The organism is Candidatus Melainabacteria bacterium (genome assembly GCA_003963305.1).
Classification (GTDB): domain Bacteria; phylum Cyanobacteriota; class Vampirovibrionia; order Obscuribacterales; family Obscuribacteraceae; genus PALSA-1081.
Genome location: RXJR01000036.1, coordinates 1 through 57,671 on the forward strand (window position 1 = coordinate 1; position 57,671 = coordinate 57,671).

General features: G+C 48.3%; 44 protein-coding genes and 1 pseudogene (1 of these 45 running past the window's edge). 23 read left to right on the forward strand and 22 right to left on the reverse strand.

The window, feature by feature from the left end; translation table 11 throughout:
- Window positions 1-361: 361 nt before the first annotated feature.
- The gene (locus EKK48_30205) at window positions 362-1,048 is read left to right on the forward strand and encodes a hypothetical protein (GenBank protein RTL34853.1); all 687 of its coding nucleotides are present in this window, start codon (window positions 362-364) and stop codon (window positions 1,046-1,048) included.
- A gap of 70 nt (window positions 1,049-1,118) precedes the next feature.
- Here EKK48_30205 and EKK48_30210 read toward each other — a convergent pair whose 3' ends face one another.
- The 3 genes from EKK48_30210 to EKK48_30220 all read right to left on the reverse strand — a co-directional run bounded on the left by EKK48_30210 (window position 1,119) and on the right by EKK48_30220 (window position 4,282).
- Window positions 1,119-1,451 carry a 4a-hydroxytetrahydrobiopterin dehydratase gene (locus tag EKK48_30210; GenBank protein RTL34854.1) on the reverse strand — a complete coding sequence of 111 codons (333 nt, stop codon included), beginning with the start codon at window positions 1,449-1,451 and terminating at the stop codon, window positions 1,119-1,121.
- The gene (locus EKK48_30215) at window positions 1,448-2,662 is read right to left on the reverse strand and encodes an NINE protein (protein RTL34855.1); all 1,215 of its coding nucleotides are present in this window, start codon (window positions 2,660-2,662) and stop codon (window positions 1,448-1,450) included. The genes EKK48_30210 and EKK48_30215 overlap by 4 nt, the downstream gene beginning before the upstream one ends.
- 90 nt (window positions 2,663-2,752) lie before the next feature.
- Entirely contained in the window at window positions 2,753-4,282 is a 1,530-nt protein-coding gene (locus EKK48_30220) for an HAD family hydrolase (protein RTL34856.1), read from the reverse strand.
- Window positions 4,283-4,606: 324 nt separating this feature from the next.
- On the opposite strand from EKK48_30220, the gene EKK48_30225 reads away from it, so the two are divergent.
- The 10 genes from EKK48_30225 to EKK48_30270 all read left to right on the forward strand — a co-directional run bounded on the left by EKK48_30225 (window position 4,607) and on the right by EKK48_30270 (window position 18,527).
- Window positions 4,607-5,092 (forward strand): chemotaxis protein CheW, encoded by a 486-nt coding sequence (locus tag EKK48_30225; GenBank protein RTL34857.1) that lies wholly within the window; start codon window positions 4,607-4,609, stop codon window positions 5,090-5,092.
- The gene (locus tag EKK48_30230; protein ID RTL34858.1) at window positions 5,089-6,594 is read left to right on the forward strand and encodes a hypothetical protein; all 1,506 of its coding nucleotides are present in this window, start codon (window positions 5,089-5,091) and stop codon (window positions 6,592-6,594) included. Before EKK48_30225 ends, EKK48_30230 begins: the two co-directional genes overlap by 4 nt.
- Before the next feature lie 2 nt (window positions 6,595-6,596).
- Window positions 6,597-7,157, forward strand: a complete 561-nt coding sequence (locus EKK48_30235) for a purine-binding chemotaxis protein CheW (GenBank protein ID RTL34859.1) — start codon at window positions 6,597-6,599, stop codon at window positions 7,155-7,157.
- Between the two features lie 113 nt (window positions 7,158-7,270).
- Entirely contained in the window at window positions 7,271-8,944 is a 1,674-nt protein-coding gene (locus EKK48_30240) for a methyl-accepting chemotaxis protein (protein RTL34860.1), read from the forward strand.
- 7 nt (window positions 8,945-8,951) lie between these two features.
- The gene (locus EKK48_30245; protein ID RTL34861.1) at window positions 8,952-11,465 is read left to right on the forward strand and encodes a hybrid sensor histidine kinase/response regulator; all 2,514 of its coding nucleotides are present in this window, start codon (window positions 8,952-8,954) and stop codon (window positions 11,463-11,465) included.
- 3 nt (window positions 11,466-11,468) lie between these two features.
- Window positions 11,469-12,509: a chemotaxis-specific protein-glutamate methyltransferase CheB gene (cheB, locus tag EKK48_30250; GenBank protein RTL34862.1), complete on the forward strand. Its 1,041-nt coding sequence runs from the start codon at window positions 11,469-11,471 to the stop codon at window positions 12,507-12,509.
- A gap of 3 nt (window positions 12,510-12,512) precedes the next feature.
- Window positions 12,513-13,058, forward strand: a complete 546-nt coding sequence (locus tag EKK48_30255; GenBank protein ID RTL34863.1) for a response regulator — start codon at window positions 12,513-12,515, stop codon at window positions 13,056-13,058.
- Between the two features lie 331 nt (window positions 13,059-13,389).
- Entirely contained in the window at window positions 13,390-15,624 is a 2,235-nt protein-coding gene (locus tag EKK48_30260; GenBank protein ID RTL34864.1) for a response regulator, read from the forward strand.
- 13 nt (window positions 15,625-15,637) lie between these two features.
- The gene (locus EKK48_30265) at window positions 15,638-16,018 is read left to right on the forward strand and encodes an Hpt domain-containing protein (GenBank protein RTL34865.1); all 381 of its coding nucleotides are present in this window, start codon (window positions 15,638-15,640) and stop codon (window positions 16,016-16,018) included.
- Complete coding sequence (locus EKK48_30270; GenBank protein RTL34866.1) at window positions 16,008-18,527, forward strand: tetratricopeptide repeat protein; 2,520 nt, start codon at window positions 16,008-16,010, stop codon at window positions 18,525-18,527. The genes EKK48_30265 and EKK48_30270 overlap by 11 nt, the downstream gene beginning before the upstream one ends.
- Window positions 18,528-18,745: 218 nt before the next feature.
- On the opposite strand, the gene EKK48_30275 is transcribed toward EKK48_30270, so the two are convergent.
- From EKK48_30275 to EKK48_30325, 11 genes and pseudogenes are all read right to left on the reverse strand, one after another.
- Complete coding sequence (locus tag EKK48_30275; GenBank protein ID RTL34867.1) at window positions 18,746-19,117, reverse strand: hypothetical protein; 372 nt, start codon at window positions 19,115-19,117, stop codon at window positions 18,746-18,748.
- 109 nt (window positions 19,118-19,226) lie between these two features.
- Window positions 19,227-20,519 (reverse strand): trypsin-like serine protease, encoded by a 1,293-nt coding sequence (locus EKK48_30280; protein RTL34868.1) that lies wholly within the window; start codon window positions 20,517-20,519, stop codon window positions 19,227-19,229.
- Between the two features lie 29 nt (window positions 20,520-20,548).
- Window positions 20,549-21,019, reverse strand: a complete 471-nt coding sequence (locus EKK48_30285) for a hypothetical protein (protein ID RTL34869.1) — start codon at window positions 21,017-21,019, stop codon at window positions 20,549-20,551.
- 81 nt (window positions 21,020-21,100) lie between these two features.
- Window positions 21,101-21,232, reverse strand: a pseudogene (locus EKK48_30290) (FliK family flagellar hook-length control protein).
- Window positions 21,233-22,812: 1,580 nt separating this feature from the next.
- A complete protein-coding gene (locus EKK48_30295; GenBank protein RTL34870.1) occupies window positions 22,813-24,246 on the reverse strand; it encodes a methyltransferase domain-containing protein in 1,434 nt (477 codons plus the stop codon).
- Complete coding sequence (locus EKK48_30300) at window positions 24,230-25,012, reverse strand: polysaccharide deacetylase family protein (GenBank protein RTL34871.1); 783 nt, start codon at window positions 25,010-25,012, stop codon at window positions 24,230-24,232. Before EKK48_30300 ends, EKK48_30295 begins: the two co-directional genes overlap by 17 nt.
- Complete coding sequence (locus tag EKK48_30305; protein ID RTL34872.1) at window positions 25,012-26,055, reverse strand: Gfo/Idh/MocA family oxidoreductase; 1,044 nt, start codon at window positions 26,053-26,055, stop codon at window positions 25,012-25,014. The genes EKK48_30300 and EKK48_30305 overlap by 1 nt, the downstream gene beginning before the upstream one ends.
- Window positions 26,040-27,284: a glycosyltransferase gene (locus EKK48_30310; GenBank protein RTL34873.1), complete on the reverse strand. Its 1,245-nt coding sequence runs from the start codon at window positions 27,282-27,284 to the stop codon at window positions 26,040-26,042. The genes EKK48_30305 and EKK48_30310 overlap by 16 nt, the downstream gene beginning before the upstream one ends.
- The gene (locus tag EKK48_30315; GenBank protein ID RTL34874.1) at window positions 27,281-28,459 is read right to left on the reverse strand and encodes a glycosyltransferase family 1 protein; all 1,179 of its coding nucleotides are present in this window, start codon (window positions 28,457-28,459) and stop codon (window positions 27,281-27,283) included. The genes EKK48_30310 and EKK48_30315 overlap by 4 nt, the downstream gene beginning before the upstream one ends.
- A gap of 169 nt (window positions 28,460-28,628) precedes the next feature.
- A complete protein-coding gene (locus EKK48_30320; protein RTL34875.1) occupies window positions 28,629-29,546 on the reverse strand; it encodes a glycosyltransferase in 918 nt (305 codons plus the stop codon).
- Entirely contained in the window at window positions 29,547-30,443 is an 897-nt protein-coding gene (locus EKK48_30325) for a glycosyltransferase (GenBank protein RTL34876.1), read from the reverse strand.
- 277 nt (window positions 30,444-30,720) lie between these two features.
- Here EKK48_30325 and EKK48_30330 point away from each other — a divergent pair, with 277 nt between their 5' ends.
- Entirely contained in the window at window positions 30,721-31,731 is a 1,011-nt protein-coding gene (locus EKK48_30330) for a Gfo/Idh/MocA family oxidoreductase (protein ID RTL34877.1), read from the forward strand.
- 4 nt (window positions 31,732-31,735) lie between these two features.
- On the opposite strand, the gene EKK48_30335 is transcribed toward EKK48_30330, so the two are convergent.
- The 4 genes from EKK48_30335 to EKK48_30350 form a co-directional block, all read right to left on the reverse strand.
- Entirely contained in the window at window positions 31,736-32,650 is a 915-nt protein-coding gene (locus EKK48_30335) for a glycosyltransferase (GenBank protein ID RTL34878.1), read from the reverse strand.
- Window positions 32,651-32,705: 55 nt separating this feature from the next.
- Window positions 32,706-33,596, reverse strand: coding sequence for a glycosyltransferase (locus EKK48_30340; protein ID RTL34879.1), 891 nt, complete (start codon window positions 33,594-33,596; stop codon window positions 32,706-32,708).
- A gap of 79 nt (window positions 33,597-33,675) precedes the next feature.
- On the reverse strand, window positions 33,676-34,743 hold the full coding sequence (locus EKK48_30345) for a Gfo/Idh/MocA family oxidoreductase (GenBank protein RTL34880.1): 1,068 nt from the start codon (window positions 34,741-34,743) through the stop codon (window positions 33,676-33,678).
- A gap of 80 nt (window positions 34,744-34,823) precedes the next feature.
- A complete protein-coding gene (locus EKK48_30350) occupies window positions 34,824-36,554 on the reverse strand; it encodes a hypothetical protein (protein RTL34881.1) in 1,731 nt (576 codons plus the stop codon).
- 365 nt (window positions 36,555-36,919) lie between these two features.
- Between EKK48_30350 and EKK48_30355 the strand changes: the two genes are divergently transcribed.
- The 10 genes from EKK48_30355 to EKK48_30400 all read left to right on the forward strand — a co-directional run bounded on the left by EKK48_30355 (window position 36,920) and on the right by EKK48_30400 (window position 50,876).
- Window positions 36,920-37,849, forward strand: a complete 930-nt coding sequence (locus tag EKK48_30355) for a class I SAM-dependent methyltransferase (GenBank protein RTL34882.1) — start codon at window positions 36,920-36,922, stop codon at window positions 37,847-37,849.
- 90 nt (window positions 37,850-37,939) lie between these two features.
- Window positions 37,940-39,472 carry a flippase gene (locus EKK48_30360; protein ID RTL34883.1) on the forward strand — a complete coding sequence of 511 codons (1,533 nt, stop codon included), beginning with the start codon at window positions 37,940-37,942 and terminating at the stop codon, window positions 39,470-39,472.
- A gap of 418 nt (window positions 39,473-39,890) precedes the next feature.
- The gene (locus EKK48_30365) at window positions 39,891-41,108 is read left to right on the forward strand and encodes a glycosyltransferase family 2 protein (GenBank protein RTL34884.1); all 1,218 of its coding nucleotides are present in this window, start codon (window positions 39,891-39,893) and stop codon (window positions 41,106-41,108) included.
- A 251-nt stretch (window positions 41,109-41,359) separates the two neighbouring features.
- The gene (locus tag EKK48_30370) at window positions 41,360-42,961 is read left to right on the forward strand and encodes an NAD(P)/FAD-dependent oxidoreductase (GenBank protein RTL34885.1); all 1,602 of its coding nucleotides are present in this window, start codon (window positions 41,360-41,362) and stop codon (window positions 42,959-42,961) included.
- A 77-nt stretch (window positions 42,962-43,038) separates the two neighbouring features.
- Window positions 43,039-44,292, forward strand: coding sequence for a DUF1574 domain-containing protein (locus EKK48_30375; GenBank protein RTL34886.1), 1,254 nt, complete (start codon window positions 43,039-43,041; stop codon window positions 44,290-44,292).
- A 244-nt stretch (window positions 44,293-44,536) separates the two neighbouring features.
- Window positions 44,537-45,988: an MBOAT family protein gene (locus EKK48_30380; GenBank protein RTL34887.1), complete on the forward strand. Its 1,452-nt coding sequence runs from the start codon at window positions 44,537-44,539 to the stop codon at window positions 45,986-45,988.
- A gap of 8 nt (window positions 45,989-45,996) precedes the next feature.
- The gene (locus EKK48_30385) at window positions 45,997-47,232 is read left to right on the forward strand and encodes a DUF1574 domain-containing protein (GenBank protein ID RTL34888.1); all 1,236 of its coding nucleotides are present in this window, start codon (window positions 45,997-45,999) and stop codon (window positions 47,230-47,232) included.
- 135 nt (window positions 47,233-47,367) lie between these two features.
- Window positions 47,368-47,898: a hypothetical protein gene (locus tag EKK48_30390; protein RTL34889.1), complete on the forward strand. Its 531-nt coding sequence runs from the start codon at window positions 47,368-47,370 to the stop codon at window positions 47,896-47,898.
- 85 nt (window positions 47,899-47,983) lie between these two features.
- Window positions 47,984-48,709: a response regulator transcription factor gene (locus tag EKK48_30395; GenBank protein RTL34890.1), complete on the forward strand. Its 726-nt coding sequence runs from the start codon at window positions 47,984-47,986 to the stop codon at window positions 48,707-48,709.
- A gap of 115 nt (window positions 48,710-48,824) precedes the next feature.
- Window positions 48,825-50,876 carry a PAS domain-containing sensor histidine kinase gene (locus tag EKK48_30400; protein ID RTL34891.1) on the forward strand — a complete coding sequence of 684 codons (2,052 nt, stop codon included), beginning with the start codon at window positions 48,825-48,827 and terminating at the stop codon, window positions 50,874-50,876.
- Between the two features lie 40 nt (window positions 50,877-50,916).
- Here the strand turns inward: EKK48_30400 and EKK48_30405 are convergent, their stop codons facing one another.
- Window positions 50,917-53,004 (reverse strand): PAS domain S-box protein, encoded by a 2,088-nt coding sequence (locus EKK48_30405; GenBank protein RTL34892.1) that lies wholly within the window; start codon window positions 53,002-53,004, stop codon window positions 50,917-50,919.
- Between the two features lie 92 nt (window positions 53,005-53,096).
- Here EKK48_30405 and EKK48_30410 point away from each other — a divergent pair, with 92 nt between their 5' ends.
- Window positions 53,097-53,867, forward strand: coding sequence for a tetratricopeptide repeat protein (locus EKK48_30410; protein RTL34893.1), 771 nt, complete (start codon window positions 53,097-53,099; stop codon window positions 53,865-53,867).
- On the opposite strand, the gene EKK48_30415 is transcribed toward EKK48_30410, so the two are convergent.
- The 3 genes in view from EKK48_30415 to EKK48_30425 are tightly spaced (each overlapping or abutting the next) and all read right to left on the reverse strand, a layout consistent with a single transcriptional unit that may run on beyond the window.
- Window positions 53,828-54,919: a response regulator transcription factor gene (locus EKK48_30415; protein ID RTL34894.1), complete on the reverse strand. Its 1,092-nt coding sequence runs from the start codon at window positions 54,917-54,919 to the stop codon at window positions 53,828-53,830. The genes EKK48_30410 and EKK48_30415 overlap by 40 nt on opposite strands.
- Complete coding sequence (locus EKK48_30420) at window positions 54,873-55,832, reverse strand: hypothetical protein (protein ID RTL34895.1); 960 nt, start codon at window positions 55,830-55,832, stop codon at window positions 54,873-54,875. The genes EKK48_30415 and EKK48_30420 overlap by 47 nt, the downstream gene beginning before the upstream one ends.
- Window positions 55,833-57,671: the 3' portion of a DEAD/DEAH box helicase gene (locus EKK48_30425; GenBank protein RTL34896.1), read on the reverse strand. The gene runs 1,359 nt beyond the window's last position; only the last 1,839 of its 3,198 coding nucleotides appear in the window; the start codon falls outside the window, past its right edge; its stop codon occupies window positions 55,833-55,835.

The window sequence follows — 57,671 nt, forward strand, 5'->3', positions numbered from 1 at the left end:
ATCATCCGGAATATCGGAATGTCATCTGGAATATCGGACCATCATCCGGAATATCGGAATGTCATCTGGAATATCGGACCATCATCCGGAATATCGCCCGGAATGTCGCGATGCGATCGACTGCGAAAAACGCGAAGCAAGTGTTCCTGAGAAAGGCGCTGAACGGCAAGAACCTAGAGAAGAAAAATTATGAGTCACTGGAGCATGATCACTCGCCATGTGGTATGTGTACTAAGGGGACACATCAGAATCCGATCGCTTATGCACAACTTTAAAAAGATGGAAATAAGGACCGGATTTAAAATGAGATCCACATGTCTGATTAGTATCGCATTTGATACCATGATGGGGTAGCGAGCTAGTGAACTTACCAACCATAGTTGTGTGCGATAACGCAGCAGGTCAGAAAGAGACGATCGAAAGCTTGATTTCTGAGCAGCCGTCCTTGATTCTTCTGGGCACGGTCAGCAGGCAAGCGGCCAGTCAACAAGTCTTGCAACAGGGGATCAAAGTTATTTGGCTTGAACTGGCCCCTGATCCTCAAAAAGGACTGGCTCTTCTCACAGAACTCAAAGAGAAATACCCTAAAGTCCATTACCTTGTGAGCTATGCGACCCTTCAAGCAGATCTCGTCAAGACAGCCATGCAGCTTGGAGCAGTTGAGTATCTGGATATGCCGGGAGCGGCAAGACTGCTGGCACCGGCAATAGCGCGAATCAATCAGAAAGAACAAACAGCTACAAACACTGCCAGCAACGCGCCTCCCGCCCCACTCGCGTCAAGCAGGCCAAGTGCCACTTACGACAACCTGGAGGCACTACCAGCGGGGCAGGGCAGCATCGCCCAGGGTAGAACTGAAAAAGGTGTTCACAACCAGCCGCCAGCAGAACGAGTGACAAATAGCAGCTTGCGAAAATCTCGAAATTTGACGACAGAGGGAGACCCGAACAGCGTCTTTGCAGCTCTACCGAACTGGCTTTTGCCATCGCTCTTGCTCGTCATGATAATTGTTGTTGTATTAGTCATGATGAGCATAATGCACCACTAAGCAATCGATGCGCCCCGATGTGCGCACTAATCGCCGGCAGCGCCGACAGCAATTTCATTGCCGCCACCACTTAATTACGACTGGCACACCTGTCTATTTTCGCCGCCAGAATGAAATCATTTTCCGTCAGTCCGCGACTGGCATGAGTCCATATCTCAACCCGCAACTCCCCCCAGCGTACAATCAAATCAGGATGATGATTTTCCTTTTGTGCAATTGCCCCAACCTTTGTAGCCAGATCCAGTGCCTCCTGAAAGTTATCGAAGCGAAAGCTTTTCACAATTTTCTTGTCATCTTCGCATTGCCAACCATCTAATTGCGCAAGCAGTGGCACAATCTCTGTGGTAGACAACGCAGTTGCCTCACCTCTACAAGGCTGACAGGTCTTCTCTGACAAACTCAAGTTTGGCTCTCCTTGCTAAATTGATCAACAAAATCCTCAGGCTCACTTGCAGTAATCTCCATCGAGAACACATCCGAACGGTCGGACTTGAGGTCCTCCTCTTTCTCCGCTGGAAGTCTCATCAAAACAAGCTCGATGTTATACATCAAATTGAAAGTGACACGGGACATCTGAGAATAATTAATTGCGTCGAACCATCCCATGACGATCGGGATTAAACTCCAGCATGTTGCCAGATAAATCATGCCAGGAACCTTTTCGCCTAAATAGAACTTATGAGCACCCACTCCGCCTAGCACCGCCGCTAGTATCACAGCGGTTTGTTTGCGACGCCCTTCAGGCAGTTGATCAGATGCCGCTTGAATCAATAATGACTTTCTCTCTCTCACAGCCGAAGCTGTTTTCAGCGCACGCAAGTGTTTAGCGTCACTGCGAACCAAAGGTACACCTTCGGCCCCGCAAAAACATCGCACTCTCAAAGAAATACCCTTTCGTACATGGTAGACTTCCGACTCCAACAATATTCTCTTACACTGACCACAGTAGAGTGGAGCTAGCTTCAATTCGGAGCCGACCGGCGGTCTGAAACTGGCATGGCGATCTACGGACGACAGGATATCCATTGTAGAAAGACTCAATTGTCTGGCTCGCTTCGCAAATTCGTCGGACTGCTCTGCTACGACATCTTTGTTCAACTGAGAAAGCAACATATATTGCTCTGTTGCTTCGCCCCTCTTATCAAGCTTTTCAAGCGCCTTTGCTAAACCCTTACGCACTTCAATTTCGCGCATCACTTGATTAGGTAAAGCTTTCGTTCGAGCAAGCGCCTCCAGAAAACAATTCTGTGCCTCGCCGTAATTCTCAGATTCGAGAGCGGCGTGTCCTCTGTCTAACCAATCCTGGTAAGACTGAGATAATTCGACCGTATTATATGCCTCATCTTCTCCAACTGAAACAGGAGCTTCAGCATTTTCGGCACAAAGACGTCCGCAGTTATGGCAGCTAAGCTGCCAGGGTTCTAAGAGCGTTTCGCAATCAGGACAGGGTCGCAAATCTGTAGTGTCAAAACTCTGCTCATGTGCAAGCGATGCAGCAGCAGCAGCGTCAACGGCTGCATCGACCGCAAAATCAATAGGCATGCTGGCAAAAGGTTCACCGTCAGTCAACGGCTTTTCAGGCTCCGGCGATTGTTCTTGTATTGGTTCTGTCATTTAAAATGATTGCCGCACTTGCCACATTATAGATGACAATCCAAATTCACAAGCAATCCAACAATCCGTGGGCAAGTTGAGAAAGTTGACTCACCGATCGTCTTTTTTCTCAAAAGGCAACGAATAAGCTGCCAATGGTCGAAAAGAAGGTCGAACCAGGGCATTGTCGGCAACACCATCTTTGATGGCAGACCAGTCTCGCTTGGGATTTAGCAACTCGAGAATGTCCGAATAGCTGGCAGCTGTTTTGTAAATCGGCGGATATACCTTCTTGGGCGGAACCATTGTGTCTGGGAGAGAAGTAGTCGGACCGGCATCACGACCAGAAGCTAACCTGCCAAAAATATTTTGATATTCAGTGGGCGGATGCGCGCCAAATTTTGCATAGAAGAACTTGATTCCAGCAGCTTCCGCTAAGCCTCCATCTTTAATTCGGCTATCACCAAACATTGCTGTCTGACTTGGTCTGACATTCAAATCATCCATTCGCTCTTTCAGATTGCCCATATGAGGCTTTTCTCCGGACCGCGACAGAACTTGAGTCTGTTCAAACGGTTTGTCAGCAGCCATGAAATCTGCAACGCGTTTCGCACCGTACTCCATCAACTTCGGATCGCTGAATGCTTCCGCTTTAGGCGGCACTGTCTCAAGCGCGTAGAATTCATCCATACGACGGGCCAGATCCATGGTATGCAGTCGGGCTAAACCAATGTAGTAGGGAGCATCGCTACGAGCCATTATGCGAACTCCATTAGCGCGCAGAGTATCGAGGGTTTCGGTGACCCCGTCAAAAGGCTTAAGCAATTCGGCGCGCCGCGCATCCATATTTTTCCAGAAAGGATCAACCACTTGCCTGGTAAATTCCTCGGCAGTCATATTGAATTTTTCTGCCAGACCCGATTGCTCCAAGCTCCACGGGTAATCATGGCTGCGGTACTTGTCCATGACCACACCAATTTTCTGATAGATTTCAGTTTCCGGAATTTTTTGCTCTGCGCTTATTTTGGCAATGTTCTCACGGACAGCCGGCGCAAAATAGTCAGTAAAAGCACCCATAGTGCCATCTATATCAGTAACCAAAAGCTTCAACTTTGGCGGCTGAACCGTATCTGCAATCTTCCATAGATTTGCTTTTACATCAGCGCCCGATACCTTTCCTGTCACCATGTCGAAGGCGCCCATATCTTTGCCGAAAACGGCATTAGCAGCACCCTTGCCCGCCATTCCTCCTACCATTGCCATTGGCATTGACGACAGGAACGCCGTTCCTTCATGAGAGACACTGTTGCGCAGGTCGCCTGTGACTTTACTCATATCAGCGTTGGGATCGCTGGCCTGATATAGCGCCGAGGCGGTCGATTCCCATAATCCGCGGGTGGCATAAGCCATCAGGGCGGCATTCGCCAGGCCCCGGGGATTGGCCATGGTTATGGCGGCGCCCATGGCAGCGTCCTGCCAGTGATGTTCAAGAAAGGTCGAGGTAGCCTTAACAGGATTGTCGGCAAAGTCTTTCTTGGCCTGCTGCAAGTCCGACCATGTGGTCGTTACAGCGTCCTGCAATCCGGGACCAATTCCATCGGTAAGGACAGCCGATTCACGTTTTAAGAAACTTTGTTCCATCTATGCCTGCCAGACGAGGATTCCATTGCCAGGATTATCCAGATCAAAGGCTGATAGAACCATCGTGTAAATCCCATTTGGTAAGCCAAATCGCTCTTTTCAGGGCAAATTTAATCGAATACGAGAAAATTAGCAAAACGGTCAATAGGCGCTCGCTTTAGCGAAAATCTGTTTTTTTAAGCGATATCAGCTTAAGTTTGAATTTTGAAACTTAAACTGATATCACCCTAAAAACCGACAGACCTGGTTCCAACCGCCAAATAACTAGTCAGTCGAGCCCCCACATGCGTTCAAAAACACCCCGATTTTGGGAACTAAAGAAGTATGATCACTCGACAAAAAACGCCCTATCTAATCTTCGCAATCGACGACAGGAAACTAGCGATTGAACTGGAAGTTGTCGAGCAAGTCTTCTCAGCAGTTGAAATCACGCCGCTAGAAGGAGCCCCAGAAACAATTCTTGGTCTGATTAATGTTCACGGGGCAATAATCGTAGTTTTAAATGTTCGCAAAAAGCTTGACCTTCACCAACGTTCGATCGAATTATCAGATCAAATCATCATGGTAAACGTGGACGATCGACAGCTCGGTCTCTTGGTCGATGATGTTGTGGAAGTTCTACAGACAGATCCTCAACAGTTTGAGGCGATGGTGGTCCCTGACGAAACGCCCTCCAAGCCGTCGCAAGCAAGACAGGGTTTTGAAAGCGACAACACTCCCATTGAACTTTACGATCTCAGAAACTTCCTTTCGGAAGAAGAAGAGAAACAGCTGAGACAAGCACTGCAAACGGCGTATAAGAACCTTTGAAAAACGACTTAGATGACGAATTGCTGAAGAAACTGAGCAATCATCTTGCTCAAAACATGGGCATCAGCTTTTCACCTCAACGAATTGACGATCTAAAAACCAAATTGTCCGCACTAGCCGACGCGTTCGAGTTCGAAGATCTGGAAATATTTGCCCAGTGGCTTTTAGCAGATAGCCTCAATAGAGAACAGATCGAATTGCTTGCCGATTTTTTGACGGTCGGAGAGACTTACTTTTTTCGCGATCCAAAATCATTTTTGGTGCTAGAGACTGAAATATTTCCACAGCTCATCGAAGCACGTCAGAAAACACGTTTTATGAGAATCTGGAGCACTGCCTGCTGTACTGGCGAGGAACCGTATTCAATAGCAATGCTCCTGACCAACATAATGCCTGATATCGACAAATGGCAAATCAGTATTCTCGCCACAGATATCAACCCAACTTTTCTAGAACGCGCCGAGAAAGGTCTCTACAGCGACTGGTCATTTCGTGCCACGCCCGATTCCTTCAAGGAAAAATTCTTTAAAGCTCAGAAAAAGGGGTTTCAAATTGATTCCAGAATCAAGAAATTAGTCAGATTCGAATGGATGAACCTTGCGGATTCAGGGCGCCTGAAAGATCCAAATTACGGCTCGATGGACATCATTTTTTGCAGAAACGTACTGATTTACTTTAGCAATGAACATGCCAGTCAAATCATCTCAGCCTTGAGCCATTGCCTTATACCAGACGGCTTTCTCTTCGTCGGTCCAAACGAGCTCTCGGCAGCTGACAACAAGACTTTTGAGTCGCTTCACCGAAGTGGTGCCATCATTTTGAAAAAGTGCGGATCCGCTGCAGAACCACAGACAGTGCCATCAAGAGATATGGATATTCACAAGTCCAGACTAGTTGCCTGTGATACCGTAAGTGATTGCAGCGCCAGCACCACTTTTATTGCGCCTGTGACAGCGGAAACGGGAGCCCAATCAAATCAGGAACGATGCTCTGACACAGGAATCAAAACTCCAAGTCTTGAGGAAGCACAAGCACGATACGACAAAGGATTGTACGAAGAAGCGGCTGAGATCCTCATGCTTCGCTGCCAAAATGGCGGTGATTATTCATCGCTGCTGCTGCTTGCCAAATCGTTCGCCAATCACAGTGATCTTAAAAGTGCCCTGAAGTGGTGCGATCTGGCAATTAAAGCCAACCGGTTGAATGCGGCGACTTATTACTTGCGTGCCACCATTTTGCAAGAGCAAGGCTCCAACAAAGAAGCTATCCACTCGCTAAAACAAGCATTGCTGATGGACTCAAGCTTTGTTCTAGCAGAATTCAATCTGGGCATTTTACACCGCCAGTCCGGAAACCAACGCGAGGCACAACGGCACTTCAAATCCGCTTTGAAACTACTTGGAGCATACCAGGAAGACGATATTTTGCCAGAATCAGATGGAACTACAGCCAGCAGCATGCGAATTATTGTAAGCTCATTGATGTCTGAGAGCAGGCGCTGATTATGGATAAACCATTTACCCGAGCCGAACAAGAAAATCTACAAGCCATGAAAAAGGCTGTCTTAAAAGCCCGAGCACGCGTTCTTGCAAAACCCCACAAACGCCTGGAAATTAAAACAGACCTGCTGGAAGTCGTTGAATTCGTTCTATCCGGTGAAAAATATTCTGTGCGTACAACCGACATTCGTGAAGTTCATTACTTGAAGAATGTCACCCGTATACCCTCTACCCCAGATTTCGTGGTCGGCGTCATCAGCCTGAGGGGGCAAATTATAGTGGTAATCGATATTCTGCGATTCTTTGAACTGCCTGGTTCAGAATTCTCCGTTTTTAACAAGGTAATTATCGTAGAAAAAGGCGATATCGTATTAGGTATCATTGCTGATGAAGTGACTGGCGTGCGTCAAATCGAACAATCCACAATTCAACCGTCACTATCCAGCCTGGCGGGCAAAAGAGCAAGGTTTCTGCGAGGCATTACAACTGACGGTGTCACCATTCTTGATGTAGAGAAAGTGCTCAAAGATAAAGACCTGCTAGTGACGGAACATGTTGAGGACTGAGCGCACAGGACGGGACTGTACGTGATTTGCTTAAGTGAACATATATGCTTGCATGATAGACCCAAGACAACGGACCATGGATGACAGAGTTTGGATAAAGGAAAAACTTCAGGATGTTCAAGAATTTAGCGACTCGACACAAGCTGCTTATCAGCTTTTCGACAATGATTTTCTGTATCTTGATCATTGCCGGCGCAGCTTGTTTGGCGCTCTCCGCCAAAAGTGCCGGAGAAACTGCAGCCCAAACGTCAACCCAGTTACTGCAAATAGCGGCCGATGTTGATTCTGCTCAAATGGCGATAATGAGCTCGAACGGCGACAAGCGCGAGATTCTTGGCGACCTATCCGATATGTCATTCGATTTGCGCCGGAAGATGGCAGCGCAATCAAATATTTCCGACTCATCGTTTTCAGAACTAGAACAAGCGGTTTCCAATTATCACCAGGGTCTGAAGCAATACACGCAACTACTGCAGTCAGGAGATGCAGTAGGAGCTCTAAAATTCGCTAATGAGACACAACTGAAAAAATGTAAAGCAGTGCACTCGCTGTGCAGCTCTATTGCTAAACAACAGATGATCACAGATCGCAACGAAAGAGACACTATCTTGCTCATCGCGTGTGTCGGAGGATTGGCAGTGTTCTTCGGAATCTTCTGCTTTATGGCATTGTGTGAGGAGATAGCTGCTCCCTTGCAACAATTGACGCTCGCCTCACAGCGGTTGGCAGCAGGAGATTTAGGAGCCCAACTGCCTGACTCCAATCGTAACGATGAAGTCGGTTCCGTTGTGAAAGCGTACACGAGCATGGTCATCTCGCTGCGAAACATCTCGGCTGCAGCGCAAAAGGTTGCTCAGGGCGATTTACGGGTTGAAGTCCAGCCCCGTTCAGACGAAGATTCGCTCGGTAAAGCATTCGCATCTATGGTCGAGAACATGTCATCAGCCACATCTCAAATCAAGTCTGCAGTTGAAGTGCTCTCCAATGCTGTCAGCAACATCATGGCTTCCGTCTCCGACTCCGCCTCGGGTGCAACAGAGACAGCCACGGCAGTGACAGAGACAACAACGACAGTTGAAGAAGTGCGTCAAACTTCACACATCGCCAATCAGAAAGCAAAAAACGTTGCGGAGAGCGCGCAGAAATCTGCTCAAATTTCGACAATGGGCCGAAAATCTACTGAAGAAACCATCCAGGGTATGAAACGTATACGCGAACAGATGGATCTGATTGCCGACAGTATGGTGCGGTTGAGCGAGAAGAGTCAGTCCATAGTAGAAATCATTGCGACAGTAGACGACCTGGCCCAACAATCGAACTTGCTTGCAGTCAATGCCTCAATCGAAGCAGCAAAAGCTGGCGAACTCGGTCGCGGATTCGCCGTTGTGGCCCAGGAAGTGAAAAGCATGTCCGATCAATCGAAACATGCAACAGCGCAAGTCCGCAAGATTCTTGGAGAAATTCAGCAGGCAACGAGTTCCGCGGCGATGGCAACAGAACTGGGCAGTCGAGCAGTAGATGCAGCAGTGACACAATCGAATCAAGCCGGCGAAGCTATCTCCACTCTGGCTAGCAGCGTTGCAGAATCAGCCAACGCGGCGGCGCAAATAGCTGTTTCGAGCCAACAGCAGCTAGCAGGAGTGGATCAGGTGGCCACTGCAATGCTCGGTATAAAAGATGCCACGGCTCAAAACTTGATTGCTATCAGGCGAGTAGAGGAAGCGACACTAACGCTGCAAGAACTTGGTGGAACGCTGAAAGTTTTGACGAAACGGTATCAACTCTAGGTGTTCAATGACCTCCTCAGAAGACGCGTTTTTAAAGAAGCTACGGGCGGCCTTTGTTGGCGAAGCACACGAACAAATTGAACACATATCTTTGGGTCTATCGCAGCTTCTAAGCACCACTGATGACACCGAGCGTCAGCGCATCGTAGAGAACACCTTCAGAGAACTGCACAACATGAAGGGTTCTGCCAGAGCCGTTAATCTACTCAGCCTCGAAGCAGTCTGTCAGTCGCTTGAAGATATTTTCGCACAATTCAAACGCTCAGATCGAGAAATCACGGCGGCTCTGCTGGACACTCTCCACGAGGTCGTAGATAGCTTATCAATTTTCTTGAATAGTCTGGAGACTTCTGAATCGATCGAACACTCCGCAGCCCTCGACAATATTCTTGAGACGCTATCAAAGCTAGACCGTTCAGAAGGCTCAAAAGCAAAATCGACGGACGCGAGCATATCTGAAGACACGCCTCTCCCAGACTGGTCAGACACCATCCCCACAGGGAAAGGCGAAGAGGAGTCCGAACAGGCGACAAAGAAAAAGATCGAAGATGAAAGTCCTGAATCAATTTTGGACAGCTTCGTCTTCGACTCATCATGGCAAGAAAGCAGCACACCGGGAGCACTTTTCGATATTGCGGAGACTCCCCCTCCTGCCACGACCGCTGCTCCCACTGGATTCAACGCAGTAACTGCGCCGACCGCTGCCCTGTTTGAAGCGACATCACCGATGATGGCATCCACAATCGCAGAATCAGCACGCGAATCTATTCGCATTCCGGCAGCCAGACTGGACGAATTGTTGATGCGAGCCGAAGACATGCTCAGCCTGAAAATAATGAGTCGACAACACAACAGCGATCTCAATAATGTCGGCTTTAGATTCGACGATTTCGCAAGAGAATTTTCCAAAATATACGCAGACGTTCGCGCCGCTCGACAGATGATAGACCGAGACCAGGCAACTTCCGAAGAAATTTTCATTGAATCCGTACTGACCAGAGTGCTTGAATTTCTCGATTCACAGCAACAACAGATGAGTGTTCTGGGCGCTCAGCTTAGCAACCTGCAGACTTCATCTCTAAACGACTTTAGAATTGCAAGCACTACAGTAGAAACCTTTCTCGAAAATACCAAGAAACTTTTGATGATGCCGGCATCGACCATGCTCGAATTGATGCCAAAAATGGTGCGCGAACTGTCGCGAGAGCTGGGAAAAGAAGTGGATCTCACCATCAACGGCGGCACAATACAGCTCGACAAGCGAGTTCTATCTCAAGTGAAGGATCCACTCATACACATATTACGCAACAGCATAGACCACGGTATGGAAAAACCAGAAGTAAGATTGGAGGCGGGGAAATCCAGACGCGGGTCGCTCATCATCAGCGTCATGCCTGAAGAAGGCAATACAGTGGAAATTGTTGTCACCGATGACGGTGCGGGAATCAACATAGAAAAAATAAAAACATTAGCCATAAAGAACGGGCTGCTGGACACCGAAAAGTCAAAATCGATGACCGACGCAGAGGCAATCGCCCTGATTTTTCAGTCCAGCTTCTCCACAAGCGACACGATTTCGGAAATTTCTGGAAGAGGACTGGGACTGGCAATTGCCAAAGAAAACATCGAAAAATTAGGCGGTAGACTTTTTGTGGAAAGTCGCAGGGGACTGGGAACCAGCTTCCGAATCAAGCTTCCCGTCACGGTGGCTACCTTCAGAGGCGTATTGATCAGGTGCTCAGATGAGACCCTGATAGTTCCCACTTCAGACCTGGAACGACTGATTAAAGTTAAACGCGAACACGTGACGATAAGCGAAACGAGCCGAATCATAAAAGTTGAAGGACGAGAAATTCCTTTGCTCAGGCTCGACGATGTCCTGGAGCTACCACTTTCGACGGCAAGTCCGTCTCAACATCTGGTTATGGTGCTTCGACACAGTGATTCTATGTGCGGATTCGAAATAGATGAAGTCCTGGAAGAGCAGGAAATCCTGGTAAAAAAACTATCGAAACCGTTGGTGCGTGTGAGAAACGTAGCAGGTGTCACGGTTTTAGGATCAGGTAAACCAGCAGCAATTCTGAACGTCTCTGATTTGCTTAAATCAGCCAGGAAAATCTCAGCGCTGAAGAAACATCGCCAAACACCTGCAGCAAAGGTTGCCGGGAAGCGAATACTGATCGTTGATGACACCATCACAGCAAGAATTCTCATGAAAAACATTCTGGAGTCGGCAGGATACCTGGTCAAAACCGCCAACGATGGCACAGAAGCTCTAAAGGTTTTGACCAGAGAAAAATTTGACATGCTACTCACTGATATCGAAATGCCCAAAATGAATGGCATCGAGTTGACAGCAGCAGTCAGAAAAGGCGGTCAGAAGCTGCCGATCATTCTGGTCACATCGATGACCGACCAGAAATTCAGGGACGAAGGCACGGAGGCCGGAGCAGATGCATTTTTCGTCAAAAGCAGTTTTGACCAGAACAATCTCCTGGATGTGATAAAGCGATTAATGTAACCAATGATCAAAGTACTGATAGTTGAGGACTCTATAGCGGCGCAGCAGTTGTTGACGCACATACTTAACGGCGAACCTGGCATTCAGGTGATTGGCACCGCATGTAATGGCGCAGAAGCGATCAAATTTGTCAACAAAATCAAGCCTGACGTTATCACAATGGATTACTATCTCCCGGATGCGACTGGTCTGCAAGTGGCACGCGAGATAATGGAGACAAAACCAGTTCCAATCATAATTGTCAGCGCGACCTGGACTGCAGATCAGTATTCGGAAGCTTTCAACCTCATGGAAGCAGGCGCAGTCGGTACCATGAAAAGACCACCTGGACCAGGACATAGCGAACACGAGTCACTGGCGAAGGAGTTGGTACAACTGATCAAAAGCATGTCTGAGATCAAAGTTGTAAGACGCTTGCCCAAGTTCAAGGGCAAGCAATTCGAGGCAGCCCAGATCCCGTTTTTAGCTCGCCGTATCGTGGCTATCGGCGCAAGCACGGGCGGACCTCCAGTGCTCGACACCATTCTCAGTCAATTGCCGGCAGACTACCCGTATCCAATCACAGTGGTTCAGCACATTGCCGACGGATTTTTAGATGGTCTGGTAAATTGGCTTCAACCCAAGTGCAAACTAAAAATCCATATTGCAACAAACAATCAAGCGCTTGAGCCCGGGCACATTTACATTGCTCCTGACCGTTTTCATCTCGGTGTGACAGCACAGGAGCAAACAATGCTAAGCACCGCCGAACCGGAACATGGTATCAGGCCTTCAGTTTGCTATTTATTTCGTTCTATAGCAAAGATCTACGGATCGCGCGCAATTGGAATTCTACTTACAGGTATGGGCAAAGATGGCGCAGAAGGTCTAAAACTGATGCGCGAAAATGGCGCTATTACAATCGTTCAAGACAAGGATACGTCGGCTGTTTTCGGTATGCCGAACGAAGCGATAAAACTTGGCGCAGCACAGTTCATCCTGCCACCAGATAAAATAGCGCAATCGCTAATTTTGCAACAAACAAGCGATCAACAGAAGAGGTAAAGAGTGCCCAGTATTTTACAAGGACTGCATGTAATGGTGGTTGAAGACACTATGACACAAGCAATGATGATCCAGCACGTCCTCGAGAAGGAACAAGTTCAGGTGACTATTGCTCGCAGCGGCGAGAAAGCAATGAAAACACTTGCAGATATCGAGCCAAAACCCCAACTAATTCTCTGCGACGTCAACATGCCGGAAATGGACGGCTATCAGCTGTGCCTGAAACTCAAGGCTGATGAAGCCTTAAGAAACATCCCATTTGTGTTGCTTTCCACATTGGTTGACAACACAGATCTGCTCCGAGTCATTGAATGTGGAGCCGATAACTTCATATACAAAACCTTCGAGGGCGAATACTTCATCCAGCGACTGGAGTCAATCTGGTCTTCATGCAGCGAAGATGCAGCGACCGAGGCCCAGGCACTTAAAATCATGCTTGACGGCAGGCAACACAACATTGTCATCTCGAGCCAGAAGCTGGTGAATCTGCTTTCTTCCGCATTTGAGACTGCTGTTTTTCATAACAGGACACATAAATCAGGAGCCTAGCCGATTAAATTCCGACAGAAACGTCGCCCGCTTGCATCAGAAATAGGCACTCCCGGTTTTCAAGATCGACTACTGCTTGGAACTTGAAAGTCCAGCTGTTGAAGGCTTTTGCAAAACGACAAGGTTCACAAACGGAATTTAAAGCGATATCAGCTTAAGGTTTGAACTATGCATCCGACAGGGCTTAAATAGCATATAGGACCGGGTTCCCGAATATGCGAATCTGGAAATGCGCTGGATTCGCCAGTTTGCATAAAGTTGCCTTATAGTATTAGTGGCGCTCAGCTTGGCGCTAAGCAGAAAACGTTGTCAGCAGCAGTAGACCAGAGAGATGACCATTAACTGGAATAATCACATTGACCGACTGAGAAGCCAAATTGCGGACTTGCGCAATACTCTTCGCGTCATCAAGACCAAAGCACACGACGAACGACCGGGTCTTGAAGAGACAACGGCTCAACTAAGAGAGCTTGTAGACAAAAACGAATCGCAGAAAACTCTCTATCAGTTTCCAAAGATTCTCCATAAGATTTTGCATAATCCGGCCGTAGGAGCGATCATCCTTGGTCCAAACGGTGAACACCTCTTGTTCAACGCCGCTGCAGAAAGGCTTCTCGGTTCTGATTTGATGGCCGATGCCCTGGCGGAAAAAACTGGTAACTTCGGCTTTTACCAGACAGACAAAATTACAAAATACACCAAAGAAGAACTGCCCTGGCAACAAGCCGTAATGGGAGCACAAGTACCTGAGGTCGACCTGTTCGTGCGCCGACAAGGGTACGCAGATGGACTTTGGATCAAGGTAACCTCCACTGCTCTTAAAAGTGACAGCAACGATATCGGCGGAGCAGTTGTATTTCTCGTTGACATAACAGAACAAGTTCAAGTCGAAAACCAAATTCAATCAACCTGCGAAGCACTGGAGCAACAAATTTCGCAGATCGGTAGCGCGCAACTTGAATTGCAGTTGTTAACCGAAAAGTTGGGCAAACTGGATTATCTGCCTGTCGTGACACCAGATACAGTGACAACAGAAAAGTCCCACAAAAAGAAGACGGCTGCACAGATATCACACGAAAAATCCTCAAAAGTGCACTCAAACAGTAAAGACACCAGCACAGACCAGTCATCGACGCCCACTTCTCAATTTGTATCGGGCTCAGATGTTGACTCACACGAAAGGCAAACTACAACGACAGAAGGTGATCTCAAAACTTCTACTGATGCAAGTGGCAGCAAATCAAACCAGGATTCATCAATAATCGACTATGCAAGTGATGAACTAGCAAAATGGGCAGATATCGCTCCTGATGAAGAGGGAGAAGATCAACCGGCAGGTGCGACCGAGCCGGGACAAAATAAAATCAAATTGGCCTCCCAAGCAGAGCTGATAAAGGAAATTCATGACTTCGCTGCATCAGCGGAGTCTGAAGAAGACACTGAATCGACCGAAACGACAAAAACAAGTGAGTTAAAGGAGCCGACTGAAACGCTGGAAGACAAGGCGCAGAAGGTAAACGAGTCTATCGTGCAGCAGCTTACCACTGAGATTTTCGCCATCGCCAACCAAATTGAACCAGCCGAAACAAGTGGGCATCAAGAATTCTTCGCTCCGGACAACAACCAGCAGTCTCTGTCGGTGCCTGGCACAGCTGAACAATCAGCTGCTGGAACAACTCCGCCGAAAACCGAAGAGCTGAACGTAGCTTCAGTTCAAGCAACCTCCCAGGAATCAGACAAAGACTCTAGTTCGCCGAACAAACCGACTCCGAAACCAGGGGAGGCAGACACGGGCGGGACCAAGCGCCAAAAAATCCTGATTGTTGACGATATTCCGGTTAACCAGAAACTATTGCGCCTGCAACTGAAGCGATTGGGATTCGAGTGCGACGCCGCCAATAACGGCGATGCAGCCCAGAAAGCAGTCGCCAATGGGGATTTTGCGCTAGTTTTAATGGATCTTGATATGCCAATCATGGATGGTTTTGAGTCGACAGCAGCCATCCGCAAAAATGAACAGGGTCTGGGGAAACGCATACCTATCGTCGCGATGACATCATACGATCGACAGGAAGACCGTGACCGATGCCTGGCTGCCGGTATGGACGACTTCCTGAGTAAGGGAGCAACCCAAAAGCAACTTCACGAAGTTGTCGAAAGATGCATGCAAGCCGCATCGAAGGAGTCCGTTAAGACTCCCATTACGCCTCCCGAGCCTCCAAAAGAGACGGGGCTGGACATCGAGTCGCTCCAGAAGCAGTTTGACAAAGAAGAAGTACAGGACGTTTCAAGACTTTTCCTTAGCGCCGTTAATACGTTTATCGATTGCATCCAGCTGGGCATAGAAGAGAAGGACGCTGGTGCGGTGACGCACTTCGCTCACTCGGTAAAAGGTCCTTGTGCCGCTCTCGGCATAGATGAAATGACGCGGTTGACCTCAGAAATAATGAGCGACGCTGAAGCCGGAAACTGGACTCAAGTGCGTGTCAAATACATGAAACTAAAATCCTCCTTTGGCGAAGTCAGGGACCAATTACGAGAACTTTGTACACCTGGGTACGTTTAATTAGAAACACAATCTGGGTCCATCTGTCGTGGAAGAAAGTACGATACCCGCTTTGCCTGATGCACCGGTAAACCTCAAAGAATTAGAACAAGCCCTCGAAATTGACGGCGCTCATGAGATCGCAGCTGGCTTCCTGGAAGATGTCGCTTCCATTCCAGAAAAATTGTCCAGGGCCGTAAATTCAAAAGACAAAGAAGCGATCAGATCAGCCGCGCACCTCTTAAAAGGCTGCTGCCTGATTATCATGGCTCAAGACACTGCCGAAAAAGCCGCAAGAATGGAAAGACAGGCCGGCTCCGGCGAATTAGAACACTGCGAGCAACTGCTGCCAGAACTCTTACAGTCGCTGCAAAAAACTGTCAAATGCCTAGAAGCCTACATCGATGAAAGTTGATTCCATCGAAATCATTTTGAGCATAATCAGTGCAATCGCACTGATTATGGCTGTCGTCGTATGGCGCATGCTTGAAGCTCTGAAAAGCAAATATCAGACCGAAATCGATAGTTTAAAATCTCAGCTGCAAAAGGCTGATGTCGATAAAGAAAGCACCCATCGGGCAATCACGGGTGAATTTAAGCAGTTACTGAGCGACCAAAGATCGATCACTGCAGTTGGTGCCTCCGAAGAAATCAACGCACTAGTAAACGGCATTAACGACAAAATTGAAAAGGTAGGAAACCAGACTAAAGAGAAACTTTCCGAACTTGAAAGCAAGCAGTCTAAACTGCCTGATACTGAGTTTATTGACGACTTGCGCACTTCGCTGCAAAACGAACTTGACCAGTTGCGAGAGCAGCAGTCAAAAGTGCAGGAAAAACTGCAAACTCTGGAGAAAGACCATGCAGATCTGGCAGACTTCAAAAAGACTCTCCCAGAGCAAATTACAGAACATGCAAACAATGCGGTCAGTCAGGTAACGGCAGAAAGTAAAGCATCGGTCGACGCATTGTGTAACTTGTTTCAGCAATTGCAAGATTTCGTTAAAACAGAATCTGCCAAAACACAAGCCGACATAAGCGAATTAGCAACAAAAAACGAAATGAGCGTCAAGTCAGCGACGCTAGACAAATTCCTCATGCTGATGGATTCAGACGAAGAACGAAAAGCAGCGGCGCTTTCGTTTGTCAGGCAGATCGCCAGTGAAGATCTGTTCGCTGAATTGGCAATTAAATTTCCGAGTACCATAGCCGTTGCAGCCCTGGAGCAGATGGCAAAAAAGAGTGACCGAAAAGACGTTTTCGTTGCGGCTCTAGGTAATTTGGCGACACAAAAACTTGATGCACAGATGTATGACGACGCGCGAGCGTTGTACATGCAGGCAGTCGACATAATTCAAGAATCTGAGAATCAAGATCAAGCACAACTTTTACCAATATATGCAAAGCTAGCTTGTTTATGCAGGCTACAGACGGACTTCGATTATGCAAAGGTGATTTTTAAACGCGTCGTTGATGCGCAGAAATCAGCTTCACCGGAGCTGCGTCAAGCCGCCATTCAAGCTCTCTCTGAGCTCTCCCAGCTATACGAAATGAGCAACTTTTCAAACCGACTGGAAGAGGTGTATAAACGACTGCACGAAAATTACATTGCCATTGGGCAACTCGACAGAATGGATGCGGCTCGCAATCTTCGAAAGCTGGCCGATCTGTATCTATCAGAAGAGCGTTACGAAGAGGCTGAGCCAGCGTACCATAAGGCTCTACCCAGCTACAGCAAATCGGCTGAGGCCGAAGATCCGGAATTAATAGCTCTGCTGCGAAATCTAGCCAAGACATACTTTCACCTCAATCAACTGGACAAGTCCGAGTCACTTCTCACGCAACTTATCAACGGTCTTCTCAAAGCCAAAGCAAGCAACGAGGAGATACTACTTGCAGTATCACAGCTGGAAAACACCGCCCAGACATTTGTAGAGCGTGACAGCTTCCATAGGGCCGAAGCGATATTCGAAAAATGCAGCAATTCATTAAAGCAGGTGCTTCCAGCCAATGACCCAAAGGTGGTTGCTCTATACGAGAAACTCGAAAATCTGGCAAAACGAGCACAAGACAAAGAACACCTGAAGAAGTTCTATCGCGAACAGTTGGATTCCCAAAAAAACGGAGCCAACAAAAGTGCGAAATACGTCAATTGCGCCGTAAAACTTTCCACATTGCATGCGGCCGACGGCAACTTTGTTGAGGCCGAATCAATATACAAAACAATCGAGAATTCAAAAGCCTACGACCAGGAGACTGCAGATTTGCTTGACGAGTTGGCTAAAGCTTGTAGCAGCCAAGCAAAGTACGATTTTGCTCAAAAGACCTACGAAAAGGCGCTCAGCTTGAAAGAATCAGTTCTAGGAGCAAACAGTCCAGAACTGATCAATTCCTACGCCAATCTTGGCGCATCATATTCGGTGCAGAGAGAGTACAAACGCGCAGAAGAGATGTTTAGACGCGAACTGATGCTGACCGAGAAAAATTTTGGCTTCGACAATGAGAAAACCGTGACAGCTCTAATGCACCTGGCTGGTTGCTACATCATCGCAGGGAAACTAGACGAAGCCGAACCGTGTTACAAACGAATCCTCGAAACAAGGTACAAGACTCTGGGCGAAGAGCATGCCGATATCATAGTCTCACTTTTGCATCTGGCCGAACTTTATCGAATCCAGAAGAATTTCGGCGAAGCTGAAATTTTCTACGAGAGCGCCTGCGAGATGGCGGAGAACATGTACGGTACAGAAAGCCTCAAAGTAGCCGAAATTCTGGAAAAACAAGCCATCCTGGCCAGACAAGAAGACCAGGCGGAGAAGTCCACCGAATTTTCGGACAGAGCAAATAAGATCAGGCGAAAGTTGAATGAAGAATCTCTGGCAAAAGTACCAGGCGCCGATGCCGCAGCTGCTGAAATTCAGTAGGGACTTTTTGTGCTTATCGGTGAATAATTCTAGGCGCCAGTCAGGCTTCTACACTTTCGAAATACTAAAGTCAGATTTTTAAGCGATATCAGTTAAACACCAGATCAAAGTTGCCATTTGACTACAGCCCGCCCACCCCAAAATTATCTTTAAAACGATATCGCTTAAAACCGGACGAGAGACACTTCGAAAGCCATGGGCGGCGCGTCTACGAAATTTTACAGCCTGATGTAATCCTTGAGCAAAAAGAACGCCGAGCCCAAACACGCCAGAGCCACCAATACCAAAACTACTCTCAACTGACGGCTCAGATTCTGATTGGCTTCTGGTCCATGATATTGATTCTCTTGAGCCTCCGCACGTTCCATCTCCCGACGAAACGGCGCAGTAAGAAACCATAAAACACCTATTGGAATCAAAACGCCAACATCTTGAAGAAGCAGACGCTGCAGATCTATTGCGATGCTCGCGTCTGGCAACTCAGTAATTGGCGGAGGCTCCCAAATCGAAGCGTAGCCAAAATGCGTTGACTTTGGAACTCCGCCAGCATACGGGTTCCGCAGAATCACCCATGGAGGATAGAAAGCCAATAACATCCACGTGAAGGCGGTGAGCGAAAAAAATGCAAAATGCGAGAGAGTGAGTTTCAGATGTCCATCCAAAATAGTTACTAAGACTAAATACCCGAATCGACTGCTCTTAGTAACTAAGATTTTCTGGATAAGTGCCGAGTTTTACCTTTCGGACCTCATGCCCGTCTTTGCGAGACAGTGAGAATGCCAGTACGTCGTTTGGCTTATGCTGTTGAATAATTTTGCGCACGTCTATGGCTGATTTAACAGGCGTTTCATCGACCTTCTCAATCAAATCATACTGATCGAGTCCTGCCTTCTGGCACGGTGAATCAGGCATCACATACGCCACTATCACGCAGGCTTCGTCTGGGTACCCCATTGCTTTGGCAGTTTGCGCATCGATATCAGTCATGTGAATGCCCAGATAAGGACGTGCAATGCTTCCATGCGCCTCAAGTTCCTTAGCAATGGACTGAGCCCGCTCAGCAGGAATTGCAAACGATATATTCTGCGCCTGGTTTCGCACCGCTGTATTTATTCCAATCACTTCGCCTTGCGCATTCAACAGCGGTCCACCTGAATTCCCATGGTTCAGCGCGGCATCAGTCTGGATCATCTCAGTATTATTATTCATCTGCTCGAGAGACCGTCCGATGCCGCTGATAATGCCAAGCGTGACGCTGTGATCGAAACCATAAGGACTTCCTACTGCAATCGCCCAGTCGCCTACACGCATTTTCGAGCTGTCACCGAATTTCGCCACAGGTAAGCCAGTCGCTTCAATCTTAATCACAGCCAAGTCCATAAATGGGTCTTTGCCGACTATCTTGGCATCAAATGTACGCTTATCGTTCAAAGTTACGCGCACGTCAAAATTAGCGTGCAAAACATGAGAACTGGTCAAAATATAACCATCCGACCCGATAATAACGCCCGATCCGATCGGTCTTCGGTCTTGCGCAGACCGCGGTTGAGATTCCGGCATAGGCATCATCGGCAGACGCAAATCTGGACCTTTCTTTTTCGTCGGATCAATCGGAGTGAGGTGAATAGTCACCACAAATGGATCAGCCGTCGAAGCTACAGTAGCTACGGGTGTAACAGATTGCACTGAGCCGGGGACCTCGGAAATCTCCGTCTTCTGCTTGTCTCTCGACGGCAGACCCATTCCATACCAGATGCCAATATTGAAAGCCGCTGAGGCAATCATGGCTACCCCAAGACCAATCAAAACGGGCTTTTTGATTGAATCCTTATTGGTCGCAGAGGTAGGATCGCTTGCAGCCGACGGACCGTTGGAATTCTCTGACATGTTTGATTCTCGTTTTGGATCTGAGGAATCAGCAGCCTGATGCAAGCAGCAACAGGTGTGACTACGGCAATGGTACCAGAATTGCCAAGCCCAGAAGCACCACATGGCAAGTACCAAGCTCTCGTAGTGAAGAACTAACTCCCAGTCTTTAAGTCCGCAGTCAAATTATCTAACGAAATACCCAGGTCGCGAAGTACTTTCACCGAGGCACCTCGCTCCGGGGTGATCAAAGCTAAAAGCAGATGTTCAGTACAGACGTAACTGAGACCAGAACTTTTTGATTGCTTAAGAGCCTCCTCCAACAATCGTTTGGCACTCGGTGTAAATGGTAACTCGGTGGGAATTCTTGCTTTACTTGCCCCTCGCAGCCTGGCTACTTCAAGTCTAGCCTTGCCAAGCTCGACACCATGCGCTGTTAACACTTGCCCGGCCATACCTTCACGCTCAGCAATCAAACCAAGCAAGATGTGCTCGGTTCCAATAAAACAGTGTCGCAGAGAACGAGCTTCGCTTTCAGCGATAGCTATTACTTCAAGAGACTCAGTCGTAAAGCAATCAAAAATTCCAGCTTTAAGTTCAATCAAAGACCTGATGCGTTCGAACATGACCTCTCATCTATTCTCCGGAACGGCACCAGTGGAAGCACCAGTGGAAGCACCACCGCGATCAACACTCAAAGAGACACCGGAAGCAGCACCGGAAGCAGCACTGGAAGCAGCACTAGAAGCAGCACTAGAAGCAGCACTAGAAGCAGCACTAGAAGCAGCACTAGAAGCAGCACTAGAAGCAGCACTAGAAGCAGCACTAGAAGCACCGCTGCGATCACCACCCGAATCGCGACTGATTCGGTACAAGTAAAACCGCTCATCACCTTGAATACTCTTATCGAACTGGTTGAGTCCTTCGATCTTGAATCCCTTCGGAATAGCACCAAGTGGATAATTTAAAATCAGCAGCGCTTGATTGACATGCCTGGACTCCATCGCTTTCCGCACTGCGGCTGAAAGTTCATCGAACTCGATATTGTGCCGACTGGTATTGTTGACGACAAATCCTATGTAGGTGCCGCTCTCGGGACAAAAAATCTTTCTGTCCAAATATCCTGATATTGAAGGCATCTCGTGATCGTTGCTGCCAATAATCAACATATCTTGCAAACCTTTTTGCTTGATAAAACGCGCCACCAATTTACCTGACGAGAAAGGGCGCGACAGATCTTGATAATAAGCATAAACACCAGCAATAAGTTGCAAGAACAAAATGCACGTAAGAAAAATAGAACGCGCCCTTTCACTTGAAAGTTTACGCAGTGCCGGCGGACCGAACTCCCATGAGCGCACATTTGTTGCAATCCAAAAACTACATAACAGAATAAGGAATAAATGACCTTGCTGCCTCAATCCACCAAGCAAGTGCGTATAACTGAAAAAGACAAGCCCACCGGTTCCAATTCCATATAAGAACAAAGCCGCAGGCTTCAAGAGAAGCAACAAAAAACACAAGGAAACCACTGCTATTACAAGAGAATAAGTCAAAGGCTCATTCTCTATTTTGGAAATCAAATCCGTGTTCCAAAATTCTCTCTCACTGACATTTGGAATTGGACAATACGCGATGGGAACAGCTCGCACAGATTTGAAGAAGCGCTTAGGCTGCTCCTCTTTAATTGCCACCAACTCGCCATGATATCCGTCCGCAGGTGCAGTCATTTGCTTTACGGTAACTGCGGCGGCTGCAACAACCAACACCGTGCCAATCGCCGCAACTTTCATCGGAAACGCGGCGTCTTTCCTTTCCAACCAGTATTCGAGCAAAACAGTTGCCGTAAAGGCGAGTGACAACATTAGCCCATAAGCATTTGTGCACGACAAGAAAACCAACGTCGAAAATAGCCACCATGGATGCTCTCGGCGGAACCTAAACAGACAACACACGCCAACCAGAGCAAGCAACTCGAGCGAATAACTGCGGCTTATTATGCCGTATTCGAACAGGGGGAAGTAACCAAAACAAAAAAGTATCTTCTGCAACCTGCTGAAAGGCGAATAAGCCAAAACGACGTAGCAAGCGCCAGCAGTCAAAACAACATTGAAGAGTTGCATAATCAGTGGGTCGTGCGTAAAGCGCGTAAACATATAGAGCGGAACATACCAGGAAATCGGATGCCCTTCATACTGCAAATGCTTCTGAACTTCGAAAAGAGTAGCGCTATCTCGAGCTAAACACCAAGCCTGGAGCTCGTCACGCCACATCTCATGCCGAAATATTCCGGCCAACAACAATCCGACAACAACAGTCATCATCAAAAGAAGAAACTTTCGGTCGGTCTTTTTGTCTGGGACTGGAATCATCGCTACGTCTGTTATCGATTGCATAAAAGTGATACTGCAGTTCCCCTTTATTTGCAGATCGCTGAATTTTGAGCTGCATCTTGCGCCGGATCTTGAGCTGGATCCTGCGCCGGGTCTCGCGCTGGGTCTCGCGCCGGGTCTCGCGCTGGGTCTCGCGCTGGATCTTGCGCCGGGTCTTGCGCCGGGTCTTGCGCTGAATCTTGCGTCGAGTCTTGAGCTAAATTTTGCGCTGGGTTTTGCGCACAATCCCTTGTAGGGTTGGCAGACAACGCGACCTTGCCAGGCTTCGATGCTACATCCACATAAGGTCCAAGACGTGCGATGAGTCCACCAATCACAGGTGTGCTCATAACGATCGAGTAGATTTTGAACAAAGCCTTTTTCCAACTGGGATGATGAGCATAATCAGCCTCAGTGATCACAGGTACTTTAGTCTCGATCGCGCTATCGCCAACAGACTGGATAGCTCGCTGCAGACTGCCGAAGGACTCGAGGTAGATGTGCTCATAAGGAATGCCCTTTATGAGTTTGACGTAGCTGTTGGCGATCGATCGAGGCAAGTAACCGACACCCCAGACTCCGACGTGAGGTTCCGGTCCAAATGCGAACCGATTAATCGTACGCGCCATGAATGCTCCGCCGGCTCGCCGAATTCGATTAACTTCTGACAAAACAGCTGTGGTATCACTGCAATGCTCAATCAGATTCTCAGCCAAAATCACATCGAAAGAATCTGAAACGAAAGGAAGATGATCGGCGCAAGCACAAACGACTGTGATTTCTGACTGCCCTAAATCTCGAAACCGACTGCGCGCGATAACAAGCCAACGCAAAGCGACATCAGCACCGACACAAGATGCCCCCTGAGCATGTGCTGCTGCCAAGAACCCACCGGTGCCACACCCGAGATCCAGCAAATCCACACCAGGATGAGCCTGTTTAGTCAGGCGATAAGATCGCATTCTACTCAGAATGCCTTCGCCCCTCTTCACCCCAGCAACATGATGATTAAGATAATGCCGCCCGAGATCATCAGGGACCTCAGGTGTAATTGAGTAGTAGAAAGCTACCAGCTCCTCAAATGTCATAGAGGCAGATTTACTGAATATTCGCAGAGCCTTAGCGCGATCAGCGGCAATGTCGATGTAAGGATCTGGACAAATTCGGAAATCCAAAATACCGGCAATTTGTGGATACTCGCGAGCGCACGCATTGCAAACGTACCCACGCACATTCTCCGACTCCGCCGCCAGCGAAGGACTGGCGGTCTCGCTGCTTGATGGATCCGCTGCGCCCGACTTCCTGCCTGACTCACTACTTGATACATCCACAACACAAGACTTCTCGGCAAGCGCACTACTTGATGGATTCGCGGCACTCAATAAATCCGAATCGGCGCAAACGGGATGCGCCTCGCTCAGAGGCTGCAACGCCCCCTTGCATAAAGGGCAACAAAGAATAGACTCAATTTTTGCCGGCATCTCTATACTCGTCGGGTTGCCAATCTGGCTGGAACACACGCTTAACACGGCGAAGCATCTGCCTGAAACTCAAATAGGGAGAAAACCAGGGCTGTTCAAGATTATCGATCCACTCCTGCGTCAAATAATAGGAATCAATTCTAGGCAGTAAGTATTTGTTGGAGCTCAGACTGCAAATTCCCAGATCGGTTGAAACAGCGCCCTCATAGTGTTGTTGTACCGCACTGATCGCATCACCGGAAGTATCACCATATGGATAAGCAAAAGTAGAAGCAGTCTGCCCCGTCACTTCCATAATCTTCGCTTTCGACTTAACCAGCTCGTCCTGCAGCTTTTGCCCCGATAGCGTAGACAAAGGACGATGAGTAGACGTATGTCCGCCAAACTCACAGCCAGCCTTTGCAAGTTCTTCAACCTCGCTCCACGACAGTAAAGGCGCCCGCGGTACAGACGCAGGCTGTCCCACCCACTGATTATCTTTACCGCAAAAATCAGTGATCAAAAATACCGTAGCGTTGAACCCATATTTCTGCAGAAGAGGCCAGGCATCCGTATAGAAAGTGCGATACCCATCATCAAAAGTCAGGACAAAAGATTTCTCAGGCAATGTTGATTTTGCTTTCATCAGTTGCACCAACTGGGATAGCGTAATCGTCTTAAATCCTCTCTCAGCAAAAGCATTGAGATGCTGCTCGAACTTCTCGACAGGAGTATCGAGAATGGGATTCAGCCTGCCCACTGAATGATAAGTGAGAATCGGTACCATTAAACTTTAATCTCACTGCCTTCTTTAGAAGATCGATAAATCGCGTGTGCCATTTGCATAGTACGCAATCCATCCCGTCCGGTCGGTTCAACAGGCGTATTCGTACGAATTCCTTCCGCAAAATCACTCATTTCCTTGATGAATGAATTGATAATCGTCCACCGCCAGGAAAACAGTCTCTCCTTGATCTGGAACAAAGGAAATATCTCCCAGTGCTTCTTAGCTCTGATACCAGCTTCAGGAGTTTCTCCCCACTCTGCCATCATAGGGGGATAGGAAGCGCGCACATAACCTTTCGTGCCAACAACTTCCATAGAGAAGAAGTAGCCACGGGGATCCGTCCAACTGGCATGAACATACGCCTTGGCACCGTCTGCAGTGCTGAAGAGCGCGAAACTATTATCCTCGGCTTTTTCAAACGGCCAGACAAGATTAGCAACATAACCCTTGCCGACTTCAACGTCGCCCAGGAAGAATCTAGTCAAATCCATGATATGGATTCCATTATCGACAAGACTTCCACCTCCCGTCACCGCACCATCAGTAACCCAGGCGGGTCCAAACTCCTTGCCACCCGGATGACCGGCATATGCTTTCACCGTCAAAATCTTGCCGAGACGCCCGGATGTAATCAGTTTCTTGGCAAAAGCCATCGACTCGAAATAACGATGGTTGAACCCGGTTTTTAAAAGAACTCCCTTCTTTTCGGCTGCCGTACACATACGCTCAGCATCCTCAAGAGTGTGCGCAAGGGGTTTCTCACAAAGCACATGCTTCCCGTTTTCGATAGCGTAGACAGCCATATCAGCATGCAAACTGGGAGGCGTAGAGATAATTACCATATCAACGTCCGAGCGACTGGCGGCAATCTTCCAATCGGCAGTAGCGTCGCAACCGAACTTGCTCGCTAACTCTTTGGCTGCATCCAACCGTATGTCAGAGACAACAACGAGCCGCAACCCAGGCGTCTTAGCTACAGCAGCAGCTCGCAACGCCCCGATTGATCCAGCACCTATATGACATACTCCTATTTCGCCGGGCATGAAACCTCCAAATGTTTCTTCTGTAACTCTGCTATCAAATTCAAATACCGCTCGATATGCTTGCTTTCGCTGTAATTGCTCTTGAAGTTGGAAAGTCCGGCAAGACCCAGTCGATCGCGCAATTCTCTATCACCGAGAACTTTTTTCATCGCCTCCGTCAGCTCGGCAGGCGAACCATAAGTAATACCGCCACCATCTTTGACGACCTCTGGCAATGCTCCCAAATTGTTGACTATAACTGGCGTCGCAACAGAGAAAGCCTCAAGCGGCACAAGTCCAAATGTTTCATAGCAAAGCGATGGCACAAGAACTGCAACCGCCTGTCGATAATACTCGCGCAATCGCTCTGACGACATGCGACCGAGGAAGTGAATATGCTTCAGACCTCTTGCAGATTCGCGCAATGTTTCCTCGTAATTCCCATTGCCCACAACAATCAAATCGGCATCCTTGAATTGAGAGAACTGTTCGATCAGTACTTGAACACCCTTTATCTTCTCGAGCCTTCCGACGAAAAGAAAATACGGACGACTGTGGACTGGCTCAGGATCGACATCAAGCGCAGGATCCGCCAGGAAGTGCGGCAAAACTCGAATTGGTGCCGGAAAGCCATTTGAAATGTGACTGCCGCGAGCGAATTCACTGGGCGCAAGGAATGCATCAACGTGACGCGCAGCTCGTTCAATCGCCCCCGTGTAACGCCACAGCTGAGGAGGACGATGTGCAGCCAATGTGCAAGTCATACAGGTGCGCTGACTGCAAGGTTCTTCGTCAAAACGCCAGAGCACATGGGTAGAGCACACGAACCAGTGATCATGAAGAGTGCAAAGCTTGACACCTTGTCCATAAGTAAGAACGCCTGGACCACCAAGCAATGACACATTGTGGAAATGGATGACATCGAATTTCTGGTCGAGAAACTTCTGAAGTTGCTCAGATTTACCTAACGGACGTCCGAGCTGATGTGTTGCAATCAAATCAAGCTTCCCGGTTGCTCCACCATCAAGTGAATGAACAGTGACGCGCGGATCTGTTAAATCGTGTGCCTCACTTGTATTGGCTACAAGGGCCTTGCTGCCAAGCGAGAATGCATCTTTGTCATGGATAACGTGAACCTCGTGCCCTCGACCAGCCAGGGCATTCGATAGCCTTTGCACGAAGACACCGTCGCCGCCAAAATTATGTGGCGGGAAGAAAGTAGTCACCATTGCAATCTTCAGCTTATTCAAGTTTGTCTTGCCACCTGACTGAGCATAGAATCCAACTGTGCCGCAGACCGCTGCCAGGTCAGTTGCTGCGCCTTAGCAGTTGCTACGCGGGCCATTTCATCGCGTTTCCCGGGATTCTCGAGCATTGTCCGAAGCGCAGCAGTCAACTGTTCTACAGAATTAGGATCAATGAAGATGCCACCATCCTCAAGCAAGTCAGGCAGCGGACTATTCTGAGTCGCAACAATTGGGATTCCACAAGCAGCACCTTCCACAGCAGGCAGACCGAATCCCTCTGCCATAGAAGGTAATACAAGCGCTTGCGCTACATTCAGCAAATGGATGACATCTTCATCTTTGACAAAGCCCGTAAAGACAACAGCGTCTTCCTGATTCAACTCTGCAATCTTCGCCTTGAGCTCACTGACACCGGGTGTAAATCCATCTTTCAAATCGCCAACAACAACCAACTTCACATCCTGCATACCGGGACTGCGGCGGATCTCTGCCAGGCTCTGAACCAGCATAGGCAGGTTTTTGTGTGGATTGATACCGCCAATATAAATTAGAAATCGCGAGTCTAGAGACAAACCGAACTGCGACAGTATCGAGCCATCAAGCTTATCCGGAGAAAGTGTTGTAAAAACCGGATCCGGAGCTTCGTCGATCACGAATACCCGCTCCTGGTCATGCCCAAAATGGCGAACAATTCCCTTTTTGGCGTGCTCAGAAACAGTCATGATGTAGTGAGCCTGTTTGTGTGCAAGCCAGCCCTTCAGCGCCCACAGTCGACGATGTTTCTTGTCCGGAAAAACGAGATCAGGATAATCTTCAGCAATAACATCGTGCACACCTAGAATAATCTTGCCCTTTGTTATGGCGGGGAAATACGTGTATACACTCGGAAAGAAAAATGCATCCAGCGACTCACCTGCAACAGCTTTAGTCATGGCCAGCAAATCTTTTATAGAACGACTATCAGAAGCCGAAGCTGCCGATGTCGGACGATCGCCCGTGTTCACAACAACAGTACGAACGTTAGTCGGAAGATCACCATCACCTGCAGTCTGCGCGTCCACGAAGAACACCAACTCATGCTCAGTATTGGACTCGACGAGCGCGTTCAAAAGCCCGCGCGTAAAACGACCATATCCGCGCTTATTTGACCAACACGCTGCATCAACACCAACCCGCATCAACAGTATCCTCTCATTAACATCGTTCGCCTCGTATCACGATCGCTTACCACCCATACACATCGCCGCCTCATAACACGATCGCTTGCCACCCATCCACACCGCCGCCTCGTATCACGATCGCTTGCCACCCATCTACATCGCCGCCACGCATCCACATCGCCCGGGTCTATCTCCATTGCTTCAAGCTCCCACCTGGTCCAAGCAAGTAGCCAACGAATTCACCCACCGACCAGCTCAAATAGAACAAGCCAACTTGCGGCAAACACTTCAAGAACTCACCAGCATGTCGACCTTTGCTCATGATTTGCCGTCCCATCCGCATCACCTGCACCGCTGGTAGCACCACCGCGATACCCAGGAAAGGCAATCGACTGAGAAGAGGTTTGCGCTCCAATCGCATCGCAGCAAATCCCCGCCCATGATGAAACGGAACATCAAGAAGATTGGTCAACTTCCAGGAATTGATGTTGCGCACTGAAAAGGACGGATCCGCCTTCAACTCGTGACCGGACTTCTGCAGCTCGCCGTTGACGAAAACTTCGTACAAGCCGCCACTTGCATCAGTCTCCAACAGCTTCTTCAAAGTCTCAGATTTGTATGTGATGTTATTGCCAGGCAGTGCCGGAACTATCCCAGCGAATGGACGCATGAATCGCGCATATTCGCAGAAGAAAACAGCCCAGTCCAAACTCCTTGCGTAGTCACCAGGTTCAACAGAACCACCGATGGCGATGTTGTCAGACTTGTGAGCCTCAATGACATTAGCGCACCAATCGCTGGAAACCACGCAATCATCTTCGGTAAAACCAACAAGTTTGCCACGACACTTAGACAAGGCCAGCTTACGCATGGCCGGCACCGTGCAACCAGCGGGCGCATCAATCCAGTTAAACTTCGGGAACTCCCCCTTGATTGCGTTGATCTCTTCGCCGTCCGTGCCATTTGCGCTGCTCCAATCGCGAATTACAATTATCTCCACTCCAACAAGTTGAGATTGCCCATCGAAGGCAGCAAGACACTGCCGCAAAACAGAAAGCTGATTAAACGAAACGACGATTACAGATAAAGCAGGTGTTTCAATCATCTAAGTCAAATAGAGCGCACTGTCGCCGGGACCTGTTGCATAACCGACGAACTCTCCCACCGACCATGCCACCATAAAACTCAACAAATAGGGAAGTGACATCGCAAATTCGGGCAAATGACGCTTCTTAGCCCAAACTCGTTTCCAGATTCTCAGCATCAGCATTGGTGGCAGTAATGGCGAGCCGAAAAGGTAAATCAAACGTTGTTTGAGACTGATTGACTCATTTCTTGTTCCCGCAAAAGCGCGAGAATAGTGGAAGCGCTCAGAAATGAAATCGGAAAACGTAAAGTGCTTTTTGTGAATCATGCTCACCGAAGGATCGGACCACAACTGCTTACCTTCAGATTCCAATTGACCGTGGACGAAAGTTTCCCAAAACTCCTCTTCATTGGAGTCGAAGATGTGTTGCGTTTCGCTACGCTTGTATGAAACATTAGGTCCAGGAAGATCGTGCACAACACCTGCAGCGACCGGACTTATGAAATTACTGTACTCGCAGAAGAAGACAGCCCAATCAATAATCCGCTTCGTCGCACCATTGTCTACGGCGCCACCAATGGCGGGGGCGGAATTGACTTCATGAGTCCTCAAAAGCGACTGATACCAGTTTGGAGGAGGAATGCAGTGGTCTTCGGTGATAGCAATTATTTGTCCTTTGGTCTGAGCGATAGCAGTCGCTCGAAGCTTAGGGACGCTCTGCTTCTGATCAAAAGAAATCAGCTTCACATGCGGATGTTTTTCTCTGACTAGCCGAGTAACTTCATCACCAACGCAGTCAGCAACAATCACTTCGGCTTCAATATTGCCATCCTGCCTGTCCAGCGCAGCGAGACAATGCTCAAGGTACTCACGACCGTTGATCGAAGCAATAATTATGGAAAGTTGGGGAGTCATATATTTAAACCGGCATCCTGAGAGCGTTTTAAACAAGTCGAAGCCTGCATCAAGGGAATTTTAGTGCACTTAACCCTGCCAGGAGAACCCTTTCGAGTGAAGTCTTTACTCATCGACAGCGAATCTAGTTTCGTTGCGGAAATAGTCGATAATGTCGCAAGGAACCAGGAAGTTCACGATAATGCCGCCAGGCAAGGAATTTGACGCTTTAGAGCCCGTGCGCTGACTGATTTTAGATTCCGCCCCTCAGAACCCACCAGGAAACAATTTCTAAGATATGAGCATGCCGAAAGTCATAATCGTTGGATCAGGGCTAATGGGACGCTGGCACGCCTTTTCGGCACTCCGAAGCGGTGCGACGATCACGGCCATTGTCGACCCGAATCTGGAGAAAGCCCGAGCACTGCAACACGAATTTGCAGCACATAACATCTACAAATCCCTGGACGAGTGCTTGCAGAACAATGCCAGCAAACACAAGAGTAATATCGCTCACATATGCACACCGGACCAAAATCATCTCGAATCGATAGAACTTTGTCTTACGCACAAACTCCATTGCCTTGTAGAGAAGCCGCTGGTCTCAACCTTTGAGCAAACAAAACGTGTTCTCGAACAGGCAAATGAGAGTGGCTTAAAAATCGCTCCGGTTCATCAAATGCCTTTCCAGAGCGGCGCGTCGAGACTGGCAGCAAATCATGCCAACCTGGGCAAAATCGTTCGCATGACTCACACAGCATTTACAAGCGGCGGCGAGGGCAAGTCAGAAACTGAGCGACAACACGTCCTGCTGGAAATTCTGCCACACCCACTTTCTCTGTTCTATAGATTTTTTGGCGAGCGGCTTGAGGCAGATCAATTCAACGTTCGTCGTTATGAGAACGGCGAATTGGAAATAGACGCAGCCGTTGATGATAGTTTGTTAAGAATCTCAATAAGTTTGAGGGCTCGTCCAACCCGTAATGAACTAACGGTAGCGGGAGACAAAGCCTCCGCACATGTCGACCTCTTCCATGGCTTTTGCACATATGAATCTGGCGAAGTTTCAAAACGCTCGAAGATTTTGAAACCATTTCGGTTTGGCTCAAGTCTGGTTTTTGACGCCGGTCGGAACCTCGTACAACGAAGCGCAGAAAAGGAAGTCGCTTATCCTGGCTTGAGAAATCTGATTCGCCAGTTTTATCGCTCAGCACTGGAGGGCAAAGAAGCGCCAATCAGCGAGCGAGAAATCCTCCTCTGTGCGGAAGTAGCAGACAGAGTTCGAACAAACTCCGACTCCAGGAGTTAGAGCATCACAGGCGCCCGCAACTATCCCCGGCGCCACCGACAGTGCCTACAAACTCGCCATAAATCCAAGCACAAATTATCGCTTCGCAAATGGGCTGAACTTTCAAGAACCTCGACATCAAGGCAGGCTTCCCGCGCACTTTGCTGAAAAGCCTCAATGCCAACACAGCAGGAAGAGCCGCACACGAGGCAGCATAAATTGCCCGCTTTGAACAATTGAATGCCTCCGACCTCATAGCTCCGAAACACCGCCCATGGTGGTAACGACGTTCCATGACTTCACTAAAAGTCAAATGCCGGTTGTAGTACGCCACCAGACGTGAATCCCGGGACAATTGCTCTCCCTTCTCCATTAGCTCGTTGCAGAAAAAAGTTTTCCAAAAACCATGCTTGGCCAGATCAGTTCGATTCAGATGCATATCCATGATTTGACGCTTAAACACGATATTGTTACCAGGTAAGTCGTCGGAAGGACCGGTTGCCAGCGGCAAAGCAAACTGAGCATAATCACAAAGATATAAAGCATAGTCGACAGAAGTCAAATTTTTGCCAGGCTCCACGACACCACCAATAGCGGCATCAGAATTGGAAGACGACACACTAACAGCGGTATCAACCCAGTCTGGCGAAAATGTTGTATGCGCTTCGGTAATCGCCAATAAATCTCCAGCAGCATGTGCTAATCCAAGTCCATGTAAAGACGGTATGCTGTCAGATTCGGAATGCTCCAGAATTTTCAGATCACTATACTTCTTCGACAATATCTCCAGAGAAGGCTTAAAGCCGCCATATGCGACGATTACCTCGAAATTATGGTGAGTCCGCTGAGCGTAAAGCGAATCAAGACAGTCTTCAATATTAGGCTGAGCAGCCTGCCATGCCACTACTATCGACAGCTCAAAACTTTTTGCTTCACTCATGCATTGATGCACTCATTACATCGACACTAATCTACTCATTCAACAATCAATAAAGCTATGACTGCTCATGCACGGGAGACAAGTACCCCTGAACTTCTCCAATCGACCAGGCAATCGTAAATATAACTAGCCATGGCAACGCCCTCAAATAAGGTAAAAAGAAATCTTTTCGCTTTGTCAAAACCCGCATCCCCATGCGCCCTACTAAATATGGCACCAAAATCGGTGCCGATAGTATCCGCACGAAACGGGCAGGAACTGAAGTGTTGGGACGAGTCGATCCATAATGTCGCCCATGCCTCATCCTCACGGTCCAGAAATCGTCACCGCTTACAGTATGGGCAAGATGAACTTTCACATCCGGCGACATATATAAGGATTGCTGATGCTCGCGCAACTGATGATGAAAAAGCGTCTCCCAAAAACCATTTTCTCGATCCTTCCAATAAGCATCCAAACCAGATTTCGTATACGCGACGTTATCGCCGGGAAGCTCGCGAATGAAGCCACTTTGCACGGGCGGCATAAAGGCTGTAAAACGCGAGAAGTAAATCGCCCAATCAAGGGCGGAACCATTGATGGGTGGGTTGATCGGCCCACCTACGCCAGTAACATCCGTGGTATCAAATACCTTTTGCATAGATGCCAACCAGTTCGGTTCAGGAATACACTGGGCATTTGTAATTGCCACAATAGGAGCGCCCGCATTGCGCATTCCCAGACCCCACAATTGGGGAATCAAATCCTTCGTCGCATCCCCCTTAAGCAGTGTTACTTGAGGAAACTGCTCCCGAACAATCGTATCCGTGCCATCAGTTGAAGCATCAGCTACCAGTACTTCCGCATTCAGTTCCCGCGCCTGATCCACAACCACGCTCAGACATTCAGCAATACTGGCACGCGCATTCTGAGAGGCGACGACAACCGAGATGGGGGCAGCACTCATGATTCGATTACTTCTCTTACTAGTGATTGCTTCTTCATGATTACTAAAGCAAACTTGTCCTTATACGATCCCAGGACCACTAAAGTTTCACTATTTGGCCAGTGCGCGCCGATTCGTAACCAGCAAAGATGACCCGCAGAACATTTTTAGCGTGCTCAATAGTATCGAATTCGGTGCCCTGTCCCTCACCAGATTTGAAAAAAGTGCGTAAATGCGATGCTGTTGCGGAGGCGAACGCCGGATTGCGCTCTTGAGCCAGAACACGCGTGCTGCCGCCAGATTCAACCCGAGCCTCGCCGCCTTTGACAAAGCTCATTCTAAAGGCGGGACGGTTTGCACCCTTATGCCTGGACAATTCAATGCCGGCTCGTGCCACTCCACCGAGCGAAATGCGAATCGAAGCTTTCTGGCAATCCAGGCGCATTTCTAAGTATTTCTCAGGCGCATGGCTGACACGATTCAGTACAAGGTTAGCCAGGCGGTCCTTTGAAAATCGCAGAGTCATCTGCACAAAGACATCGGAATCGTAATCAGGATTGACGCGAGGAATATTAGCGTAAACATCGATCGGCAATTCACCAAAGAATGTACAAATTAAGTCGATCGGGTGCGATCCAAATTCGTAAAGGGTAGATTGCTTCAAAGATGAGCGCCATGATTCCGCCCCTTCAAATGCCGGCGGATGATACATCTGTTGCCAGCAATTGATGAAGTAGAGGTTGCCAAATTCTCCCGACGCAATGCCCTCTCTTGCCGCCTTGTATGTCGACATATATCGATACTGCGTATTGACGGCAAGTTTCTTACCAACTCGGCGAGCTTCGGCAATCACCTCGTCTGCATCTTCCAACGTCAAAACAAACGGCTTTTCGCATAGAACATTAGCTCCACTGCGCAACGCCGCCAGACAAAGGTCTTTGTGAAATTCCGGCGGAGTACCAATGATTACAATTTCCGGCTTTTCCTTTTCCAGCATCTCCAGCGAATCGGCATATACATTTGGAATCGAGAATTGTTCCTTCATCGAGCGACGGCGCTCTTCGCTGGTGTCGCTGGCGGCAATCAATTCGATTTCAGAAACGGATTTACACGCAGGTAAGTGAATGCGCTCCGCAACTTTTCCTAAACCAATTACTGCAGTTCTCATTTTCAAGTTACCCGATAAAACGCCCGCGCCGGAGCTGAATCATAATAAAACAGTTCAATGCGAATTACCCTTGCATATAACTAACGAGGTTTCCATACAGTTAAATCACCATCACCGATCGAACCGGGAAATACTTTATCAACGACCCAATATTTTTCGATTAGCGGCTCGAGTTCGGGATGATCCAGGTGTAATGCACGGGGAAAAGTGGTGATCAGATACAACTGCTCAGGCTTGTGCTGTCGCAAGACCTCGTTAAATTCAGGAATCGTCCTTACATCGTAATAGTCTTGATTGAGCCTCATATCGCTACGACTCGCGTAATACGCCACTCCCTCGCGCGCCGTATAAATCGAAAGTGGATAAATTTTGCCCGGTTTTGATTTCAAATATAAAACCGCCGAACGAAAATCTTGTTTAGGAATTCTGTAGTACGACATCAACGGCGGAATGTTGACCGCCATTACACACAGGATAGACAAGGTAAAAAGAGGCATGGATAGCTTCTCTTGCCCTATCCTTTTCAAGATCCATCGCAAAGACTCATGCAGACCGGTTGCGCAAACAAGCAGAGCAAGCGGCAAGGCTAACAAAAAGAATCTTGGCGACACAGCCAATGCTAGTTTTAGCAAATAGAGAGCCAGTAATATTTCAGGCAAAATCAGTCCGACCAGCAAAAGCCAACTGGAACGAAACATCGCCTTTAGTCCGGCGAAAGCAATGATCAATCCCGGCACAGCAGCAACTGCCACAAGCGGAGCGCTGCTTATTCTCAAACCACGCACAACCTCATTGAGAAATTCCGCCGAAAACAAGGTAAACCCCGTAGACTGCACTTTATAGGTCTCCTGCACGACCATATACGCTTGCGGAAAAATTATGCTGTATAAGTGGAGCACCATTAGCAGTGACAGAAACATTACGGACGAGAGTCTCCAGAAAAGCGGCCAGCCGCCCCCACTGCGCCGCTGAACGACCACTGACGCCACTACTGCCATTAAGAAGTGCGCGATTAGCACTGACAAGCTGGCAATAATGGACGCCATATTCAAGAACGTGCACAAGCAATAACCCACCCAGTGCCACACCTTGTCCTTCTTGACTCCACGAAGCAGAAATAGAGTCGCACCCAGCGAGAAGAGCAAGTGCGCAGTGTATCCACGAGCATTTTGGGAAAAGAATATGTGCTGATACGAAACAGCTAAAAGAAGAGCAGCAGCCAGAGAAATCCAGCGGCTTGCTATCAATCTGGTCAGCAAATAGAACACTGGAATAGTCAGCGCACCAATTAGAACTGATGGCAAACGCACCACCCATTCCTGCTCCCCAAAGACACTGACAGCCATTTTTTCAAGCAGCGTATAAAAGAGATGGTTGTTGGTGCTGTAGTAAGTCGTCAACAATCCGAAAATTGAACTGTCACGATAAAACGTCAGAGGCGTAATTTCATCCAGCCAAAAGCTCGAGTTGAGGAAGAGACAACGCAGCAGCAGACCAAGCGCAATAATGCCCGAAAGTACAAAAGTAGCCTGCCTTCGGGTAAGTGGCTCGGAATCGGTAATTGGCTTGGGCACAATCAGAGATTCAGCCGATAGACGTTGCCATCGCCACCCGGTCAAACCGATTAAAAGACACCAGAATCCATCGAGAAAAGCGCACCACTTCACGATAATCAGGTTTTTGTCAGGCGAGCTGACAGAACCCGGGGGAACAACTGCTTCGATATGCACGGTGTCAGGTAAGGCAAAGGCCGTAATCGCAAGAATTGCGCCGATGACTGAAAAGGCGATCGATTGTTTGGTAATTCGCACGTATTTTGGTTGAAGTAGAAGGCTGCCTGGTCCAGGCTAGATCATGCTACACATTACGGCTTGCTTACGTTCTTAATAAAGATTAGACCAGCGTTATCAAATAGTCCCGCGCCCATGGATGCTCTTAGTATGGGACTTCCGGGGAATGCAGGTTTGTCGAAAACAGAATTGTCAAACGAGTATGAAACGTGACGAATGATTAGATGTTGACAAACGGGTTATCCTAATCAACGCAACTTGACCACCCCGTAAGGGACCGGGCTCGTCGCCATGACCGCCGCACCTGACCAGCTGCTGGAACTCGATTCGCACTTCAGGAAGTCAATTCCTCATCAACTCCGATAATAGGAAGCTAAAAAGCATTTATGAGCACAAAATTAGAATCCGCTCCACAGATATTCGAACCCGAATACTACCAGCGCCTCTACGACATCGAAGAGAATCACTGGTGGGCTCAAGGCATGCGTGACGCTATGGTTGCCCTCCTGAAGAAACCAACTTCAGGTATGAAAAATATCGAAGTGCTGGACATCGGTTGCGGTACTGGCTACCTGCTCGATTTTGTCCAGAAACATTATCCGCTGGCAGGCGAACCGACCGGACTGGACTATTCCGAGCATGCGCTCAAGTTCTGCGAAATGCGTGGTGCCACCAAACTGGTTCTGGGCAGCGCTACCGATGTGCCACTGCCATCAGCCAGCGTCGATTTGATTATCTGTATTGATACCATTCAACATCTCGCAGGTGCCGGCGCCGATGAAAAGGCTATCGCTGAGTTCAAGAGACTGCTAAGACCGGGTGGACTTGTCTACTTGCGCACCAATTCGTCGTGGGGCCGAGTCAAGCTCAGCGGAGCGGACAAAGACCAATATCGCCGTTATGACGTGCCGACTGTCACGACCATGCTCAGACAAGCCGGTTTTGTCGTCGAGCGCGCCACTTACTTGAACACTCTACCTAGCGCATTCGGCGCTCTCCGCGAATACCTGAACGCCTTCAAGAATAGCGGACGCAGTCATGGACACGATCACGATCATGGTCATGGACACGGTCACGACCATGGGCATGATCATGGTCACAACCATGGACACGACCACGGCCACGCTCAATCGCATGGACTGACGAACACCACCAAAGCGATCGGTCCTGGACTGGCAATCAAAAACTACGCAGAAAGCCTGGGCTGGCTAAACAATCTCATGCATAAAGAACTGGCAGTGGAAGCGGCTCTCCTCTCTGCTAACATCGACTTGCCTTTCGGACACTCAAGCGGCTTTGTTGCGCGCAAACCATAACCTGACGCTGCAAACGAGTTGCTTATTGATTGAGACCAATGAACGTTAAGACGGACAATCGGCTCTTGTACACAATCCGGAGCTGACTGGATGAGCAAGGACAAGCCGGGCATAAGCAAAAATTTCGCCATACTCTCGGTTGGTCAAATGATCAGCCGAATTCTGGCATTTGCCGTCACTATTCAAATGACTCGCGTGCTTCTTCCAGACGAATACGGCGCCGTCGTATTCGCCATGACCGTACTGGCTTACATAGGCATCATAGTTGATTTCGGTTTTGACGCCTGGGGCCCGCTGGAAGTGGCTCGTGGTATCACGCCCATTCCAACCATCGTCAAATCTGTGGTCAGTCTCAGACTGCTTATGCTGATTCCCGCACTGATTGGATTGTCCGTCGCCACCTACTTGATGCCGCTGCCACCACTGACTAAAACAATAATCCTCATCTCCGGCGCAACGATGCTTCCCAGTGCTCTAGATCTTAACTGGGTCTTCCTCGGCAGCAAGTCAATGGTACCAGCTATAGTATCAGACTGCCTCTGTCAACTCCTCATGGCGACCGGTGTTTTCCTGCTGGTAAAACAGCCCAGCGACGTCATTTATGTTCCCGTCATGCAGGTAGCAACCCGCGCCATAGCAGTCGCATACCTGCTTGTCACCTACAGTCGAACATTCGGCATGTTCAAACTAGGCTGGGAATCTGAGACGATCAAAAAATTCGTCACCGGATCTTTGCCCCTTGTCGGCTCGGCCCTGGTCGGAAGAATTATCGAGAACTTCGATATTCTCTTGCTCGGCATCTGGGTCGGCTCTGAAGCTACTGGACTCTACGGAGCCTCCTTCCGTGTCGTCTGGATGCTCGTGCTGATCACTGTAGCCTATTACACAGCCCTTCGACCTACACTGGCACAAGCATATGTACAGGGCTTTCATACAATTGAAGCACTGTTGAATCGCGTCATGCGCATCTCCGCTGCCATCGCAATCGGTGCTTCCGTCGGTGGCATTCTGGTGGCAGAACCACTGGTTCTGTTTCTCTACGGCAAAGCGTACCTACCAGCAGTTCCGGCACTGCAGGTACTCCTGGCACTGTTTGGTATGCACATGCTCAGCAGAACCTACAGGGTCTTGCTTATTTCATTCAACAAGCAAGTAAACGACTTACGCATCATGTCGTTGGCGGCGCTGGTAAACGTAGTATTGAACATCTTCGTCATAAAGCAATACGGAATCATGGGAGCAGCACTAGCCAATTTTGCGTGCGAATTCCTGATTCTAATTCTCGATTACATTGCGGCGCAAAAATTTGTCGGACGAATTCCCCTTGGACGCCACCTCTGGAAACCAGCAATTGCCGCTTGCTTTATGTATCCGGTCATTCAAGTCACGCACAATCTCCACCTGCTGATTCAGATTGCCGCCGCCGGTAGTGTCTATGTGGTGCTCGTGTTCCTCTTCAAATCCATCACCATGGATGATGTCAAAGTCATTCTCAACCGCAAAAAGAAAACGCCTGAGGAGCAAATGGAAACCCTCGCCGCAGAAGTAGAAGCCATGAACCAGGAAACCGACGCAGGTGGACCTGAAGCGAACTTAAATCCACCCTGTGTGGCTGGTAAATAATTGAAGCTGAGGCACTAAATTATTTGATCACAAAACCACTTGGCAGCCAGGAGTTCGCAGAGCACGCTATCAACGAGCTATGCAGCGAATATGTCCAACAATTTTTCAAACTGCAACACGTATTTACAACTGCAGCAATTAGAAATTATCAAGACAGAATTCAATAATTGCTCAACCTTGACGAGCTGGGATTATGCGAAGTAGCCAAGAGATCCAGCATTCTCGCTGGCAGCAATTATTATGTATTCGCTCTTTACTATCTCCTTCCGATTTGGCAATCTCATAGCTGTACTCAGCTCACACTTCTTGACAAGAAGAGCAATTACTACCGACCGGCTGCGACTTCTCACTACGGAAATAAGTGACGAATAAATTGAAAAGACGCGAATCTCAGCGCAGCGGACACACGGAAACATTGATGACTGATAACAATAAACAATCGGCCAAAGCAAGAAGCGGTCCAACCACTCTTTCACCGAACGTCTCGGTAATCGTGCCTGTTTACAATGGCGGCGATCAATTCGAAGACTGCCTGGCTGCAATCGCCAGATGGAAACCTACAAACTGGGAACTGATTGTTGTCGACGACGGTTCGACAGACCAATCAGCAGCTCTGGCCAGGCACTATGGTGCCACCGTGATGAGTACGGAAGGAAGACTGGGTCCGGGCGCAGCTCGAAACATAGGTTCACGCTACGCTTCTGGAGAATACGTCTGTTTCATAGACGCAGATTGCGAGGTCAACGCAGTCACATTCAAAAACATGGCCGGAATCCTATCCCGCGATACCACCATTGATGCCTTGTTCGGCTCTTACGATACAACGCCGCGAGCACCGTCATTCCTCAGTCAATACAAAAATCTGATGCACCACTGGGTCCATCAGAACAGCAGTGAAGATGCCGCTACATTTTGGTCCGGATGCGGCGTAGTGCGTCGCTCTCTATTTCTTGCCCTGGGTGGATTCGACGTCGTCACATACAAACGTCCCAGCATTGAAGACATAGACCTCGGCTATCGCATTAAGCAAGCCGGCGGCAAAATCGTATTGTCCAAAAAAGTACAGGTCAAACACTATAAAAATTGGACTTTGATGTGTTTGCTGAAAACGGATGTATTCGATCGTGGTATTCCATGGACGCGCCTGATTCTCAGCGATAAGTCCCGTCTGATCAACGACTTGAACCTGGGCAACGATCAGAGACTGAGCCTGGCTGTCACTTATCTTCTGCTCCTCTCACTGGTGCTGATTCCATTCGTTCCACACGCCGGCTATGCGGCTGCCGCACTTGCAGTAGTGCTCTTTTCACTCAACATCAATACTTACAGCTTCTTCGTCAAAAGACGTGGTGCACTGTTCGCGATACCAGCAATAGGTATGCACTGGCTCTACTTCGTGTATTGCGGAATCGCTTTTTGGTGCGGAGTTGCCTTACATACTCGCGACAAAATCCAGGGCAAAGAAGTCTTACCGGTGATGCCGATCGAAGACGCGGCCGGGCAGCACAAAAGCATTTCAACGAGTGCATCAAGCTCGACCAATTCCCTGAAAAATGCGGCAACAGAACCTGTCAGCAGCAAGACTCTGGAGAGCCAAAACAACGCTGCCTCTCAGACCGCAATCGCTAACACATAAGCTCGCTAAAGTTTCAGCCGGATTGACAGGACCACGTGTCTAACAATCTGTAACAACAAGCGTATATACGATTGTTGTCAATCAAAGCAACATAGCTATCTGTTCGTAGATTGGCTGCCTGAAACCCTCTAAAGGTCGCGCCAATTTGCTGACAGGGCTACTCAAATTGTGTAAGATCCACAATGGATGATTGAGCATCGCATTACAACGCGATCAAATCCGACTTCCTTCACGCAGGTCTGACAAGATCAATGGAAAAACCCGCTGGTAGCCAGCAAACGGCCGTAATAATCGGGGCCGGACCGGCTGGATTGACAGCAGCTTTCGAGCTTTTAAAACACACAAAAATCAAACCGATCGTGTTGGAACGCACCGACTATCTCGGCGGCATCGCTCGTACTGTCAATTACAAAGGCAACCGCATCGACATCGGCGGTCATCGCTTCTTTTCCAAATCCGATCGAGTCATGCAGTGGTGGCTCGATGTAATGCCCTTAGAGGCGCTGGAAGAGAAGAGTCAAGTTATTACCTATCAGCAAAAGACGACATCTGTAGAGGGTCAGATTAGCGCTCCTGACCCTAAAAAAGAAGACAGAGTCATGTTATTGCGCAATCGAAAATCGCGCATTTACTTCATGCGCAAATTTTTCGATTATCCAATCAGCCTGACGCCTGCAACCGTTAAAAACATGGGGCTCTTTAAGACTGCGAAGGTCGGTCTGAGTTACATGAAAGCCAGCCTTTTTCCCATCAAGCCAGAGAAAACTCTGGACGAATTTCTCACCAACAGATTCGGAAAAGAGCTCTACCTGACGTTCTTCAAGTCTTACACTGAGAAAGTTTGGGGCGTTCCCTGCTCGCAGATAACTTCGGCATGGGGCGCACAGCGCATCAAAGGGTTATCGCTCTGGCGTGCGGTTCGCCACTTTTTCAAGAGTTCTTTATCAGCTGTAGACATCGGACAAAAAGAAACAGAAACGTCCCTGATCGAGCGATTTCTCTACCCGAAACTCGGTCCCGGACAGATGTGGGAATACGTCGGCAAACACGTTACAGAATCAGGCGGAGAGATTCATAACGACTGCAATGTCGTAAAAATCAACGTCACCGAGAACCGGGTTAAGTCAGTCGAAATAGAAGACGCGAAAACCGGCGAGCGCCGCACCTACGAAGGCGACTACTTTTTCTCGACTATGGCAATCAAAGACCTGGTCCAATGCCTTGAGCCCAAACCGGGACCAGAAGTTACGCAGATCAGTGATGGACTGCTGTATCGGGACTTTTTCACGGTCGGGCTGCTGGTCAATAAACTGAAAATCTCAGAGCAAACCACAAACGGTACAAAGCTCGTATCGGACAACTGGATTTACATTCAGGAGCCGGATGTAAAACTAGGTCGACTCCAGATCTTCAACAACTGGAGTCCCTATATGATTGTCGATCAATCCAAAGTTTGGCTGGGGCTGGAATATTTCTGCAACGAAACTGACGACATCTGGAGCTGGGACGATCAGAAACTGATTGATTTTGCTGGTAAAGAGCTCGAACACATCGGCATCATCGATGCTTCAGATGTACTGGACGCCACTGTTATCAGAATGCCGAAAACCTATCCTGGTTACTTCGGCACTTATGAAAAATTTGATGTTTTGCAACGTTTTATCGACAGATTCGAAAACCTGTTCCTGGTGGGACGTAACGGAATGCACAAATACAACAACCAGGACCACTCGATGCTTACGGCAATGACGGCTGTCGAAAACATCATAAATGGCGTAAAAACCAAGGACAACATCTGGTCAATCAATACTGAACTTGATTATCACGAAGAAAAGACCACTAATAAATCTTAACCTCAAGCTCTGGAACCCAGCACCGTGCTAGTATCGAACCGCTTGCCATGTGGTAAAAGCAGGGCAATGCTGCACCAGTGCAAAACAGATTGAACAGCCAGCAAGTGACCGTCAAAACCAGACCATCTCCGAAATTTTTAGCAGGCACCACATTTGGTTGCTTGTTCACTTTGTTCGCCTTCAACTCAATCGTCAATGCCACTTTGCCTGAGGGATTGCCAGACTATCGTGATATGACCAATGCGCTCATATCAAAGCTCCCGGGAATGCTCAAAGCTAAAGATGCCCCCGATGTACTATTGCTGGGTGCTTCAGGAATCGTCATTCCATCGGTCCGTTGCGACGATCAATTTCATCAACGCCCATCTAGATACGACGAGCAGTTCATGAAATCCGACATCTGGAAATATGCAAAGTCGGACTATTTAGCAGATCTGCTGTCGCATCAGCTGCACAAAGATGTCACCATAGATAATACTGGATCTGGTGGCTGCATTATGTCGGACCAATACATTGTTCTGAAGAAATACCTGGATGCAGGTAAACGTCCGGAGTTTGTCCTGATCACAACCGGACCGAAGGACTTTTACGACAATCTCAAACCAAGCATCGACAAAACACCCATCTACACTGAGCTTGCCGACCTTCCAATCCGCCTGACAGACATTGTGCAAGGCAACTGCAAGATCGATTCGTCAGTACCTGAAATGTCGGAATCATTGCTGCGGGCACTCTCTAAGTTTTACTTCTTCCGAGAAGACTACCGCGGTTTTCTAGCCAGAAAAACGTCCGAATTGACCGGACATCCGGAGTCCCTGGAAAAAACCCCAGAAAATCTTGCCGCCCAAAAGGCTACCGCTGGCAAAGATTCAGCGGCTCTCGCAAGCGCCAAAAAGGCAGAGCCCATCAGGTATATACCAAACACAAACCAGGACATCAAACGATTTCGCAAGATCTATCTGCCCATCAACAAAACTCAGTTCGATCAACAGATGGCCTACCTGCAAAAAACAATCGAACTGGCTAAGAGCAACGGTATTGCAGTACAAATATGCTTCATGCCACTGGCCGAAGAACACAAGAATATATTGAAGCCGGACGCCTGGGATACGTACAAAAAACGTGTCACAGAGATGGCAGCGAAAGAAGACGTCGCCTGCCTTGACCCACAAGAAGAAATCGGTTTTGAACCGGACGATTTCGAGGACAGTGCCCACTTGAACAAAGTAGGTGGCAAGAAATTCTTCAACTACCTGACTGAGAAGATTTGCAGCGACCAGAAAGTTGCCGCGTCGATCGCCCAGAATGGGGTCTTGATCGGTCAGCACTAGGCGTTAAAGGCTACTAACAATTCGCCTCCTGACAGCAGTCCAAAACGTCAAGCCTGTGGATATTAAAAGAAATTGACAACACCGCTTCAGAGCAGCCTGGAGTTACGCAAGCATTGAAGTACAGGGGTTTCCGCTTAGATTTAGAGCTAGATAAGCCGTTTCGGAAACTTTATCTAAATGCTGGAAGAGCCCGCGCCATGGTACTATCGGGACTTGCCATGGGATCTAATTTAGAGCCAAGAAAATGCTTTTCAACAGTGTCCAGTATCTGATCTTTCTGCCAACCGTCGTGCTCCTGTTCTGGTTGTCGCCACGCGCCGTCAAACTGCCACTGCTACTGGTAGCAAGCTATATCTTCTACGCATCGTGGAACCCGCCCTTTGTTCTTTTGATCATTGGATTGACACTATTCAACTTCTACTGGGGCAAAATTCTTTCCCGAGCAACGACAAACCGCAAAAAGCTATTCACCGCAGGCATCGTTGCAAATATCTTGACTCTCGCTACTTTCAAGTACGCAAACTTCTTTCTCGACACAGTAGCATCGGCAATTCATCTCGTCAGCAAACAGACCCCGGACTTCGCGCTTAATATTGTTCTGCCGCTCGGCATTTCTTTCTTCGTTTTCGAATTCATACACTATCTATTCGAAGTCAATCGAGGCGGAAAGCCTGTAGATTCTTTCGTACACTTTGCTCTCTTCGCAGCCTTTTTCCCAACGCAGATCGCAGGACCAATCAAGCGATACGACGATTTCATGAAACAGATGACGGACACAAATCCGTTCAAGCTGGAATACTTCGACGAAGGACTGCCCCTCATCGTCATGGGTCTGGCAAAGAAATTACTGCTCGCCGACAACCTGGCTATCCTTGTGCAAATGGGCTTTTCCAACCCCGCCTCATACGGTGCACCGGAGCTGTGGCTGTTCACTTACGCTTTTGCCTTTCAGATCTATTTCGACTTCTGTGCTTACACAGATATAGCTCGCGGTTCCGCGATGCTCTTCGGCTATCACATTCCGATCAACTTCAATCTCCCCTATATTGCTGCGAATATGGCAGATTTCTGGCACCGCTGGCACATCTCGCTATCAACATGGCTGCGCGATTACCTCTTCATTCCGATGGGCGGCTCACGCGTCGCAAACTGGAAAGTTAACCGCAACATTCTCATTACCTTTGCCCTGGGCGGACTCTGGCATGGAGCCTCATGGAGCTTCGTAATATGGGGACTCTTCCATGGACTGTGCCTGGTTGTACACCGTGAATTCGTCGCACTCAAGGGGCGCTTGCCTAAACTTGATCCACTGTGGAAATCGGGCGCCTGGCATTATCTCTCCATATTTCTGACATTCAACGCCGTCTGCATAGGCGACGTGTTTTTCCGCCTGCAGGACAGCAAACAAGCGTTCGCTGCAGTGAAAAAGATGCTTCTCTTCAGCCCTATATACACAGCAGAAGAGGCTCACCACTTCTTCATTGCCAAAGAAACTCTGCCAATAATCGTGCCCGTAACTGTGACCATGGTGGCAGTACTTTTCCTGGCTAATTTGCCTCTGAGCAAATTGATCAATGACCGCGCTTTCGATCGAGTGCCACCATTCGTTAAAGGTGCATTTTGCGCAGTGCTGATAATAGCCATGATCGTTTTGATTCCAACCACTTCGGCTCCATTCGTTTACTTCCAGTTCTAGGCAATCTCGTGGCACCAAATCTGACACCAACAGCAAAAGCGCTGACAGGCACGACATTCAGTTGCCTGGCGTGTCTGATCGCCTTCAATATTGTGATAAACGCCCTGTTTCCCTCCGGTCTGCCGAAATTTCAAGACACAGCCAACCTCTGGGGAACGCAGGTAGCGAAGCTGCCACCATTGATGCAATCCAGAGAAAATGCCGACGTATTAATCGTTGGAGCATCCGGGATTCTCTTTCCTTCAGTGCGCTGTGATGACGCTTTCTATCAACGCCAGACACGCTACGATGACTGGTACATGAAGTACAAGATCTGGTCATATTCCAAATCTGACTATTTCGCAAATCTGCTGAGCAAGCGCCTCGGCAAAGACATCTCCATTGCCAACAGTGCCGTAGGCGGTTGCATGATGTCAGATCAGTATTTGATCTTGAATAAGTATCTGGCATCCGGCAAGAAGCCAAAAATGATCCTGCTTTTCAGCGGTCCAAAGGACTTTCTCGATAACCATCGCACCAAGATCGAGAAAACATCTACTTATGTGCAGTTAGCCGACTTCCCGATTCGTGTCGGCGATATTTTGCAGGGCAACACTCGCTACGATACTGCCATTCCGGAACTGACTGAAGCAATTATGCAGAGCGTTTCCAGTTTCTATTTCTATAGAGATGATTACCGTGCCATGCTTGCCCACGAGACATCGAAGCTTACTCATCATCCCGAAGATTTGAAAAAAGCTATGGTCATGCTTGGCACAGAAGACAAAACACCGCTGACAAAACAACAGAAAGAAGAAGCTAAAGAACGTGCCGATGCTAAATTCGCGCCTTCAAAAGATGCAAAAGACCTGGCCCTGTTCAGAAAAATCTATCTTCCTATCAATACTGCTCAGTTCGAAACTCAGACGAAGTACTTCGAAAAGATCATCGCCCTGGCTAAAGAACACAACATTCCACTCCAGGTCACTTTCATGCCTCTGACTCCTCAGCATACGGCTGTGCTACCGCCTGAGACATGGGCAACGTATAAAAGAACGGTGCGCTCAATCGCTGAAAAAGCCCATATCGCTTGCTGGGACCCCGTGCAAGACGTGAACTTCCAGCCCCAGGACTTTGAAGACTCAGCCCACCTTGACGCCGCTGGTGGACAGAAGTTTTTCAAATATCTGACCGATCGGATCTGTGACGATCCACGAGTCTGCCAGACATTGACTGACCAGAAAGTGCTGATCGGTCAACATTGATCTGAAGGCGAGTTCGAAAAAATTTTGCGGGTTTACGTGATCAATGTTCACAGGAACCCACCTTAAATCAGGCAATGGTTGCCAATAGGATGTTCGCATACCTCCAAGCGAAACCTATTTGAGGACGATTCTAAAATGAAAAATGCAGAAATTAATCAGAAGCCGATGTCCGAACCACACTCAGCTGGCGGAGAAGCTTACGCCGCCGCAGCTCGAGACGCATGGGAAAAGCCTTCAACAGGCGCCTCAGCTAAAACCGATTCAACTGCGCGCCCAGAATCGGGCAGCGGTCAAACAATTACTAACTCTGATTCCGGACCCAAAAAAACTGGAAACGGTGTTGCCGGCCAACCAGAGGGCGGCGGTGGTCATAGAATCGAGCCCAAAGGGGAAGCGCCTACCCAACCCAGCGCTGGAGAAGGAGCCGGCGCCAGGCAGGAAGGTTCAGAACCTGAAGGAAGCACCCTTAACGGAAGTGCTGGTGCCGCAGACAAAAACAATGCCCTGAAGTCTGACGGCGCCGGCAATTTCGGAAAGCCCGAGAAACTCGATACTGCTCCTGAACAAGGCAAAGCAGGCGGTGAGAGCATGCACTCCGCACCCAGCGAACATGTCGACAAGCAAGATGCGGCGCTCAAGTTCCTACCCAGCCTGAGCATCGCCTGAGCAATAAATTTCGCCAGAGGATAAGCCGGACTCATTGAGTTCGGCTTCGCCTCATTGGAAAAATTCATAACAGGTGGTACAACAGATGAAAGGTCGAAGTATCGATTTGTTCAGCACCTTCAGGAACCTCAGCCGAAAGATCATGTCAAAAATCCTGATTGTTGAAGATGACGAAGCACTGGCCGACTCGATTAAGGACATACTGGAATTCGATCATCACCATGTCGATGCCGTCGCCGATGGTGCTCTCGGCCTCGAGCACGCGCTTTCAGGCGCATTCGATTTGATCATTCTCGACCGGCAACTCCCGGGAATGCAGGGAACAGATATCTGCACGGCATTCCGCAATAAAGGCGGGCAAACACCCATACTCATGCTTACCGCCCTCAGCTCAATCAATCAAAAACTGGAAGGTTTTGAAAGCGGCGTTGACGACTATCTGACCAAACCGTTCGCTATGCCGGAGCTGCTGGTGCGAATCAAAGCACTGCTGAAAAGACCACCGATACAATCAAGAGCCGTATTGTCGGCCGGAAACATTTCACTTGATGCAGAAAGCAAGACAGTTATGCAATCCGGTCAAAACCTGAAACTAAAACCGCTCGAGTTCTCAGTTCTAGAATACTTCATGACGCATCCAAACAAAGTGATAAGCGCCGAAGAATTATTGAAACGCGTTTGGAAAACAGAAGCCGACGCATCAGTCGATTCTGTCTATACGTCTATAAACCGGCTGCGAAAAAAATTGGGAGAGAATGCAGACCAGATTTTGCAAACTGTGCACGGGCTGGGATACAAACTCGTAAAATAAACACAATCACGCAGCGATGCTCAATTCAGAAACTCCAACTTCATACCTGTAAAATAGCTTGTCAAAAATACGGCTCAGACTCTGGCATAAATTCGAATTACTAGCAGCACTACCCATGGTGATCTGTGCTGCGGTCTTGCTGCTGCTCGGATTTATTTATACGTATACAGACCAGCAACTGGCAGAGGCGCAACGCGCTCGCGAAGCGTTAGACACATGCGAATTCCTGATGCGAACAGTGAGCCAAACGACAGCCAAGCTGTGGACGGCAGGCAACTTTGAAGCAGCAAGCGAACAACAAATTCTCAATACAACAAAAACAAAAGTGCGAGAGAAGGTGCAGAGACTAAAGGAACTCTGCAAAGATCATCCGGAACAACAGAGAACCGCATTTGAACTGGAGGAAACGCTCGAGTCCTCGTTGAAACTGATGCAGAGATCAATTGAGATGAAGGCCGAACATGGCATAGCGCCCGCTCTCAAAATTATGAGCTTCCAGATTGCTACACAAGAACATGCTGACACGCTCTTTCAGTGCAATCGACGACTGACGGAGCAGCTTACCTCCAGCCTGGAACATTCCGAGCACGCATCGACGGCCGAAACAATGCGCCCATTGCTGCTCTTAGCAGCGACACTGATCGCAGCAATAGGATTGATCACAGCCTTTATACTTAATCGAAGTGTAGTAAATCGTTTATCCAAACTCGTTTTGAACAGCAAACGCCTGGCCACTTTAGACAAACTAGTGCCACCATCAACAAAAGGCGAAAATGATGAAATAGCCGATCTGGACGACATTTTTCATACAATGGCGTCTTCACTTTCTGAAGCAATTGAAAGAGAACTCGCTACCATCGAGAAAGCAGCAGATGTAATTTGCACAGTAAATTCAAGGGGAGAACTAAGAAGTGTCAACTCAGCCTGTCTATCCGCCTGGGGTTATCAGGCAGGAGAACTGATAGGTGGCAATCTCCTGGAGTTGGTGCACCATGATGACCGCAGCCAAACCAAGGCATTTATAGCAACACTCAAAAACAGCGAAGAGATGGAGACTTTTGAAAACAAACTGACCAGGAAGGACGGAGGACTTCTCGATATTCTCTGGTCATTTCGAAAGTCAGAAACAAGCGACGAAATATTTTGCATAGCCCACGACATAACAGAAAGAAAGAAGGCGCAGGAAGATTTACGCAAAAGCGAAGATAGATTCGCTGCTATTAAAGAAAAGATGCCTGCCGGAATCATCATTTTCAGCGAAGACGGAGAAGTTCTCGATTACAATCCAAGCGCTATTACACTGCTAGGACGGGATCAGTCGAGCATAAAAAACACCAAACTGGAAAAAATCATTCCGGCACTGCATTCCGAACTCAATAATCTGTCGAAGCAAAGACTTCCCCATGAAGCTGAAATCATTCAAACAGATGGGTCAATCAAAACTGCAGACCTTATAGTCGAAGAACTCGAGCAGAGCGAAAACAGAAAAAAGCAGTACCTTTCCGTGCTGATCGATACCACAGAGCGCCATGAGTTCGAAAGGATAAAGGAGACTCTCGTGGCCATGATTGCACACGACATTGCCACTCCAATGACTACTATTCACTCACAGCTGCATCTTGCGCAGCTTGGTGTCATGGGCGAACTGACAGAAGAGGGAGCGGCCTTAGTGCACAAGGCGGAAGCACAAAGCGTAGAATTGATGAATGTCTTAACCACAGTTATGAAAACTGCAAAATATAAACATGCCACCATCTCCAGCGGTATAGCAGCAACGAACCTTGCCGAAATCGTTGATGCGGTCGTCGAGTCAACCGAATCTGAACAACAGCAAAAAAATGTAGATGTACATCTGCAAATCGATCGCTCGCTTAATTTATTGGTCGAACCTGACAGCTCTTCCCACGCAATCAAGGTCGTTCTGACAGCCCTCTTGCGAAGCTGCCCTGAAAATCAATTTCTCACAATCGAAAGTTTCTTCGACGAGGAAGCTAAAGAAGACACGCTGCGATTGCGACTATCGCATCCTCGCGAGGGCGTCGTCGGACCTCCGCAGAGTTTAGCATGGGAATTTGCCTGCGCCATTGTGCAGGCAAACAACGGGCACCTGAGATTTGTTGAGGGTCAAAAATTTGTTGCCTGCGAATTCGAATTCAAGGTAGCTTGAAAAATTTCAAAACAAATACGCAGGTCCAACATATCAACATTCACTGTAATGGCAGAGAGACAATAAAGGTAGCGCCCCGTCCATCATTATTTCTGGCGCAGATCGTGCCACCATGTTTCTCTACGATGCTTTTACAGATCGCAAGACCAAGTCCAGTGCCGCCCTTTCGCGTCGCATCCGACACCGCCACCTGTTTAAAAGCTTCGAAAATTGTATCAAGCGCTGCTGCCGGAATCCCCGAACCTTGATCGCTGACACTGATATTGACTGCATTGCCTGCAATATCATTGGCAATATGTATTTCTCCTTTCTCAGGGGAAAACTTAATTGCATTTGTAAGCAAATTTACCAGCACTTGCACGATTCTCTCGGAATCGACGTTAATCTGACACTCAGAAATAACAGGGATAAGTTTCACTTTCTTGGCCGCAGCTTTAACAGCAACTGCACCCACAGCCTTATTTACAATATCACTAAGCGACGATGGTTTTATGCTTACAGCAAACAATTCATCGCCCATTCGTATCCGCAAGAAATCATCAAATAGCCTCAGTAACCGCTCGCTCTCGTTTACCGAGACCTGCAGGCGACTGTGGGCTTTCTCGGTTAGCTCGCCCAGCTCACCGGACTTGAGCCGAATCAAAATTTGCGCAATATCGGCCATCGGCTGAGCGACATCATCAGACATTGTGCGCAGCAATTCCTGCTTAATCCGCTCGATTGTTAGTCGCTCGGTTAAATCTGCAAAGATTGCCAGAACATACTTATCGCTGTCAACCTCGGCGATATTCAAAGAAAGTTCGATTGGAACAGCACCACTGTCAAGCTGAATAGATGATAAAAGACTTTTGCCGGACTGCTGCAACGCCAGGGAGAATAAATCTGTCATCCCCTCGGGCAATGTCAGTCGTTGCACAAACATCTGCTCTTCGACGGATCTGAGGTTGAACAATTTGAGAGCACTACCATTTGCAAATCTAACTCTTCCAAGTTTATCAATCAGCATTAAACCAGCCGGTAGATTTTCTACCAGCGATCTAACTTTGGCTTCGCTGTCATGCAACTGCTTTTCCAAACGCTTGCGCTCTGTGATATCGTGCGCGACACAGTAGTATCTCTGCTCAGCAAACTTCTGGTCGGCGGCGTTATGGACATTCAACAGCATGACAGCGAATTGACCATCGCTTTTTACAAAATCCGCTTCAAAAGTGGCTGTCTCACCTGAACCAATTGATTCCAAACGCATACGCAAAGCATCAATCGAATCACTTTTTACAAGCGTAATCAGCCGCCGTCCAAACAAATCCTCAGCAGAATACCCCCAGACCTTCTCGCACTCTTTGCCTATTTCAACTATCTTACTGTCATGGTCGATTGTAAAAATGACAGCACCAGCATTGGCAAGAATTGCTCTTTCCTGACTGCTAACCTGCCCGAGCAACGCAGCCATCTCATGGAATTGATGGTCTAATTCAGCGATTTCATCCGCCCCTTTGAGGGGCTCTAAGAGGGGAGCGCGGCGAGCAAGTCGTTTGCTATTTTCGATGATCACATTGAGGCGATTGGTGACTTGCCTGCTCAACAAAAGAGGCACCAGAATGCTCAATGTAATTGCCAATGCCGAACCGCCATACAAAAGCAAACCGATCAACTGGCGATACTGGCTGACTGTAAACTCATTCTTGCCAACATAAGGCTCGTCCAGTCCAGCGATCTCAGTATCCAATTTATTATCGACAATTTGTTCGTTCACAAGCTCTCGAACTTCCCGCAGTCGCATCGGCGCAAAGTGAGCTCCACCCATGCGGATCAATTCGACCACTTCCTGAGATAAGGAAAGAGTCTTGTTGCACTCGGCCTCAATGCGTTCCACTCTCGCTAGCTGACTGGGGCGCCCAGCCATTGATTTTTTCAGTAGTCCTATTGCGCTTTCGACTTTGCTTCTAGCGGTCAGATAGGGACGTAAAGTACTTTCACTTTGACTGGAGGCATATTCGAAAACAGCCATCGCACCGCTGGAGAGCGCAGTAGACAAAGTCATACCATCAGAAATTGCGGCACGTGCGCTCTCTTCTCTGCTCAACTCCGCTTCTTGGGCCGATACCAGATAAGCTAAAATAGTCATCATCGCGACTCCAAACACAACTGGAATCGCAGCAACGACAAAAACTTTGGGAAGTAGCTTCAAACTCGACACTCGCGAAGGTCATTTACATAGTAATGAATTTCAGGCCAAAAGACACAAGAGCAATCACTTTATTGGCAACAATTTTGTTCATTTCTGCAATTGCGAGTCCCGCCACAGCGTCCAGGATGTCGGAATCTGCGAATGAACTGCGTACAGAATCAGCACTTTTAAATCCCGCGCAAGAGAAAGACCAGATCATAGACGAGCAAGACGAATTGTACGACCGGCAGAAAAAAATCCCAGCCAGTGAGTATCCAAACTACATAGAGCACCTGCAACAACTCTTGAAAAAGCAAGAGAGCGCTTTCGGAAAAGACAGTCCTCAAGTGTCATGCACCCTGGACCAACTTTATTCCGTGTATCACATGCAGCGCAGACCGGATCTACAGATTGACGTAGCCAGAAGATCCATGGAGATAAAGCGCCGGATCCTTGGCACTCAAGCAGTGGATACCGCCTTTGTAACTTGTCATTTAGCCAGCGCATTAGCGGCATGCGAACGTTACGAAGAAGCGCTCGCATTGCTGCAGAACCTCCTGAATCAACTAAAACCAACAAATGGAACAAGATCTGCAGAAACAATGTTGACATTCGAAATTGCCCAGACATATTTCCAGTGCAATAAATTCGAAGAAGCACAGCCCTGGTTCGACAAAGCGGTCAGTCTGAAACTACAGTATGCCCCCAACTCAAGAGTTTATCCTACGGCCTACAAAGTTCAGACAAGACAACGCATTAACCAGCGTCTGGTGAACCGTTATCATCAACGGCTCTGGACAAACTCCAACAAATCACGCTCGTAACGACCAAAGTTTTCTATATCAATCAGCCCGCGACGGATTGCTTCTACAACAACGCGTACTCGCATGTTGACTGTACCGCCATCGTGATCGAGTGCTTTCAATTGATCTTGATCGAGCAACTTTTGAAATATCAGAGTGATGCGATTTTGAATTCCACGCACGCTGACATTCTGCCTGGCCGCAATCGCTCTGTCAGTCAAGCCAAGCGCCATATCCACAAGTGTGGCGTATTCGGCATCGCTAAGCGAGCTATTACCGAACGTTCGTCGTGACTGGCTGGTGAGAGGATCGATAAAAGTGCAGTTATGACTGAGCACACACTCGATACCATATCTAATGCGCTCAACACTCTGTCCTTTAAAGATGTAGCCGAAGACGGCACGGCCGGGCACAATCTTTTCGATCTTCCGAAGGTGCCACTCTTTGTATGAATCGGCAAGAAAAATGATCTTAGCTTGCGGATTATGTAACCACATACGAGCAGCGGCCTCGAACACGTTGGCATCAGCTGCTTTCAAATCGAGAACAATCAGATCCGTTTTCTTGATCTTGTATGAATTGAGGGCTTCATCACCTGTTCTTACAAATGTAATCGCCACAGTAGACTTGCTAGAATCAGTGAATAATTGCCTGTAAGATGCACGCAACTGCTCTGACTGCTCGGCGACCAAAATGTGCACAGCAACGGGTTCTGCCTCCAACGGGGCAATTGGAGCAAAAGATAGTAACGAAGAGGCGGAATGGCTTGTGAGGAAATTCGTTTGCATTTGCATCTGGCAGAACCCGTTTGTTGTGTACAGATGAAATCGTATGCCAGAAGACCTAACCGACTCCTGTCCAACTTCTAACCGATTTCTAACCACGCCTGAAATTCTGCTGTCTGCGAAAAATCGGAACGAGAGCGTCCCAGTTCCAATCCTGTTCATCAGTCCCTGTTCGCCAGTCCCTGTTCGCCAGTCCCTGTTCGCCAGTCCCTGTTCGCCAGTCCCCGTTCGCCAGTCCCCGTTAGTCAGTACTGGAGAATCGCTCGTCAGCCAAATCGCGAATAGCATTCTCACTGCCAATTTTGTAGACCTCCTCTAAGGTCGCAAGAAATGGATAGCTGGAACGCCAGAAAGAGATATGACCCAACCTTTTGGGCAATGCCGCATTCGCCGCCGGCCTGTGCACTGCCCCGACGAGATGACTTACATTGTGAACCTTCCAAAAATCTCCGAGGGGCAAAGTTGGGCGCTCCGTCTTTCTCTTTGAAGCAGTCCTTGTCGTTTTATTCTCAACCGAACTTGGCTCGCCTTCTTCCTTAGAAGATTTACGGAGACCAGCTCCACCCTTTGACTTGGATACAGTCGGTTCTTCCGCTTTACGGACTGGCGGCGACGAAGTTGTAATCAGATCGATCAACTTCTCCTTGCTCAGACCGCGCATACGAAATATCAAAAATGGATCTCGGTCAAATTCCTCACTGAGCAGATAATAAACTGAGGCAATATGCTTGCATGGATTGGAATAATCAGGGCACGAACAGTCTGTAGCAAAATCATTCATACTTGCTGGAAACAGCGAAACGCCATGCTCTGCAAAAAGCTTTTCAATATCCTCAGGCATCTCGGCCGCGAGCAGTTTTGCGGCAACAATAGCTTGATTGAAAGCCGTTTCCGACAGAAGAACCCACTTATCCACGGGAATTGTTTTCACGCCGATGTGCACGCTGTACGGCTGCAACCGCGAGCCCTGAACCCTGGCGGATATAGAGCCTTCCTGAATGTCGATTGAGAGCACCTGCCCGCGTCTTGCGTAGACCCGACCACGACCTAAACGCCCTCCCAGATCCAGCTCCTCGATCACATTGATCCAACGCCTGGCCCACCATGTCTTACCGAATTTTCCGCGTTCATTTTGCGACTTGATGCCACCACGAGCAATGCGTGGGCCATAGCGTGAATTAAAAATGTCATCATGAGACATTTACACAGAAACCTCGTCGCTCAACTTGAACAGCTTTTTCAAATCCTCGTTCGACATTTGAGAAATCCAGGCTTCACCAGAACCAACGACGACGTCTGCAGTCTTCTGCTTTTCTTCTATGAGTTTGTCGATCTTTTCTTCCAGAGTGCCGGCAGTTATGAACTTGTGCACCTGTACATTTTTCTTCTGCCCGATACGAAAGGCACGATCACTGGCTTGATTCTCCACGGCAGGATTCCACCATCTATCATAATGAAAAACATGATTGGCAGCTGTCAAATTTAATCCCGTCCCTCCCGCCTTTAGAGACAAAACAAAGAGCGATGGTCCGTCTTGCGATTGAAATCGTTCAACCATCTGGTCACGCAATTTTCTGGGTGTACCGCCGTGCAAGAAAAGCACTTCTTCGCCAAACTTTTCCTGCAAATGCTGCTTTAGAAGTTTGCCCATCTCAGCAAATTGAGTAAAAATCAAAGCCTTCTCGCCACAACGCAAAATCTCTTCAAGCATTTCAATGAGGCGCTCGAGCTTTCCCGACCGCCCCTCGAGAGCAGAATTATCACCAGCAAAGTGCGCTGGATGATTGCAGACTTGCTTCATCTGAACAACACCAGAGAGAAGTATCGCCAACCGCTCCTGATTAGAAGCCTGAGCCATGCGCTCAGCCACAGAGTCCACCACAGCAGTGTATAAAGTCACCTGCTCTCGAGTAAGTGAACAAAAGACCTTCATTTCCATTTTGTCAGGCAAATCGTTGATAATGCTTTTATCTGTTTTCAGTCTACGCAAAATAAATGGCTGGGTAATTGACTTCAAGAGTAGCTGCGCTGAGTGACTCCGATCTACTTGAATAGGAATAAGAAATTGATCGCGGAAACTATACAGCGAACCCAGTAGATTAGGATTGAGAAAATCCATTATCGAATACAAATCAGTCACACTGTTCTCGACCGGTGTTCCTGTTAGCGCGATGCGATAAAGACTGCGCAGGCTTCTTGCAGCAGCCGCTTGTTTTGTCTGATAGTTTTTGATGTTCTGAGCTTCGTCCAGAACCAAGCCGGACCATTCCACTTTCTGCAACTGCTCCAAATCGCGATCAAGCAGACCATATGAGGAAATGACAATGTCATTTTGATTTGCATTTTCCAGGAATGTAGCGCCTTTCTTGCGCTTGCCACCATGATGCACCATGACGCGCAGGTCAGGAGAGAATTTCGATGCTTCTCTAACCCAGTTACTTACAACAGAAGTGGGACACACAAGCAGTGTCGGTCCCACCACACCTTCATTCTTATACTTCTGAATCAGAGCCAGTGTTTGAATCGTCTTGCCAAGCCCCATATCATCAGCAAGACAGGCTCCCATGCCAAACTGGGACAAAAAATTCAACCAGGAATAACCGCGCTTTTGATAATCTCTGAGCTCACCGGCAAAAGCATCGGGTGCGGAAACTTCGGACATCACTTGTGGTGCAGTCAACTTCGCCAGAAATTTGCGAACCCAGCCTTGCGCATTAACTTCAACTTCAGTACCGTCCTCGGTTGCTCCAGTGAGAGCAAGTTTTACAATCTCGTCTAATCGTGCTTTCTTGCGAGCCTTCTTTTGCAGAAATTCGATTGCAGCTTTGATGTCCTCTTTTGATACAAGAACCCATTGACCACGAATCTTAACAAGCGGAGTCTTGAGCGAGGCCAGCGTCATCAACTCATCCTCGGACAGCGTCTCGTCACCAAGCGCCAGCTCCCAGTCGAAGTAAAAAACATTCTCCGCACCGAAGCGCCCTTTCACTCTCCTTGCTATATCTTCTTCCTCTGGGTTACCAGTTTTATCCTCGGCACC

What these genes read in the sequence shown, in the direction of transcription:
- EKK48_30280 (RTL34868.1), bottom strand. Translation starts at nt 20,519, where the DNA reads ATGTGGTGCTTCTGGGCTTGGCAATTCTGGTACCATTGCCGTAGTCAC.
- cheB (RTL34862.1), top strand. Translation starts at nt 11,469, where the DNA reads ATGATCAAAGTACTGATAGTTGAGGACTCTATAGCGGCGCAGCAGTTG.
- EKK48_30400 (RTL34891.1), top strand. Translation starts at nt 48,825, where the DNA reads ATGGTGATCTGTGCTGCGGTCTTGCTGCTGCTCGGATTTATTTATACG.
- EKK48_30345 (RTL34880.1), bottom strand. Translation starts at nt 34,743, where the DNA reads ATGAGAACTGCAGTAATTGGTTTAGGAAAAGTTGCGGAGCGCATTCAC.
- EKK48_30260 (RTL34864.1), top strand. Translation starts at nt 13,390, where the DNA reads ATGACCATTAACTGGAATAATCACATTGACCGACTGAGAAGCCAAATT.
- EKK48_30240 (RTL34860.1), top strand. Translation starts at nt 7,271, where the DNA reads ATGTTCAAGAATTTAGCGACTCGACACAAGCTGCTTATCAGCTTTTCG.
- EKK48_30415 (RTL34894.1), bottom strand. Translation starts at nt 54,919, where the DNA reads ATGCTATTCGCGATTTGGCTGACGAGCGATTCTCCAGTACTGACTAAC.
- EKK48_30380 (RTL34887.1), top strand. Translation starts at nt 44,537, where the DNA reads ATGCTTTTCAACAGTGTCCAGTATCTGATCTTTCTGCCAACCGTCGTG.
- EKK48_30285 (RTL34869.1), bottom strand. Translation starts at nt 21,019, where the DNA reads ATGTTCGAACGCATCAGGTCTTTGATTGAACTTAAAGCTGGAATTTTT.
- EKK48_30390 (RTL34889.1), top strand. Translation starts at nt 47,368, where the DNA reads ATGAAAAATGCAGAAATTAATCAGAAGCCGATGTCCGAACCACACTCA.
- EKK48_30245 (RTL34861.1), top strand. Translation starts at nt 8,952, where the DNA reads ATGACCTCCTCAGAAGACGCGTTTTTAAAGAAGCTACGGGCGGCCTTT.
- EKK48_30360 (RTL34883.1), top strand. Translation starts at nt 37,940, where the DNA reads ATGAGCAAGGACAAGCCGGGCATAAGCAAAAATTTCGCCATACTCTCG.
- EKK48_30335 (RTL34878.1), bottom strand. Translation starts at nt 32,650, where the DNA reads ATGAGTGAAGCAAAAAGTTTTGAGCTGTCGATAGTAGTGGCATGGCAG.
- EKK48_30295 (RTL34870.1), bottom strand. Translation starts at nt 24,246, where the DNA reads ATGCCGGCAAAAATTGAGTCTATTCTTTGTTGCCCTTTATGCAAGGGG.
- EKK48_30315 (RTL34874.1), bottom strand. Translation starts at nt 28,459, where the DNA reads ATGCGGGTTGGTGTTGATGCAGCGTGTTGGTCAAATAAGCGCGGATAT.
- EKK48_30300 (RTL34871.1), bottom strand. Translation starts at nt 25,012, where the DNA reads ATGGTACCGATTCTCACTTATCATTCAGTGGGCAGGCTGAATCCCATT.
- EKK48_30325 (RTL34876.1), bottom strand. Translation starts at nt 30,443, where the DNA reads ATGACTCCCCAACTTTCCATAATTATTGCTTCGATCAACGGTCGTGAG.
- EKK48_30365 (RTL34884.1), top strand. Translation starts at nt 39,891, where the DNA reads ATGACTGATAACAATAAACAATCGGCCAAAGCAAGAAGCGGTCCAACC.
- EKK48_30225 (RTL34857.1), top strand. Translation starts at nt 4,607, where the DNA reads ATGATCACTCGACAAAAAACGCCCTATCTAATCTTCGCAATCGACGAC.
- EKK48_30320 (RTL34875.1), bottom strand. Translation starts at nt 29,546, where the DNA reads ATGATTGAAACACCTGCTTTATCTGTAATCGTCGTTTCGTTTAATCAG.
- EKK48_30410 (RTL34893.1), top strand. Translation starts at nt 53,097, where the DNA reads ATGAATTTCAGGCCAAAAGACACAAGAGCAATCACTTTATTGGCAACA.
- EKK48_30420 (RTL34895.1), bottom strand. Translation starts at nt 55,832, where the DNA reads ATGTCTCATGATGACATTTTTAATTCACGCTATGGCCCACGCATTGCT.
- EKK48_30305 (RTL34872.1), bottom strand. Translation starts at nt 26,055, where the DNA reads ATGCCCGGCGAAATAGGAGTATGTCATATAGGTGCTGGATCAATCGGG.
- EKK48_30340 (RTL34879.1), bottom strand. Translation starts at nt 33,596, where the DNA reads ATGAGTGCTGCCCCCATCTCGGTTGTCGTCGCCTCTCAGAATGCGCGT.
- EKK48_30220 (RTL34856.1), bottom strand. Translation starts at nt 4,282, where the DNA reads ATGGAACAAAGTTTCTTAAAACGTGAATCGGCTGTCCTTACCGATGGA.
- EKK48_30370 (RTL34885.1), top strand. Translation starts at nt 41,360, where the DNA reads ATGGAAAAACCCGCTGGTAGCCAGCAAACGGCCGTAATAATCGGGGCC.
- EKK48_30270 (RTL34866.1), top strand. Translation starts at nt 16,008, where the DNA reads ATGAAAGTTGATTCCATCGAAATCATTTTGAGCATAATCAGTGCAATC.
- EKK48_30405 (RTL34892.1), bottom strand. Translation starts at nt 53,004, where the DNA reads ATGATGACTATTTTAGCTTATCTGGTATCGGCCCAAGAAGCGGAGTTG.
- EKK48_30395 (RTL34890.1), top strand. Translation starts at nt 47,984, where the DNA reads ATGAAAGGTCGAAGTATCGATTTGTTCAGCACCTTCAGGAACCTCAGC.
- EKK48_30355 (RTL34882.1), top strand. Translation starts at nt 36,920, where the DNA reads ATGAGCACAAAATTAGAATCCGCTCCACAGATATTCGAACCCGAATAC.
- EKK48_30330 (RTL34877.1), top strand. Translation starts at nt 30,721, where the DNA reads ATGAGCATGCCGAAAGTCATAATCGTTGGATCAGGGCTAATGGGACGC.
- EKK48_30235 (RTL34859.1), top strand. Translation starts at nt 6,597, where the DNA reads ATGGATAAACCATTTACCCGAGCCGAACAAGAAAATCTACAAGCCATG.
- EKK48_30215 (RTL34855.1), bottom strand. Translation starts at nt 2,662, where the DNA reads ATGACAGAACCAATACAAGAACAATCGCCGGAGCCTGAAAAGCCGTTG.